The organism is Chelativorans composti, assembly GCF_039541695.1.
Lineage (GTDB): Bacteria > Pseudomonadota > Alphaproteobacteria > Rhizobiales > Rhizobiaceae > Chelativorans > Chelativorans composti.
The window spans coordinates 1-56,190 of the sequence record NZ_BAABGS010000071.1 but is presented as its reverse complement, the minus strand read 5'-3'; the positions used below and the strand labels follow the sequence as shown (position 1 = coordinate 56,190).

The 56,190-nt window shown below is 63.0% G+C and carries 55 protein-coding genes (1 of these 55 only partly in view); 29 read left to right on the top strand and 26 right to left on the bottom strand.

Annotation, left to right across the window (positions count from 1 at the left end):
• Together ABD906_RS12925 and ABD906_RS12920 are read left to right on the top strand one after the other, a co-directional pair.
• Positions 1-403, top strand: the 3' portion of a protein-coding gene (locus tag ABD906_RS12925; protein ID WP_345099831.1) for a thiolase family protein. It extends 875 nt beyond the left edge of the window; only the last 403 of its 1,278 coding nucleotides appear in the window; the start codon falls outside the window, past its left edge; its stop codon occupies positions 401-403.
• Position 404: 1 nt separating this feature from the next.
• Complete coding sequence (locus ABD906_RS12920; protein WP_345099830.1) at positions 405-824, top strand: Zn-ribbon domain-containing OB-fold protein; 420 nt, start codon at positions 405-407, stop codon at positions 822-824.
• A 263-nt stretch (positions 825-1,087) separates the two neighbouring features.
• Here ABD906_RS12920 and ABD906_RS12915 read toward each other — a convergent pair whose 3' ends face one another.
• From ABD906_RS12915 to ABD906_RS12870, 10 genes are all read right to left on the bottom strand, one after another.
• On the bottom strand, positions 1,088-2,593 hold the full coding sequence (locus ABD906_RS12915) for a tripartite tricarboxylate transporter permease (protein ID WP_345099829.1): 1,506 nt from the start codon (positions 2,591-2,593) through the stop codon (positions 1,088-1,090).
• Positions 2,593-3,072, bottom strand: a complete 480-nt coding sequence (locus ABD906_RS12910) for a tripartite tricarboxylate transporter TctB family protein (RefSeq protein WP_345099828.1) — start codon at positions 3,070-3,072, stop codon at positions 2,593-2,595. The genes ABD906_RS12915 and ABD906_RS12910 overlap by 1 nt, the downstream gene beginning before the upstream one ends.
• Positions 3,073-3,085: 13 nt before the next feature.
• Entirely contained in the window at positions 3,086-4,051 is a 966-nt protein-coding gene (locus tag ABD906_RS12905) for a Bug family tripartite tricarboxylate transporter substrate binding protein (protein WP_345099827.1), read from the bottom strand.
• A gap of 35 nt (positions 4,052-4,086) precedes the next feature.
• Positions 4,087-4,926 carry a citryl-CoA lyase gene (locus ABD906_RS12900; protein ID WP_345099826.1) on the bottom strand — a complete coding sequence of 280 codons (840 nt, stop codon included), beginning with the start codon at positions 4,924-4,926 and terminating at the stop codon, positions 4,087-4,089.
• Positions 4,923-5,627 (bottom strand): IclR family transcriptional regulator, encoded by a 705-nt coding sequence (locus tag ABD906_RS12895; protein WP_345099825.1) that lies wholly within the window; start codon positions 5,625-5,627, stop codon positions 4,923-4,925. The genes ABD906_RS12900 and ABD906_RS12895 overlap by 4 nt, the downstream gene beginning before the upstream one ends.
• Positions 5,624-6,826 (bottom strand): CaiB/BaiF CoA transferase family protein, encoded by a 1,203-nt coding sequence (locus ABD906_RS12890; protein ID WP_345099824.1) that lies wholly within the window; start codon positions 6,824-6,826, stop codon positions 5,624-5,626. Before ABD906_RS12890 ends, ABD906_RS12895 begins: the two co-directional genes overlap by 4 nt.
• Before the next feature lie 434 nt (positions 6,827-7,260).
• Entirely contained in the window at positions 7,261-7,608 is a 348-nt protein-coding gene (locus ABD906_RS12885; RefSeq protein WP_345099823.1) for an ArsR/SmtB family transcription factor, read from the bottom strand.
• 28 nt (positions 7,609-7,636) lie between these two features.
• Positions 7,637-8,923 carry an NAD(P)/FAD-dependent oxidoreductase gene (locus ABD906_RS12880; protein WP_345099822.1) on the bottom strand — a complete coding sequence of 429 codons (1,287 nt, stop codon included), beginning with the start codon at positions 8,921-8,923 and terminating at the stop codon, positions 7,637-7,639.
• 239 nt (positions 8,924-9,162) lie between these two features.
• Positions 9,163-9,663: a hypothetical protein gene (locus tag ABD906_RS12875; RefSeq protein ID WP_345099821.1), complete on the bottom strand. Its 501-nt coding sequence runs from the start codon at positions 9,661-9,663 to the stop codon at positions 9,163-9,165.
• A gap of 85 nt (positions 9,664-9,748) precedes the next feature.
• Positions 9,749-10,270, bottom strand: a complete 522-nt coding sequence (locus ABD906_RS12870; protein WP_345099820.1) for a hypothetical protein — start codon at positions 10,268-10,270, stop codon at positions 9,749-9,751.
• Positions 10,271-10,763: 493 nt separating this feature from the next.
• Here ABD906_RS12870 and ABD906_RS12865 point away from each other — a divergent pair, with 493 nt between their 5' ends.
• Positions 10,764-11,993, top strand: coding sequence for a GGDEF domain-containing protein (locus tag ABD906_RS12865; protein ID WP_345099819.1), 1,230 nt, complete (start codon positions 10,764-10,766; stop codon positions 11,991-11,993).
• A gap of 72 nt (positions 11,994-12,065) precedes the next feature.
• Here the strand turns inward: ABD906_RS12865 and lhpI are convergent, their stop codons facing one another.
• Positions 12,066-12,992: a bifunctional Delta(1)-pyrroline-2-carboxylate/Delta(1)-piperideine-2-carboxylate reductase gene (lhpI, locus tag ABD906_RS12860; RefSeq protein WP_345099818.1), complete on the bottom strand. Its 927-nt coding sequence runs from the start codon at positions 12,990-12,992 to the stop codon at positions 12,066-12,068.
• A 118-nt stretch (positions 12,993-13,110) separates the two neighbouring features.
• Positions 13,111-14,076 (bottom strand): D-2-hydroxyacid dehydrogenase, encoded by a 966-nt coding sequence (locus tag ABD906_RS12855; RefSeq protein WP_345099817.1) that lies wholly within the window; start codon positions 14,074-14,076, stop codon positions 13,111-13,113.
• A gap of 232 nt (positions 14,077-14,308) precedes the next feature.
• On the opposite strand from ABD906_RS12855, the gene fae reads away from it, so the two are divergent.
• Positions 14,309-14,851: a formaldehyde-activating enzyme gene (gene fae, locus ABD906_RS12850; RefSeq protein WP_345099816.1), complete on the top strand. Its 543-nt coding sequence runs from the start codon at positions 14,309-14,311 to the stop codon at positions 14,849-14,851.
• Positions 14,852-14,957: 106 nt separating this feature from the next.
• Here the strand turns inward: fae and ABD906_RS12845 are convergent, their stop codons facing one another.
• Positions 14,958-15,230, bottom strand: coding sequence for a type II toxin-antitoxin system Phd/YefM family antitoxin (locus ABD906_RS12845; protein WP_345099815.1), 273 nt, complete (start codon positions 15,228-15,230; stop codon positions 14,958-14,960).
• A 114-nt stretch (positions 15,231-15,344) separates the two neighbouring features.
• Complete coding sequence (locus ABD906_RS12840; protein WP_345099814.1) at positions 15,345-16,295, bottom strand: LysR family transcriptional regulator; 951 nt, start codon at positions 16,293-16,295, stop codon at positions 15,345-15,347.
• 99 nt (positions 16,296-16,394) lie between these two features.
• Between ABD906_RS12840 and ABD906_RS12835 the strand changes: the two genes are divergently transcribed.
• From ABD906_RS12835 to cbbX, 7 genes are all read left to right on the top strand, one after another.
• Complete coding sequence (locus ABD906_RS12835) at positions 16,395-17,438, top strand: class 1 fructose-bisphosphatase (RefSeq protein WP_345099813.1); 1,044 nt, start codon at positions 16,395-16,397, stop codon at positions 17,436-17,438.
• An 11-nt stretch (positions 17,439-17,449) separates the two neighbouring features.
• Complete coding sequence (locus ABD906_RS12830) at positions 17,450-18,322, top strand: phosphoribulokinase (protein ID WP_345099812.1); 873 nt, start codon at positions 17,450-17,452, stop codon at positions 18,320-18,322.
• 11 nt (positions 18,323-18,333) lie between these two features.
• Positions 18,334-20,370, top strand: coding sequence for a transketolase (tkt, locus tag ABD906_RS12825; RefSeq protein ID WP_345099810.1), 2,037 nt, complete (start codon positions 18,334-18,336; stop codon positions 20,368-20,370).
• Positions 20,371-20,392: 22 nt separating this feature from the next.
• Positions 20,393-21,472, top strand: coding sequence for a class II fructose-bisphosphate aldolase (gene fba, locus ABD906_RS12820; protein WP_345099809.1), 1,080 nt, complete (start codon positions 20,393-20,395; stop codon positions 21,470-21,472).
• A 28-nt stretch (positions 21,473-21,500) separates the two neighbouring features.
• Positions 21,501-22,958: a form I ribulose bisphosphate carboxylase large subunit gene (locus ABD906_RS12815; RefSeq protein WP_345099808.1), complete on the top strand. Its 1,458-nt coding sequence runs from the start codon at positions 21,501-21,503 to the stop codon at positions 22,956-22,958.
• Positions 22,959-23,080: 122 nt separating this feature from the next.
• Entirely contained in the window at positions 23,081-23,500 is a 420-nt protein-coding gene (locus tag ABD906_RS12810; protein WP_345099807.1) for a ribulose bisphosphate carboxylase small subunit, read from the top strand.
• Between the two features lie 335 nt (positions 23,501-23,835).
• A complete protein-coding gene (cbbX, locus tag ABD906_RS12805; protein WP_345099806.1) occupies positions 23,836-24,768 on the top strand; it encodes a CbbX protein in 933 nt (310 codons plus the stop codon).
• 245 nt (positions 24,769-25,013) lie between these two features.
• On the opposite strand, the gene ABD906_RS12800 is transcribed toward cbbX, so the two are convergent.
• On the bottom strand, positions 25,014-25,616 hold the full coding sequence (locus ABD906_RS12800; RefSeq protein WP_345099805.1) for a LysE family translocator: 603 nt from the start codon (positions 25,614-25,616) through the stop codon (positions 25,014-25,016).
• A gap of 453 nt (positions 25,617-26,069) precedes the next feature.
• Here ABD906_RS12800 and ABD906_RS12795 point away from each other — a divergent pair, with 453 nt between their 5' ends.
• The 3 genes from ABD906_RS12795 (at position 26,070) to ABD906_RS12785 (ending at position 27,737) form a co-directional block, all read left to right on the top strand.
• Positions 26,070-26,981: an MBL fold metallo-hydrolase gene (locus tag ABD906_RS12795; protein ID WP_345099804.1), complete on the top strand. Its 912-nt coding sequence runs from the start codon at positions 26,070-26,072 to the stop codon at positions 26,979-26,981.
• A gap of 223 nt (positions 26,982-27,204) precedes the next feature.
• Entirely contained in the window at positions 27,205-27,408 is a 204-nt protein-coding gene (locus ABD906_RS12790) for a hypothetical protein (RefSeq protein WP_345099803.1), read from the top strand.
• A gap of 122 nt (positions 27,409-27,530) precedes the next feature.
• Positions 27,531-27,737: a hypothetical protein gene (locus tag ABD906_RS12785; protein WP_345099802.1), complete on the top strand. Its 207-nt coding sequence runs from the start codon at positions 27,531-27,533 to the stop codon at positions 27,735-27,737.
• A gap of 124 nt (positions 27,738-27,861) precedes the next feature.
• Here ABD906_RS12785 and ABD906_RS12780 read toward each other — a convergent pair whose 3' ends face one another.
• Positions 27,862-29,199 carry an MFS transporter gene (locus ABD906_RS12780; protein WP_345099801.1) on the bottom strand — a complete coding sequence of 446 codons (1,338 nt, stop codon included), beginning with the start codon at positions 29,197-29,199 and terminating at the stop codon, positions 27,862-27,864.
• Between the two features lie 265 nt (positions 29,200-29,464).
• Between ABD906_RS12780 and ABD906_RS12775 the strand changes: the two genes are divergently transcribed.
• From ABD906_RS12775 to ABD906_RS12750, 6 genes are all read left to right on the top strand, one after another.
• The gene (locus ABD906_RS12775) at positions 29,465-30,427 is read left to right on the top strand and encodes an ABC transporter ATP-binding protein (protein ID WP_345099800.1); all 963 of its coding nucleotides are present in this window, start codon (positions 29,465-29,467) and stop codon (positions 30,425-30,427) included.
• Entirely contained in the window at positions 30,424-31,236 is an 813-nt protein-coding gene (locus ABD906_RS12770; RefSeq protein ID WP_345099799.1) for an ABC transporter permease, read from the top strand. The genes ABD906_RS12775 and ABD906_RS12770 overlap by 4 nt, the downstream gene beginning before the upstream one ends.
• Positions 31,233-32,048, top strand: coding sequence for a substrate-binding periplasmic protein (locus ABD906_RS12765; protein ID WP_345099798.1), 816 nt, complete (start codon positions 31,233-31,235; stop codon positions 32,046-32,048). The genes ABD906_RS12770 and ABD906_RS12765 overlap by 4 nt, the downstream gene beginning before the upstream one ends.
• A gap of 119 nt (positions 32,049-32,167) precedes the next feature.
• Positions 32,168-32,749, top strand: a complete 582-nt coding sequence (locus tag ABD906_RS12760; protein WP_345099797.1) for a c-type cytochrome — start codon at positions 32,168-32,170, stop codon at positions 32,747-32,749.
• A gap of 27 nt (positions 32,750-32,776) precedes the next feature.
• Positions 32,777-34,522, top strand: coding sequence for a pyrroloquinoline quinone-dependent dehydrogenase (locus ABD906_RS12755; RefSeq protein ID WP_345099796.1), 1,746 nt, complete (start codon positions 32,777-32,779; stop codon positions 34,520-34,522).
• A gap of 167 nt (positions 34,523-34,689) precedes the next feature.
• Positions 34,690-35,523: a substrate-binding periplasmic protein gene (locus ABD906_RS12750; protein ID WP_345099795.1), complete on the top strand. Its 834-nt coding sequence runs from the start codon at positions 34,690-34,692 to the stop codon at positions 35,521-35,523.
• Positions 35,524-35,666: 143 nt separating this feature from the next.
• Here the strand turns inward: ABD906_RS12750 and ABD906_RS12745 are convergent, their stop codons facing one another.
• The 4 genes from ABD906_RS12745 to ABD906_RS12730 all read right to left on the bottom strand — a co-directional run bounded on the left by ABD906_RS12745 (position 35,667) and on the right by ABD906_RS12730 (position 39,073).
• Positions 35,667-36,275 carry a zinc metalloprotease gene (locus ABD906_RS12745; RefSeq protein WP_345099794.1) on the bottom strand — a complete coding sequence of 203 codons (609 nt, stop codon included), beginning with the start codon at positions 36,273-36,275 and terminating at the stop codon, positions 35,667-35,669.
• 129 nt (positions 36,276-36,404) lie between these two features.
• The gene (locus ABD906_RS12740; RefSeq protein ID WP_345099793.1) at positions 36,405-37,268 is read right to left on the bottom strand and encodes an ABC transporter ATP-binding protein; all 864 of its coding nucleotides are present in this window, start codon (positions 37,266-37,268) and stop codon (positions 36,405-36,407) included.
• Complete coding sequence (locus ABD906_RS12735) at positions 37,265-38,272, bottom strand: ABC transporter substrate-binding protein (RefSeq protein WP_345099792.1); 1,008 nt, start codon at positions 38,270-38,272, stop codon at positions 37,265-37,267. Before ABD906_RS12735 ends, ABD906_RS12740 begins: the two co-directional genes overlap by 4 nt.
• Before the next feature lie 48 nt (positions 38,273-38,320).
• Positions 38,321-39,073: an ABC transporter permease gene (locus ABD906_RS12730; protein ID WP_345099791.1), complete on the bottom strand. Its 753-nt coding sequence runs from the start codon at positions 39,071-39,073 to the stop codon at positions 38,321-38,323.
• Positions 39,074-39,199: 126 nt separating this feature from the next.
• Between ABD906_RS12730 and ABD906_RS12725 the strand changes: the two genes are divergently transcribed.
• The 3 genes from ABD906_RS12725 (at position 39,200) to ABD906_RS12715 (ending at position 43,093) form a co-directional block, all read left to right on the top strand.
• Positions 39,200-39,673, top strand: a complete 474-nt coding sequence (locus ABD906_RS12725) for an NUDIX hydrolase (RefSeq protein WP_345099789.1) — start codon at positions 39,200-39,202, stop codon at positions 39,671-39,673.
• A 303-nt stretch (positions 39,674-39,976) separates the two neighbouring features.
• The gene (locus tag ABD906_RS12720) at positions 39,977-41,548 is read left to right on the top strand and encodes a Re/Si-specific NAD(P)(+) transhydrogenase subunit alpha (protein ID WP_345099788.1); all 1,572 of its coding nucleotides are present in this window, start codon (positions 39,977-39,979) and stop codon (positions 41,546-41,548) included.
• A 21-nt stretch (positions 41,549-41,569) separates the two neighbouring features.
• A complete protein-coding gene (locus ABD906_RS12715) occupies positions 41,570-43,093 on the top strand; it encodes an NAD(P)(+) transhydrogenase (Re/Si-specific) subunit beta (protein ID WP_345099787.1) in 1,524 nt (507 codons plus the stop codon).
• Between the two features lie 229 nt (positions 43,094-43,322).
• Here the strand turns inward: ABD906_RS12715 and ABD906_RS12710 are convergent, their stop codons facing one another.
• Positions 43,323-43,727 carry a MerR family transcriptional regulator gene (locus ABD906_RS12710; RefSeq protein WP_345099786.1) on the bottom strand — a complete coding sequence of 135 codons (405 nt, stop codon included), beginning with the start codon at positions 43,725-43,727 and terminating at the stop codon, positions 43,323-43,325.
• A 57-nt stretch (positions 43,728-43,784) separates the two neighbouring features.
• Here ABD906_RS12710 and ABD906_RS12705 point away from each other — a divergent pair, with 57 nt between their 5' ends.
• The 3 genes from ABD906_RS12705 to ABD906_RS12695 all read left to right on the top strand — a co-directional run bounded on the left by ABD906_RS12705 (position 43,785) and on the right by ABD906_RS12695 (position 45,567).
• The gene (locus tag ABD906_RS12705; RefSeq protein ID WP_345099785.1) at positions 43,785-44,573 is read left to right on the top strand and encodes a MauE/DoxX family redox-associated membrane protein; all 789 of its coding nucleotides are present in this window, start codon (positions 43,785-43,787) and stop codon (positions 44,571-44,573) included.
• An 80-nt stretch (positions 44,574-44,653) separates the two neighbouring features.
• Positions 44,654-45,052 (top strand): antitoxin Xre/MbcA/ParS toxin-binding domain-containing protein, encoded by a 399-nt coding sequence (locus ABD906_RS12700; protein ID WP_345099784.1) that lies wholly within the window; start codon positions 44,654-44,656, stop codon positions 45,050-45,052.
• Positions 45,049-45,567 (top strand): RES family NAD+ phosphorylase, encoded by a 519-nt coding sequence (locus ABD906_RS12695; protein ID WP_345099783.1) that lies wholly within the window; start codon positions 45,049-45,051, stop codon positions 45,565-45,567. Before ABD906_RS12700 ends, ABD906_RS12695 begins: the two co-directional genes overlap by 4 nt.
• Positions 45,568-45,607: 40 nt before the next feature.
• Here the strand turns inward: ABD906_RS12695 and ABD906_RS12690 are convergent, their stop codons facing one another.
• Positions 45,608-45,949: a hypothetical protein gene (locus ABD906_RS12690; RefSeq protein WP_345099782.1), complete on the bottom strand. Its 342-nt coding sequence runs from the start codon at positions 45,947-45,949 to the stop codon at positions 45,608-45,610.
• A 303-nt stretch (positions 45,950-46,252) separates the two neighbouring features.
• Here ABD906_RS12690 and ABD906_RS12685 point away from each other — a divergent pair, with 303 nt between their 5' ends.
• On the top strand, positions 46,253-47,671 hold the full coding sequence (locus ABD906_RS12685; RefSeq protein ID WP_345099781.1) for a GGDEF domain-containing protein: 1,419 nt from the start codon (positions 46,253-46,255) through the stop codon (positions 47,669-47,671).
• 121 nt (positions 47,672-47,792) lie between these two features.
• Here ABD906_RS12685 and ABD906_RS12680 read toward each other — a convergent pair whose 3' ends face one another.
• Both ABD906_RS12680 and ABD906_RS12675 read right to left on the bottom strand, forming a co-directional pair.
• Positions 47,793-49,385: an FGGY-family carbohydrate kinase gene (locus tag ABD906_RS12680; RefSeq protein ID WP_345099780.1), complete on the bottom strand. Its 1,593-nt coding sequence runs from the start codon at positions 49,383-49,385 to the stop codon at positions 47,793-47,795.
• Between the two features lie 208 nt (positions 49,386-49,593).
• Positions 49,594-50,940, bottom strand: coding sequence for a GGDEF domain-containing protein (locus ABD906_RS12675; protein ID WP_345099779.1), 1,347 nt, complete (start codon positions 50,938-50,940; stop codon positions 49,594-49,596).
• Between the two features lie 404 nt (positions 50,941-51,344).
• Here ABD906_RS12675 and ABD906_RS12670 point away from each other — a divergent pair, with 404 nt between their 5' ends.
• Both ABD906_RS12670 and ABD906_RS12665 read left to right on the top strand, forming a co-directional pair.
• The gene (locus tag ABD906_RS12670) at positions 51,345-51,767 is read left to right on the top strand and encodes a BapA/Bap/LapF family prefix-like domain-containing protein (protein WP_345099777.1); all 423 of its coding nucleotides are present in this window, start codon (positions 51,345-51,347) and stop codon (positions 51,765-51,767) included.
• Positions 51,718-53,589 (top strand): hypothetical protein, encoded by a 1,872-nt coding sequence (locus tag ABD906_RS12665; protein WP_345099776.1) that lies wholly within the window; start codon positions 51,718-51,720, stop codon positions 53,587-53,589. Before ABD906_RS12670 ends, ABD906_RS12665 begins: the two co-directional genes overlap by 50 nt.
• 169 nt (positions 53,590-53,758) lie before the next feature.
• Here ABD906_RS12665 and ABD906_RS12660 read toward each other — a convergent pair whose 3' ends face one another.
• Both ABD906_RS12660 and ABD906_RS12655 read right to left on the bottom strand, forming a co-directional pair.
• On the bottom strand, positions 53,759-55,441 hold the full coding sequence (locus ABD906_RS12660) for a hypothetical protein (protein ID WP_345099775.1): 1,683 nt from the start codon (positions 55,439-55,441) through the stop codon (positions 53,759-53,761).
• Between the two features lie 565 nt (positions 55,442-56,006).
• Positions 56,007-56,190, bottom strand: a 184-nt coding sequence (locus ABD906_RS12655) for a hypothetical protein (protein WP_345099774.1), incomplete at its 5' end; no start/stop codon positions are given.

Genomic DNA, 56,190 nt, shown 5'->3' with positions numbered 1-56,190 from the left:
TCCGACCTTCTGGGAGTCCGACAAGCGCGCGGTCGACGCCGCGTTCGACATGGCCGGCATCAAGGCTGCCGACATCGACTACCTGCACACGCACGACTGCTCGCACATCAGCAGCATCTGCACGGCGGAGACGATTGGCTACCTCGAGCCGGGCAGGGGACTGCATGCCGCCCGCGAGGGTCGACTGCGGTTCGACGGCGACCGGCCCATGTCCACCCATGGCGGGCGCCATGCCTTCGGCCATGCCTGGGGTGCAAGCGCCGGTTCGGACACTTACGAGGCGGTTCTGCAGATGCGCGGCCAGGCCGGCGCGCGTCAGATCCCCAAGGTTCCCGAAATCTCCGTCATCCATACCCACGGCTACGCCATGATCGGCGCCGTGCTTGTGCTGGGGAGCATGTGAGATGAACACCATCCAGGAACAGCCGAGCGCGATCCGCTCCTATTACGAAGCTCTGGCGAAGGGCAAGCTTCTGGCCGTCACCTGCAAGGCATGCGGCAAGCACACCTTCCCGCCCACCGGTTGCTGCGAACATTGCGGAAGCTGGGACGTCGAGGAGGCGGATCTGAGTGGCGAGGCCACGCTGCTTTTCGCCACGCACAACCTCACGCCGGCCTGCCATCCGCGCTTCGAGAGCATGGCGCCCTATGTCTATGGCCATCTGAAGCTCAAGGAAGGACCGATCTTCCAGGCCATCATCCTCGGTATCGAGCCGAAGCCGGCCGCTCTGCGCGAGCTCTTCGAGCGCGGACCGGTTCCCGCGAAGGCCGAAACCCTGCAGACGGATGACCTGCCGGTTCTGGCCTTCCGCATCGCAGGCTGAGCACTGCACCGCGGACCGACGGACGATACGAACGGGCGGCGGCTCGAAATGGGCTGCCGCCCCGTTCTTGTTGCAGGGCGCCGTGCGAGGGCCTTCGCGACCAGGACGGAGATGCGCCGGCGCGTGGCTGGCGGGCAGCCGTCAAACCCGGCCCATGAGAAAGGGGCATTCCGGCATGCGGAATGCCCCTTCGACTTTTCGGTAATGCCCGGTCACCGTTCCGATCGTGTGATCGCGAGCTTTCCGCAGCTCCTGTCTGTTCCTCAGGCCGTTTCCGTCTTCTTCAGCCAGGACTTGGTCGTGGAAACGATGACGGGCAGCAGCAGGGCCAGCGCGGCGATGATGATGAGCGTCAGGGACAGCGGACGGGTGAAGAACACCGTCATGTCGCCCTGGCTAATCGTCAGCGCGCGGCGGAACTGCTGTTCGGCATAGGGCCCGAGGATCATGCCGATGATCACCGGACTGGTCGGGAAGTCATAGCGGCGCATGAAGAAGCCGAGGATGCCGATGCCATAGAGCAGTCCGAGGTCGAAGACCGACTGGCTGATGCCATAGGTGCCGATGGTCGCGAACACGAGAATGCCCGCGTAGAGGTACGGCGTCGGGATCTTCAGGATCTGTACCCACAGGCCCACCAGTGGCAGGTTCAGCACCAGCAGCAGGACGTTGCCGATATAGAGGCTCGCGATGAGGCCCCACACGAGGTCCGGCTGGGTGGTAAGCAGCTGCGGTCCCGGGTTGATGCCATAGCTCTGGAATGCGGCGAGCATGATCGCGGCAGTCGCCGAGGTCGGCAGGCCGAGCGTCAGTAGCGGCACGAACACGCCGGCGGCCGACGCGTTGTTCGCGGCTTCCGGACCTGCCACGCCCTCAATCGCACCCTTGCCGAACTCCTCCGGCTTCTTGGAGAGCTTCTTCTCCACGAAGTAGGACAGGAAGGTCGGAATTTCCGCGCCGCCGGCGGGCAGGGCACCCATCGGGAAGCCGATGAAGGCGCCGCGCAGCCATGCCTTCCACGAACGCGCCCAGTCCTGGGCCGTCATCCAGAGCGAACCCTCGATGGGGATGATCTCTTCCTTCGTGCGGCGGTAGCGCGATGCAAGGTGGAGGGTCTCACCCACGGCGAAGAGACCGACGCAGACGATGACCACGTCGATGCCGTCCAGCAGCTCCATCTGGCCGAAGGAGAAGCGCGCCTGGCCGGTCTGCAGGTCCACGCCCACGAGGCCGATTAGCAGTCCGAAGGCGAGTGAGGTCAGGCCGCGGATCGTCGACGATCCGAGAACCGAGGACACGGTGACGAAGGCCAGCAGCATCAGCGCGAAATAGTCGGCGGGACCGAAGGACAACGCGACCTTCACGATGAAGGGCGCGAGAACCGTGATACCGACCGTGCCGAGGGTGCCGGCCACGAACGATCCGATCGCGGCCGTTGCAAGAGCGGGGCCGCCGCGGCCGCGCTTAGCCATCTCGTGGCCCTCGAGCGCGGTGACGATGGTCGCGCTTTCGCCGGGCGTGTTGATCAGGATCGACGTGGTCGATCCGCCGAACATGGCGCCGAAGTAGATGCCGGCGAACAGGATGAAGGCTGCCGTCGCCTCGACCTGGAACGTGATCGGAAGAAGGAGAGCGATGGTCAGAGCCGGGCCAAGGCCGGGGAGAACACCAACGGCCGTGCCAAGGGTTACGCCGATCAGTCCCCACATGAGGTTGATCGGCGTCAGCGCAACGGTGAAACCGTGCGCAAGCGACATGAAGGCGTCCATCAGATGAGATCCTCAATCAGCCCGCTGCCCATCCTGAGATCCAGGAGGCGGGCAAAACCGTAGTACGCGACAAGCGCGAGCAAGAATCCGACAAGGGCGGCCAGCCAGAGGCGCCTGGCGCCGAAGCCCTTTGCCACCATCGTGTACATTACGGTCGAGGACAGGATGAAGCCGATATAGCCGATGAGAATGAGGTTCAGGAACAGGCCGCCAAGCACCCATCCCATGGGAGCGAGGTCCGGCGGTGGAACATCGGGGTCGCTGGCTTCGCAATGCCAGTTCTTGCGGACGGCGTCACGCCACAGGAACAGGCTGAGAACGGTCAAGATCCCTCCCACGGCGTATGGAAAGACGGTCGGGCCGACCTTTGCATACGCCGGGGGAACGGCCATCTGCGTGGTCAGGTAGACCACGCAGATGCCAACTACAGCAACCACCAGCGCCACAACGCCGAGCCGTGCAGTTTTGGTGTTTGTCATTATAACGACTCTTTTAGGCCAGGCCGAGATCAACCAGGATGCCCCGGATGCGCTCGATGTCCTCTTTCAGATAGGCGGCGAACTCGTCCCCGCCGAGGTAGAGCGGAGTCCACGAACGCTTGGCCAGCTCTTCCTTCCACTCGGCAGTTTCGGTCATGTCGCTCATCAGCTTGACGAGCGTATCGGTCTGCTCTGCCGAGAGGCCCGGGGCGCCGAACACCGCGCGCCAGTTGAGCAGCTCGACATCCACGCCCTGCTCCTTGAGGGTCGGGGCGTCAATGCCTTCCACACGCTCCGGCGCCGAGATGGCCAGAACGCGCAGTGTGCCCGCAGCGACCTGCTCGGAGAACTCGCCCCAGCCGGAAACGCCGCAGGTGACCTGACCGCCCATGATCGCCGCCAGGGCCTCGCCGCCGCCTGCGAACGCGACATAGGCGACATCCACCGGATTCACGCCAACGGCCTTGGCGATCATGCCCGCGAGGATATGGTCGCTGCCGCCAGCCGAGCCGCCGGCCCAGGACACCGAACCGACGTCCTTCTTGAGCTGCTCGACCAGGTCAGCGAGGGTCTGGATCGGAGAGTTGGCCGGTACGACGACGGCGAGATACTCACCCGTCAGGCGGGCGATCGGGGTCACCGCGCTGAGGTCCACCGGCGACTTGTTGGTAATGATCGCGCCGACCATCACCATGCCGCCGACCATGAGGGCGTCACCCTTGCCCTTGTACTGGTTGACGAACTGCGGCAGGCCGATCGTGCCGCCGGCGCCGCCGACGTTCGTGAAGCGGGCATTGCCGATCTTGCCCGTCTTGGCCAGCACGTCGCCCATCACGCGGGCCGTCTGGTCCCAGCCGCCGCCGGGAGCCGCAGGCACGAAGAACTCGAGCTGCTTGAACTCCTGGGCGAAGCCCATGCCGGAGCTCGCGGCCACGAATGCCAGAGCGCCTGCAGATGCCATGAATTCACGTCTGTTCATTTTATCATCCTCCCACCATGTTGGTGACTATGGGCTTATGCCCCATTCCGCCGGTCAGACACAACGGCGAAATCTCTGTCGTCAGCGCCGTCGTAGGTCCAAAGCCACTCGCGCGGAATGGGCCCCTTGTTGCGCTTACCTGAAAGACTCTCTTCGTAGGCATGGGACAGGATCCCTACTGAACGGGATAACACGAACAGCCCGCGGCACAATGTAGGCGGAAATCCCAGTTCAGCGTAGATCACAGCGGTCGCCCCGTCGATATTCATGGGAATGGTGCGGCCCTTTGCGTTCGCCAAGCATGCCTCGACGGCTCTGGCAATGGCTGCAAACCTTCCCTCGACAATTCCTTCCGCGGCGGCCTGATCGACCAGTTCGAGAAGCCGCGGTGCGCGCGGGTCGACCGGATGAAAGCGATGTCCGAAGCCGGGAACATATTTTTCGCCCGCGCGGCGGCGTTCGTCCAGCACCGCGGCGACAGCCTGGTCCAGCGGCTGGCTCTTCGCCTGTTCGGCAATCTCGTGAAACAGTTCAACCGTCTGCTCGCCCGCCCCGCCGTGCACGTCATCAAGCGTGTTGATGGCGGAGGCCATGGCTCCGTTGATGCCGACGCCACCGGTAATGGCCATGCGCGCCACGGCGATCGAAGGGGCCTGCGGACCGTGATCGACGCCCGCAACGAGCGCGGCTTCCAGCAGCTTGGCCTGTGCGGGTTCCGGCAGCTCGCCGCGAAGCATGAGCCAGATCATTTCCACGAAACTGACGCGCCCGATCAGGTTTTGGATCGCGTACCCGCGTATCCGGATGCTGCCTGGACGCATCTTGATGATGGACGTTGTCCACCAGTCTTCGGCGAGTTTGCGGCCTTCGTTCATATGCTTTCTGTCTCCTTGGCCGGCGCGTGGCCGAGCAGTCCTGACGCTTTGCGGGCGGCTTTGATGGTGACCGGCAGAAGCTCCTCAACCGCAGGTTCGATCCGGGTGCGCAATCCCGATGTGATGAGTGCGCCAACGAACTCGCCGCGGTCGCGGAAGACCGGCGCGGCGATGCCGCTCACATCAGGATCGCGCTCGCCGTGGGAAAAGTGGTAGCCGCGAGCCCGGATCTCATCATAGAGGGGCCCCTCGGCACCTGCATAGGCAAGGATCAAATGTCCCGCCGCGCCGGCGTTGAGCGGCAATTGGTCGCCGATCTCCACATGATGGCGCGCGCGACGCTGCGAGTTCTGGCGGTAAAGGCAGATGCGCCTGTCGCCGGCGCGCACATAGAAGGCGGCCGTTTCCTGGGTGCGCGCAACCATCTCCTCCAGGATCGGCCGGATCACGTCCTCGATCGAGAAGTTGCGGCGGTAGCGCGCGCCGAGCCGCCAGAGGTTGGGACCGAGCAGATAGCGTCCCTGCGCGTCGCGCCTCAGATAGCCATAACGCTCCAGCGAAGCGGCCAGCCGCATGATCACCGGCTTGCTGAAGCCGGTACGCGCGGCGAGCTCGCGCAGCTCGAACGCCTCCTGTGTGTCGTCGAAGGCTTCGAGCAACTGCAGGGCACGCTCCACCGCTTCCACGCCGTAGTTGTTCATGCGGCCTCTTGCTTCTCGAGATCGGAGAGGCTCACGCCCTCGGGCAGCAGCGGGCCGAGGATTTCGGCATTGTGCTGGCCGAGCGTGGGCGGCGGCGTGGCCGGACCCGGGTCGCCGCTGGCGAGCCGGAAACCGGCGCGGCTGACGCGGATCGGGCGGTTAACCCCCGGCACGTTGTCGAAGGTCTTCAGGAAATCGCGATGGGCGATCTGCGGCTGTGCCAGCGCCTGCGGCACTGTCAGCACCTCGCCGGCGGGAACGCCATGGGCGCACAGCAGCTCGGCCCATTCGGCGGCGTTGCGGGCGCGAAGCGCCACCTCCAGTTCCGCCTTCAACTCCATGCGGTGAACCTTGCGGGATTCACGCTCGGCGAAGCGCGGATCGGTCTTGAGTTCAGGCCGGCCCACGAGATCGCACAGTTTCTCGAACTGGATCTGGCGGTTGGCCGCGATGTTCAGAAGACCGTCGCCCGTCTGGAAAGTGCCGGAGGGGGCCGCCGTCATGTTTTCGTTGCCCATCGGGCGGGGCTCGACGCCGCCGATGAGGTAATTCGAGACGTTCCAGCCCATGGAGACGAGTGTTGCCTCGAGCATCGAAACGTCAATGATTTCACCTTCGCCGGTGCGTGCCTGGCGGACCAGCGCGGCGGCAATGGCGAAGGCGGCAGTAATGCCGCCGATGGTGTCGGAAACGGGATAGCCCACGCGCAGCGGCGCGGATTCAGGCGTGCCGGTGACGCTCATCACGCCCGACAGGCCCTGGACGATCTGGTCGTAGGCGGGATTGTTGCGCAGCGGACCATCCTGGCCGAAGCCGGAGATGGCGCAGTAGACGAGCTTCGGGTTGCGCTCGCGCAGCACTTCGGCGGAAAGGCCCAGGCGTTCCATCACGCCCGGCCGGAAATTCTCGACCACCACATCGGCAGTTTCCACGAGCCGGAGAAACAGCTCCTTGCCGAGCGGGGACTTGAGATTGAGCGTGACCGACTTCTTTCCGGCGTTCTGGGCCAGGAAGGATATGCCCATGCCGCGCGCATTGAGGGAGGGGTCCGCACCGAGCTGGCGGGCAAGATCACCGCCCCGGGGCTCCTCAACCTTGATGACTTCAGCGCCGAGCTGGGCAAGGTGATAGCAGCAGATTGGTCCGGAAAGGACATTCGTCAGATCAAGAACCCGGACCCCGTCGAGCATTGACTGCAAGGTATCGCCTCCTTGTTACGCAAAACGGAATAGCGTAACGCTCTGCGTAACGTCAAGTTCGGGACCGCGATATGCGGCCATCTTTTCATTCCGCTCCGGCCGAAGCGGTGGCACTGCGGTCTTTCGCGTCACACGCACCAGAACCTGGTTGTCCCGGTTCCAGACGGTGAGATCCTGGTGGTCGAGGCTTGGGGGTGCAAATCGGTCGCCGCATGAATGCACGTCAGGTCCGCGCGCGGACCCGAGTTCCATTCTTGGCGACAAGGGTTCCGGACCTTGCGAGAAATCCCGCCGTTCACTGAAGCGTAGAGGTGGTGCCGCCCCGGCGGATGGTACCCACACCCTGCTGCGGCGTCACGATCGACGGGGTTTCAGTCCGAATGTGCTGGCGGAAGACTGTCTCCCGCCAACTGATCCGGAGAAACGCGCTTGCCTTACGGCCGGGACGGGCGGATCGGGTCTTCGCTCCCGTTCTTCGGTTCCTGTTCCGTCTCGCAGAAGGCGGCGTAGAGTGCGTCGATGATCTGCTGCACGTGCGGATGGCTGATTGTGTAGTAGACGGTCGTGCCGTCCCGCCTGGCTGACACAAGACCGTCTGCCCGCAGGCGCATGAGCTGCTGGGACATGGGCACTTGCTCGATGCCAAGCTGGCGGCGCAGGTCCGCCACGGATTTCTCCCCCTTCGCAAGAGCGCAGAGAACCAGCAGGCGCTGCGGATGCGAAAGGCTCCGCATCAGCTCCGCAGCGCGGTTGGCGGCAGGGATCATGTCGTTGACGTTCATGAGGCTTGCTTCCGCTGCGGTCCGCCGTTCAGGCAAACGGCGGCGGGTTGACGAGATGTGTGAGCACCGCGCCGGTCTCGTAGTAGACGGCCTTTGGCGCGACGAACCGTTCGATGTGCTTTCCGACCGGGGCGACGGGCAGCTCGTCCTCGCGTCCGCTCAGCAATGCTCGCGCTGCACGGGTGCCAAACACCGTGCCGGGCCCGATGCCGCGCCCCGAATAGCCGAAGCAGGCGAAGCCCGAGGGACCAAGCCGCAGGATCTTCGGGATATGGTCGCCCGTCATCGCAATGAAACCATGCCAGCCGAACTCGAACGGCAGTTCCGCCAGTTCCCGATAGACCTTGCGCAGCTTGCGGCGCGCCCAGTCCGCGTGGATCGGACCGCCTGCGCCGCCCTCGTTGCCGATGCCGCCGATGATCATGCGGCCTGCCCGGTCGATGCGGAAGGAGGACATGACCAGCGCGGTATCCCAGCATCCTTCGCCGCCCGGCAGGATCTTCGCACGCAGACGCTCGGGCATCGGCGCGGTGGCGAACTGGGAATAGGCGACCCGCACGAACTGAGGCCGTTCCTGCAGCTCATCGATGCCGTCCAGATAGGCGTTCGTGGCAAGGAGCAGCGCGCGCGCTCTGACCGTATGGCCGTTGGCCGTCACCTCCCAGCCGTCGCCGTCATGCCTGACGCGGGTGACCTTCGTGCGCTCGTGGAGTCTCGCACCGGCGCGAATGGCGGCGGCTGCCAGCCCGCGCGCATAGGATAGCGGCTGGATCGTGCCGGCGCGCGGGTCGAACAGCGAACCGTGGAAAGCCGTGCTTCCGGTCCGGCGCGCTGTCTCTTCGGCGTCGAGCAGCTGGAGCGGAGCGCCAAGCTCGACACCCTGGCGGTGCCGTTCCTGAAGGTCACGGAAGCCTGCCGGCGAGTGGGCCAGATGAAGCGTTCCCTTGCGGGTTGCCTGGCACTCGATGCCTTCGCGCTCGATCAGCGACCAGACAAGGGCGGGCGCCTCGGAGAGTATGCCGAGCAACCGCCGGCCGGGTTCTTCTCCCATTTGCCGGATGACGTCATGCGGCGGAAGCCACAGCCCCGCATTGACGAGCCCGACATTGCGGCCCGAACCGCCATGTCCGATGGTCTCGGCTTCAAGCAGGATTGCAGATGCTCCCTGCCGCGCGGCTTCCAGTGCGGCTGCCGTGCCCGTGAATCCGCCGCCGATGATGGCGAGATCGGCTTGCGCATCCCCCGTCAGAGCAGGCGCTTCCACGGTGACCGTGCTGCTGGAACGCCAGAGATTGCCGAGTTTGCTTACTGCCACGATGTCCCCCTTGTTATACCTGTGAGCGGTTTTGTGTTTGTTGCAGACGGGCGTAAGCAAACACATAAATCAGCGGGTGGGAATGCTGCAATTGTTTGTTGCACGTGAAATCTCGCCAGGGCCCGGATGGCGACAGGCGCTGCCTCGCCGGTCGCAGGGCCGATGGGACCGGCTCCCGTTCATGTCGGCCGGGGGGCCCAGGATTTCCGGGAAAAGGCGGCTCTGTCGCGCTGGGCGCGTCAGAGCTCGTCATTGAGCACGCAATGCAGGGCGGGCGGCTCCGACTGCACTGTCTTCAGCTCCTCATGGAATGTATCGCAGGTAATCAGGTTATCGTCGCTCGATCTGCGGGAGGAATAAACGCTGACCGCTGTGACGATTTCTCCTTCGATCCACGCGAGCCGGGAAGGATCGAACGTTTTCCCGCTCACACGGACCGTCGCGGTCTGCGGTGGCAGTTCCATGCTCTCCGACCCGAGGTAAACGAAACCGCCTTCCGCGTGCTCCCTGCCTGCTTCGTTCGGCAGGCCGAAATACCAGGCCTCGACGGTGATGGTTTCGTTCGCGTCCCTGAGCGCGGCTGCCGCCCTGTCGGACAGTGTGATGTCGAACTGGAACGCGTAGTTCTCCGCTGCCTGTCCCGCCGCGGCTGTCAACAACAGGATGGCTGGAACGAGCTTAAGAGTGGAAGCTCGCCCAATCAGGCAGGTCAACAACTCACCGGTAAGGTGGCGGATCATCGTCTTCCCCTCCATTCCCCAGCAGACACACGAGTGGGTGGTCCTCACCTGTCGGCGCAAAGTCCTCCCGCACCTGCCCGGCTCTTCAGGCTTCGGGAACGACCTTGGTTTCGCGATGCTCCTCGATCAACGAACAGTGCACCGTGACCGGCTTTTCCTGAAGCTGCTTCAGGGTGCCGTCGAGAAGATCGCAAGCGATCAGGTTGAACTCGCTCGACTTGCGCGACGTATAGATGTTTGCCTCGACACGGGGCTCGCCCTGGATCCACTTCAGCTTGTCGGGATCGGCCGTCTTGCCCGAGATGTGGACCGTGCCAGCCTCACCGGGAACCTCGATCTTCTGGGAGCCGTAATAGATGAGCCCTTCTTCCGTGTGGCTCTTGCCGGCCTCATTCGGCTCGCCATAGTACCAGACGTCCACGGTGATGCCTTCGTTCGCCGCCTTCAACGTCTGGGTGGCCTTCTCGGAAAGCGTGATGTTGACGTCGAAGGCATAGCCGTCAGCGGCCCCGGCCACGCCTGGAAGCGCCAGCAGCGCGGCTGCCGCGATCATTCCGCTGCCGACGCAGATCCGCGATTCTGCGAGCAGCCTGGAAAGCGAGATCATGATGGTTCTCCTCCTGCGGGACGAGTACGACGGGCGCTTGCCGTTTGCGTGTACGGTTTACGCCCGCAAGGGTTATATGACTGACGCGATCCGGGACGGAAGCTGAAATATAAGCAAGGGTTAACTTGCGGTTTGCGCCGGAATAGCCCTGCCCGGCGCGCCTGTGCCGTCCGATGTTGCAGGCGGTCCCTGCCGTTGCGCTGGCGAACCGAGCACAGCTCGCATGACGTGAATCGACCTGCCGGAATTGCCTGATCGCCCGGCGTCGGCACGGATGATAATTCTGCTGCACAGGCCATGCTGACCTGTGTTAATCTTATGACGTGACACTGAACACACGGAGTTGGTACACGCACTGCACCCGGACCCGTCGTTCAGCAGCGGGCCAGTGTTTCCAGTCGTTATTTCTCGTCCAGCAAGAGATTATCGTGCTCTCGAGTAGCGGTCTGAGAGTCCCGCGAGCAGAGTTGCACGCCATCGAACCGTGCCGGCCATGCACCTAGACCTGTCGTCCCTTCTGGTGGTTTTCCAGATCGTCTCCGTAACCTGCGGTTTCATGTTTGCATTGGACACGGTGGACGAGGAGCCCTCGTTCGGGTTCTGGTTCGCCTGTTCATTCCTGTGCGCGCCGCTGGCTTCGATGTTCTATCTGCTTCCGGCCCTGAACGGGAGCTGGTTGTGGGCCTATCCCGTGGGCAATGGCTTCGCGGCGCTCACGACTGCACTGGGCTGGATCGGCGCCCGGGCGGTCAACGGGCGAGGCGTGCCTTTCCCGGCCGCATTGGCGATCCCCGTGGTTATCGCCCTTCTCATGATTCCGGTCGGCCCCGTCGATAGCCCCTGGAGCGGAGCGCTGCCGTTCTTCCTTGCCTTCAGCGCCTTTTCAGCACTCGGCGGCGCCGAGTTCCTGCGGAAGGCCGCCGGCGAGGAGCGCCTGCTCAGGCACAGCAAGATCCTTGCGGCGATCTGCCTGATCAATGCGTGCTGGTATCTTGCCCGCGCGGTGGCATTCGTGACGCTGGGGCCCGAGCATACCTTTTTCCGCGCGGTGCTGGGCCCGGAGACTTCGACGATCTTGCTGCTGGTCATGATCGTGCTAGCAAGCCTGTGTCTTATCTCGATCTCGAGGGAGAGGGCGCTGCGCCTGGCCGAGACCTATGCGGCGCAGGACGGCCTGACCGGCCTTCTCAATCGCCGCGAGTTCCTGCGGCAGGCCGAGCAGCTGGCGCAACAGCGTGAAGGCGGCGACACGGGCTGCGCGCTCATGCTCTTCGACCTCGACCATTTCAAGCAGATCAACGACACGCATGGTCATCTCGTGGGCGACGAGGTGCTCCGCGCCTTTGCCCGGATCGCGCGGTCGGCCCTGCGAAGAAACGACCTGCTTTGCCGCTACGGTGGGGAGGAATTCGCCGCCCTTCTGCCGGACACCGGCTCGGCGGAAGCCTACGGCATAGCGGAACGCATTCGGCAGTCTTTCGCAAGTTGCCGGGATGGATCCCTGGCGCAGGTGGGGCCTACCACCAGCATCGGCATTGCCGTGCATCGTGGGGCGGGCATACCGCTGTTCCGGCTTCTGGAACACGCGGACCAGGCGCTCTACTGCGCGAAGAGCGAAGGGCGTAACCGGACCTCGGTCTATGCGGCGCCGACCCCGGCAACGGTGCAGCAGCGGGAAGGCAGGGTCGTCGGGATCAGATCTGTCGCATCGGGGCAGAACTGAAAGCGGGCCACGCGGTGAAACTCCGTGCGGCCGCAGCGTTGATGGAAGGCTCCCCGGAACCGGATCGCGGCGTCAGCGCCCGGCTTCGGTCGCCTTGCGGTAGACCAGCACTGCGCCGGCAAGATCCTCGCGGGCGTTACCCACTGACTTGAACAGGGTGATTTCCTCGTCGCTTTGCCGGCCGGGGTGGCGTTCCATGGCGAGGTCGGTGAGGCTTGCCGCGATGCGATCGAGGCTGAAGTGGCCCTCGTTGACGGCCGCGAGAATGTCGCCTGCCTTGGCCGGGGCCTCGTCAGTGTCGACGAAGACGGTCGAACGGGCCAGGCAGGTTCCATCGGTCTCGCGCATGTCCGGTCTGAAGCTGCCGATCAGGTCGACATGCGTTCCCGGCTGCAGGCGTTCGCCGCGGATCAGCGGCTCGGTGGAGAGTGTCGCGCAGGAGATGATGTCCGCGTCATAGCCCTCCTCGATGGAGCCGATGGACGAAGCCTCGAAACCCTGCGTCCGCAGCTGCCGGGCCAGCGCCTCGGCGTTTTCCCTGGTCCGGCTCCAGACGCGCACGCGCCGGATGTCGCGCACGGCCGCCATGGCCTGCGCGATCAGGCTGGAAACGCGCCCGGACCCCACGATCAGCAGATCATGGGCGTCCTTGCGCGCGAGATAGGAGGCTCCGAGCGCCGAGGCCGCCGCCGTCCGCCAGGCGGTCAGAACATCGGCATCAACGGTGGCAAGTGGAACGCCCGTCGTCGCGTCGAACAGCACGTAGGTGCCGTGCAGCCCCGGCAGGCCCTTCTTCGAGTTTTCAGGGAAGACATTGATGATCTTGACGCCGTAGAACTTCTCATCCCAGGCCGGCATGATCAGCGATGTGCCCGTGCCCACCGGATGCGTGTGCCGCAGCGGAACCTGGACCTCCTGCCGGAAAGCCTCGCGGATGGCCGCGATGAGCTGAGGAAAGTCGAGGTTCTGCTCCGTCGCCTGGGCGTCAAGTGTCTTCATTCCTGTCCCCTCGTAGTCTTCTTGGTGAATTGGTGCTGACGAGAATGCGTCCGGCCGCAGCATCTTGGCAAGAAGGTACCGTTGCGTCTGGAGGCATCCTGTCCGACCTGGGAGCTGTCTACCGCACCACGTTGCGCGGCGTGCCCTTGTGGAACAGCTCGATGTTTTCGATCAGCTGGTCTGCCAGTGCCTGGATTGCCTCGCGGCTGGACCAGGCAACGTGCGGCGTGAGGATGAAGTCCGGCCGGTCCATGAGGCGCATGAACGAATGGTCATCCGGCATGGGCTCGCGGGTGGTCACGTCGAATCCCGCGCCGGCGATCTGGCCCTTCTCGAGGGCTTCGCAAAGCGCGCTCTCGTCCACGAGGCCGCCGCGGGCGGTGTTGATGAGGAGCGGACGGCGCTTCATCAGGGCGAATTCGTCCGCACCGATCAGGTTGCGGGTCTCGGGCCTGAGCGGACAGTGAAGGCTGATGACGTCGCTTTCCTCGAGCACCTTCTCGAAGGGCACATGGGACGGGGCCACGTCCGCGGCCCCCTTGCGGCCCGCGAAGAGGACGCGCATGCCGAAGGCTCTGCCGAGGTTTGCCACGGCCTGTCCGATGCTCCCGCTGCCGATGATGCCGAGCGTTGAGCCGGCGAGGTTGCGGACGGGGTAGTCGAAGTAGCAGAACTGACCGGATCTCACCCAGTCGCCGCGCGCGACCGACTGATGATAGGCAAGGATGCTGCGCCTCAACGCAAGGATCAGCGCGAACGTATGCTCGGGCACCGTGTTTACGGCGTAATCGCGGATGTTGGAAACGGTAATGCCCCGCTCCGCGCAAGCGGTGAGGTCGATTATGTCGTAGCCGGTCGCTGCAACTGCGATGAGCTTCAACCGCGGAGCGTGGCGGATGGAATCGGCGGTCACCGGAACCTTGTTGGTAATGACGATATCCGCGTCCGCGATGCGTTCCGCCACCTGATGGGCGGCCGTGCGCGGGTGGATGGTGAGCCGGTGCGGAAAGCCTGGCTCCCTCAGGATCGTTTCCGGAGGCAAGGTTTCCCGGTCCAGAAAGACGATGTGCTGGGGTGCCGTCATGGTTCCTTCCATCTGCAGTGTCTCACCGGCCGCACAGCTTATACGGATCGGCGCGAATGCAAAGGGTGGAAAAGGCCCGCAAAGGTTCTTCCGCCGCGCGGCAGCGACGTGTGAAGCGGGTGCTGACGAGGACGTTACGCCGTGATACAGGGCGCGACGGGCACCGGAACTGTTGGTCGGGGCGGCAATGACAACGCCGGACCGGCCCCATCTCAGAGGAACAGGAGAGATCATGTCTGAAATTTGGTTCAGGGCAGGCGAAGCGACCGTTTTCGCGTCGGAAGGGCAGGCCACGGATGCCATGCCGGAGGTGGTTATCGGTTCCGTGAAGGGTCCTGTCGGAACGGCTTTCGCGACGATGCTGGGCCAGACGGCCGGCCACACGCGCATGTTCATCATCCGTGACTGCAACCAGATGGTCCGACCGGCCGCGATCATGACCTCGAAGGTCACGATTACCAGCTCGGCCTATATCGAGCTTCTGGGCGGCGTGGTGCAAGCCGCGCTGGGCGACGCGATCGTCGATTGCGTGGCGGAAAACATCATCCCCAGGGAGATCGTCGACGACATCGCCATCATCGCGACGATCTGGCTCGATCCGCGCTGCGCGACCGATCCGAACCTCGACAAGAAGGAACTCTACAAGAACAACTACGAGGCCATGAAGCTTGCGATCTCGCGCGCCATGAAGGGCGAGCCGACGGTGGACGAGCTTATCGCCAACCGCAAGACCATCCGCCACTACGCGCTGGAAGGCATCGACATCGACGACTGACCCTGCGCAGGGCAGTCATCCGTTTCATGGAACCGCTGGCCGGTCCTCCGGCCGGCGGTTTTCTTGTTAATAGATGCGCGCTGCCGGGTCGAACTCCAGCGAGTACTCAGTTGTCATCGAACGCGATATCGTCCCCCACGATCCGCGCCTTTACGGGCTTTTCTCCCGCCGCCTGCCGCTCCTGCACGATCCGTGCTAGCTCCTGGTCATCCAAAAGGTCCATGATCCGTTCGTAGACGTCGGCCCTGACCAGATAGGCCATCACGCGGTTGTGGTTGAGGACCGCAACCGGCTGGCCGTGAGCTTTCTCGATCACGGAGGAGGGGCTCTTCTTCAGGTCGGATACGCTGACCGCAACCTCTGCCTCGACGCGCTGCATGCTAAAAACTCCCATGTATGCGTCAGGCATACTTGTACTTAAATTTGTACTTTTTTCAATACAATTGCCGGTGTCACTTGCGGTGTCGAATCGGGGGTGAAGCCGCTCCCGTCTTCACTCCCTCGAGCCGAGCGCCGTCGCCGGATAGAGCTTGTCGATGAAGGGCAGGTACATGGCGCCCTTGCTAAGCAGGAAAGCCTTGAAGGCGGCCATGGCGGGGGACATGACGCGGTCGGCGCGGGTGACGGCGAACCACTGCCGGCGCACCGGCAGGCCGGCCACGTCGAGAATAACGAGGCGTCTTGTCTCCACCTCCGCCTCGATCGTGTGGGCTGAAATGAAGGCAATGCCGAGGCCCGCCATCACGGCCTGCTTGATGGTCTCGTTCGAGCCCATCTCGATACCGAGGGAGTCGAGCCTGCCGGGAATGTCGCTCAGGAAGGCTTCCAGAGAACTCCGGGTGCCGGACCCGGGTTCGCGAATCAGGAAGTTTTCGCGCGCGATCCGCTCCTTCGAGATATCGCGCTCGTACGCGAGCGGGTGGTGCGGCGGGGCGATGATGACGAGCGGATGATCTCCGAAGGGAACGGAGTTCACCGGCAGGTCCTGCGGAGCGCGGCCCATGATGGCTATGTCTACGTCATGCGTCCTGAGCTTCTCGACGATTTCGGCCCGGTTGCCGACCTGCAGCAGCACCTTGATGTTGGGATGCTGCTGCATGAAGGCGGCCATCATCCGCGGCGCGAAATACTTGGCTGTCGAGACCACGCCCAGCTTGAGCGAGCCCGCGCGCACGCCCTTGAGCGCGTCAATTTCTTCCCTGAGCTGGCGCAGACGGTTCTCGATGGCGCCTGCCGCCTCCAGCACGGCCAGCCCTGCGGCGGTCAGTCGCAGGCCGTCGCGAGACCGGTCGAACAGCTCCAGGCCGAGTTCCTCCTCCGCCTGCTTGATCTGGATGGTCACCGCCGGCGGCGTAAGGCCCAGTTCCTTGGCAGCGTTCACAATCTTGCTATGGCGGGCAACCGCCTGCAGCGTCCGGAATTGTTTAAGGGTCAGGTTGCGCATGAGCTAATTAAAGTATTTTTAGTGGCATAGTAAAGTAATTAAAATGTACTTAAGCCATCGCTCCTGCTTTTCTGTATCCGTTCATCGGAGGAGGAAACGATGGCAACGACTCTGGAAACGTTTCTGGGTGCCTACGCATCGCAGGGAGGTGACATCCGGCATGCGGTTGCTGGCACTATCGAGCAACTGGCCGCGACGGCGATCAAGGTTCGGGATCTGATCAGCGAGGGTCCGCTCCCGGAAGACCTTGGCGCCAGGCGGGGTTCCAACGGAGAAGGCGACGACCAGAAGGGTCTGGACGTGCTGGCCGACGAGATGTTTCTCGAGGCCTGCCGCGCCGCTGGCGCTGCCGTTTACGCGTCCGAAGAGCGGCCGGAACCGGTCATGCTCCGCGAAGACGGCCTGCTCGCCGTGGCGATCGATCCGGTCGACGGTTCGTCTAACATCGAAACCAACATTTCCATCGGCACCATTTTTTCTTTCCTCCCGACGGCAGGGCTGCAGGGGGCGGAGCCTGCCGCGTATTTCCTGCAGCCCGGCCACCGGCAGGTCGCGTCCGGCTTCTTCATCTACGGCCCGCAGCTCGCCCTGGTGGTGACTATGGGCAGCGGCGCGCACCTGTTCGTCTACTCGCCTGCTCAGAGGGCTTTCATCCAGTCGCCGCGTGCCCCGCGCGTGCCGGAACGCACCCAGGAGTTTGCCATCAACATGTCGAACGAGCGGCACTGGGACGAGGGCATCCGCGTCTACATCGAGGACTGCCTGCGGGGTGCCGAAGGTCCGCGCGAGAAGGATTTCAACATGCGCTGGGTCGCCTCGATGGTCGCCGAGTGCTACCGCATCCTGAACCGTGGCGGCGTTTACCTCTATCCGGGCGACGCGCGAAAGGGATACCGTAACGGACGCCTGCGGCTGGTTTACGAGGCCAATCCGATTTCCTTCCTGATCGAACAGGCGGGAGGTGCCGCTACCGACACCCTCCACCGCATTCTCGATATTCAGCCGGAGAGCCTGCACCAGCGCGTTCCCTTTGTCTTCGGTTCCGCGCACGAGGTGGAGCGCGTGGGCCGCTATGTCTCCCAGCCAGCCTGGATAGCAGAGCGTTCGCCCCTGTTCGGGCGCCGTGGTCTCCTGCGCGCATGAGGTGAGAGAGCATGTCCATCAGACATCCCATCATTTCGGTCACGGGATCCTCGGGCGCCGGCACCACGTCGGTGAAGCGGATCTTCGAGCAGATCTTCCGCCGCGAAAACATCACCGCCGCCTTCATCGAGGGCGATGCCTTCCATCGCTACAATCGCGAAGAGATGAAGAAGAAGGTCGCCGAGGAGGCCGCAAGGGGTAATCCGAACTTCACCCATTTCAATGTCGAGGCGAACGAGCTCGAACTGCTCGAATCCGTCTTCGAGGAATATGGCCGCCAGGGGACCGGCCGCACCCGCACCTATGTCCATGACGAGGAAGAGGCCCGCATCCACGGTGTTCCTCCCGGGCACTTCACGCCATGGCGGGAGTTCGAGGAGAGCGACCTGCTCTTCTACGAGGGGCTGCATGGCTGTGTGGTCACGGACAAGATCAACCTGGCGCGCCATTGCGATCTCAAGATCGGCGTCGTGCCGGTCATCAACCTGGAGTGGATCCAGAAGATCCATCGGGACCGCGAGACCCGCGGCTATTCCACGGAAGCCGTGATGGACATGATCCTGCGGCGGATGCCGGATTACGTCCGCTATATCACGCCGCAATTCACGGAAACGGACATCAACTTCCAGCGCGTGCCGGTGGTGGACACCTCGAACCCGTTCATCGCCCGGTGGATCCCGACGCCGGACGAGTCGATGCTGGTGATCCGCTTCCGCAATCCGCGCGGCATCGACTTTCCGTACCTTCTCGCGATGATCAAGGACTCCTTCATGTCGCGGGCGAACTCCATCGTGGTGCCAGGCAACAAGCTGGATCTGGCGATGCAACTGATCCTGACCCCGCTCATCCTGCAGCTCATCGAGCGCAAGCGGCGCGCATCCTGAGGAGGAGAACGATGACAAGCCTCACCGCGGCAAAGGCCAGCCAGACCCCTCGCGTCTCCGATCGGGAGATGGCGAACGCCATCCGCGCGCTGGCGATGGACAGCGTTCAGCGGGCCAATTCGGGCCATCCCGGCATGCCGATGGGCATGGCGGACGTCGCGACAGTGCTGTTCAACCGCTTCATCAAGCTGGACCCCTCCCGCCCGGACTGGCCGGACCGTGACCGCTTCGTGCTGTCGGCAGGCCACGGTTCGATGCTGCAATATGCCATCCACTTCCTGCTCGGCTACGCCGACATGCCGGTGGAGGAGCTGAAGCGCTTCCGCCAGTTGGGCAGTCACACGCCGGGCCATCCCGAATACGGCCATACGCTGGGCGTCGAGACGACCACCGGCCCTCTGGGGCAGGGTATTGCCACGGCCGTCGGCATGGCGCTGGCGGAGCGGATGCTGGCCGCCCGTTTCGGTCCGGAGCTGGTGGACCATTACACCTATGTCATCGCGGGCGACGGCTGCCTGCAGGAAGGCATCAGCCACGAGGCGATCGACCTCGCCGGGCACCTTCGCCTCGGCCGGCTCATCGTGCTGTGGGACGACAACCGAATTTCCATCGACGGCCCGACGCGCCTGTCAACGTCGATGAATCAGCTGGCTCGCTTCGCCGCCGCCGGATGGCACGTGCAGGAGGTCGACGGGCATGACCCCGAGGCCGTTGCCGCAGCCATCGAGCGCGCCCGTGCTGAGGAGCGCCCTTCGCTGATTGCCTGCCATACCACGATCGGCAAGGGCGCTCCCAACCTCGAGGGCTCGGAAAAGACCCATGGCGCGCCGCTGGGCGAGGCGGAAATCGCCGCCACGCGGGAAAACATCGGCTGGAGCCATCCACCCTTCGAGGTGCCGGACGAGATCATCGGGGCCTGGCGTGAAGCTTCGGCACGGGGCAGGGCTGCGCGCGAGGCCTGGGAGGCGCGGCTTGCCGCGTCTCCCCAGGCGGACGCTTTCCGCCGTGCTGTGAGCGGCGAAATCCCGGAGGAGGTGTTCGAGGCTCTGCGCGCCTTCCGTGCCGAGCAGTCGGAGAAGGCTCCGAGGGTCGCGACCCGCAAGGCGTCGGAGATGACGCTCGCGGTCATCAACGGGGCCACGGAACTCACGGTCGGCGGTTCGGCGGACCTGACCCACTCCAACCTGACGCTCACCAACGGGCTGGGGGTGGTGCAACCCGGCGACTACGGCGGCCGCTACATCCACTACGGCATCCGCGAGCATGGCATGGCCGCGGCGATGAACGGCCTCGCGCTCCACGGCGGCTTTGTGCCCTACGGCGGCACGTTTCTCTGCTTCGCGGACTATGCACGCGGTGCGATCCGCCTCTCCGCGCTGATGGGCCAGCGCGTCATCTATGTGCTGACGCATGACTCCATCGGTCTCGGCGAGGATGGGCCGACGCACCAGCCGATCGAACATCTGGCCATGCTGCGGGCCACCCCGAATCTCAATGTCTTCCGTCCGGCCGACATCATCGAGACGGCGGAATGCTGGGAGCTCGCGCTTCGCAGCAGAAACCACCCCAGTGTCCTGGTGCTGTCCCGCCAGAACCTCCCGACCTTGCGGACAGCCTCAGACAGCCTGCCGTCCGCTCGCGGCGCGTATGTCCTGCGCGAGGCGGACGGCAGGCGGGATGTCACCCTGCTTGCGACCGGTTCCGAAGTGGAGATCGCCGTCGCCGCGGCCGAGCTTCTCAAGGCGCAGCATGGGTTGAACGCGGCGGTCGTCTCCATGCCCTGCTGGGAGCTCTTCGAGGAGCAGGATGAGGATTACCAACGCTCCGTTCTGGGAACCGCGCCGCGCATCGCGGTGGAGGCCGCCGCGCGCCTGGGCTGGGACCGGTGGATCGCCGGAAACGGAGACTTTGTCGGAATGAACGGTTTCGGCGCCAGTGCGCCGGCGGGCGATCTCTACCGCCACTTCGGCATCACGGCGGAGGCCGTGGCGGAACGGGCGCTGGCGTTTGCCGGCACGGCCGGCGGGCAGGCCCGGAATAACAACTGATTTCCAGAGGAGGAGCCAGATCATGGCGAAGATCACGTTGCGACAGCTGCTCGATCACGCTGCGGAGCGCGGCTACGGCGTTCCCGCCTTCAACATCAACAACATGGAACAGGGCCTCGCCATCATGGAAGCGGCGAAGGACTGTGATGCCCCTGTCATCATCCAGGCCTCGCGCGGCGCGCGCAGCTATGCAGGCGACATCATGCTGGCCAAGATGATCGACGCGTTGGTGGAGATGTTTCCGTCCATTCCCGTGTGCCTGCATCAGGACCACGGAAACAACGAAGCCACCTGCCTCACCGCCATCCGTCACGGTTTCACGTCGGTGATGATGGACGGCTCGCTGGAGGCCGACGCCAAGACGCCGGCGAGCTACGAATACAACGTCGCGATCACCGAGCGCGTGACGCGCATGGCCCATTGGGTCGGCGCTTCCGTGGAAGGCGAGCTCGGCGTGCTGGGTTCGCTCGAGACGGGCGGCGGCGAGGCCGAGGACGGCCATGGCGCGGAAGGCGAGCTATCGCATGATCAGTTGCTCACCGATCCCGACCAGGCGGTGGATTTCGTCAACAAGACCGGCGTGGACGCGCTGGCGATCGCCTGCGGCACATCCCACGGCGCCTACAAGTTCTCGCGCCGTCCGGACGGCGACATTCTGGCGATGCACGTCATCGAGGAGATCCACCGGCGGCTGCCGAACACGCATCTGGTGATGCACGGTTCGTCCTCGGTCCCGCAGGAGCTGCAGGACATCTTCAACAAGTATGGCGGAGAGATGCCGCAGACCTATGGCGTGCCGCTTGAGGAGATCGAGCGCGGCATCCGCCACGGCGTGCGCAAGGTGAACATCGACACCGACTGCCGTCTTGCGATGGCGGGCCAGCTGCGCCGCATCGCGATGGAGAACCCGTCCGAGTTCGATCCGCGCAAGTTCATGAAACCGGCGATGGATGCGCTGCGCGCGCTGTGCCGCGATCGTTTCGAGCGATTTGGAACGGCGGGGCATGCCTCGAAGATCAAGCCGATCCCGATGGACGAGATGGCCAAGCGCTACGCGCGCGGCGAGCTCGACCCGAAAACATCCGTTGCCAAGGCTGCCTGACGGCGCCCGAACAGAGAGGAGCAGTATCATGGCCGACAAGACGACGCTCACCGGAGCCGAACGCTACGCAGCCGGCGTTATGGAATACAAGAAGATGGGCTACTGGGAGCCGGACTACGAGCCCAAGGATACGGATATCATCGCCGTCTTCCGCATCAGCCCGCAGGATGGCGTGGACCCGGTTGAGGCGGCGGCGGCCGTTGCCGGCGAGTCCTCCACCGCCACCTGGACGGTGGTCTGGACCGACCGCCTGACGGCCTGCGAAAAGTACCGCGCCAAGGCCTACCGGGTGGATCCGGTGCCGAACGCGCCGGGTCAGTACTTCGCCTACATCGCCTATGACCTCGACCTGTTCGAGCCGGGCTCGATCGCCAACCTGTCGGCGTCGATCATCGGCAACGTCTTCGGCTTCAAGGCCCTGAAGGCGCTGCGTCTCGAGGACATGCGTCTCCCGGTTGCCTACGTGAAGACCTTCCAGGGGCCGGCCACGGGTATCGTCGTGGAGCGCGAGCGTCTGGACAAGTTCGGCCGACCGCTGCTTGGCGCCACGGTGAAGCCGAAGCTGGGTCTCTCCGGTCGCAACTATGGCCGCGTGGTCTACGAGGCGCTGAAGGGTGGGCTCGACTTCACCAAGGACGACGAGAACATCAATTCGCAGCCCTTCATGCACTGGCGCGACCGCTTCCTGTACTGCATGGAGGCCGTGAACAAGGCGCAGGCCGAGACGGGCGAGGTGAAGGGCACTTACCTCAACGTCACCGCCGCGACGATGGAGGACATGTACGAGCGCGCGGAATTCGCCAAGGAGCTTGGCTCGGTCATCGTCATGATCGACCTGGTGATCGGCTACACGGCCATTCAGTCCATGGCGAAGTGGGCGCGCAAGAACGACATGATCCTGCACCTGCACCGTGCCGGCCACTCCACCTACACGCGACAGAAGACGCATGGCGTTTCCTTCCGCGTCATCGCCAAGTGGATGAGGCTCGCGGGCGTTGATCACATCCACGCGGGCACGGTCGTCGGCAAGCTCGAGGGCGACCCCAACACGACCAGGGGCTACTACGACATCTGCCGCGAGGACTTCAATCCGCTGCGCCTGGAGAACGGCATCTTCTTCGATCAGCCGTGGGCATCGTTGCGCAAGGTGATGCCGGTGGCTTCGGGCGGCATCCACGCCGGCCAGATGCACCAGCTCCTGCACCTGCTCGGCGAGGACGTTGTGCTGCAGTTCGGTGGCGGCACGATCGGGCACCCGATGGGCATTGCCGCTGGCGCGACGGCCAACCGCGTGGCCCTGGAGGCCATGGTGCTCGCCCGCAATGAGGGCCGCGACTACCTGAACGAAGGACCGGAGATCCTGAAGGCCGCGGCGCGTCACTGCCTGCCGCTCAAGCAGGCGCTCGACACCTGGAAGGACGTGACCTTCAACTACGCTTCGACGGACTCGCCGGACTTCGTGCCGGTCGCGACGGCGGCACAGTGAGCAACACCGCGGTTCCAGGAAAAGTGGGAACCGGTTTTCCGTCCGGAACCGCGAAAACAGATGGTCCGAGCAGTTCAGAGTCTCCGTGAGAAGCCGAACTGCTCCAGAGTGGAGACAGAACAATGCGCATTACCCAGGGAGCATTCTCGTTCCTGCCTGACCTCACCGACGAGCAGATCCGGGCGCAGGTGCAGTACTGCATCGACAATGGCTGGGCGGTGAGTCTCGAGTTCACCGACGATCCGCATCCCCGCAACACCTTCTGGGAGATGTGGGGCCATCCGATGTTTGACAATCCGGATGCGGCCGCGCTGATGATGGAGCTGGCGGAGTGCCGGAAGGTCTACGGCGACCGCTACATCCGGGTGGTGGCTTTCGATGCGAGCCACGGCTGGGAGTCGGTGCGGCTCTCCTTCATCGTCAACCGCCCGAAGGACGAACCCGGCTTCCATCTCGAGCGCCAGGAGCGCGCCGGTCGCATGATCACCTACACGACGAGATCCTACGCGACCGACCGTCCGGCGGGGCATCGTTACAGCTGAGGGTTAGCCGCCGACGGCCCCCTCCGGCCCTCATGCCAAACCTGTCGGGGCATCGGGGCGGCATTGCGAGGGATCTGAAGGAGAAGCTTCGGGGGTCTGCCTGGGCCTCCCTTCCGATGCGGTTTCTTTTCCCTTTCGTCCCTCACGGTGAGCGTGTCGAACCAAGAGGGGCGAGAGACCGGAAGTTCCAGACTCTTCCCTTTGGAAAGCGCATGCTTCGGCAAGCTCAGCACGAGGGAACGACGGGACGCCCGGACCACCACCGCTCTCATGGTTCGGCGGGCTCACCTCGACGGGCTCACCATGAGGGCAGCGGAGCAAACGAGGAGCGTGTCATGACTGCTACGGTCACCGATGACGAAGCCGGCGCCATTCCTGCCACGGTGGACCTGCGCGCCGAGTATGAGGCGTCGGGCGTCAAGGACGTGCTGGCGGAACTCGACCGCGACCTGATCGGTCTGGCGCCGGTCAAGAAGCGCATCCGTGAGACTGCGGCTCTTCTGCTCGTGGAGCGGGCCCGCCGCAGCATGGGGCTCGCGCACGAGACGCCGACGCTGCACATGAGTTTCACCGGCAATCCCGGTACCGGCAAGACGACCGTCGCGCTGCGCATGGCTGACATTCTCCATCGCCTTGGCTACATCCGTAAGGGCCATCTCGTCTCCGTGACGCGCGACGATCTCGTCGGCCAGTACATCGGCCACACGGCGCCCAAGACCAAGGAGGTGCTGAAGCGGGCGATGGGGGGAGTGCTGTTCATCGACGAGGCCTATTACCTTTACCGGCCCGAGAACGAGCGCGACTACGGCCAGGAGGCGATCGAGATCCTTCTTCAGGTAATGGAGAACCAGCGCGACGACCTGGTGGTGATTCTCGCGGGCTACGGTTCGCGCATGGAGCGGTTCTTCGAGAGCAATCCGGGCTTCCGCTCACGCATCGCTCATCACATCGACTTCCCGGACTATACGGATGAGGAGCTGCTGCTGATCGGCATGAAGATGCTGGAGAAGCAAAACTACCGGCTGGACGAGGAAGCCGTCGCCGCTCTGCGCGATTACATTGCCCTGCGCCGCCAACAGCCACATTTCGCGAACGCCCGCTCGATCCGCAACGCGCTGGACCGTGCCCGCCTGAGGCAGGCAAACCGTCTGTTCGAGAATGCCCGCGGGCCGCTCGACGCTGACGAGCTGTCGACGATCCGGGCCGCCGACATCCGCGCAAGCCGCGTGTTCGCTCCGGTATCGTTGCCGGCAGGACAGGGCGGCTGACGCGATGGATTCACGCGATCCCTGAGGAGGGAGAACAGTTCCGCGCTGAAGTTCAACCCCTGCTTCAAGGCGCGGAACTGCCGCTTTGACGCCGCAGACACTTGGCTTCCCATGCGGCGTGGCCCCTGACCAACGCGTCTCCGGTCAGGGGCCTCTTCGTTTTGCTGATATAGTTAATGTGTGCAGAAAAGTGTTTAACACACTAAGCAGCTCGGTTCGGGCTGAGGTGGCCTGGCCCGGCCAGGTCACCGGCAGGCCACCAGGATAGCGGCGCCGATCAGCGCGCTGCCCGCGCAACGGTTCATCCATTTCATGCGCCCGGGGCCGCGGAACCAGTCAGCGGTTTGTCCGGACAGCAGTCCATACAGCGCCAAGGTGAAGAAGCTGGGGGCGAATACAATGGCGAGGATGGCTAGGCCCTCGGCAAGCGAAACCGCGTTGAGATCGATCAGCACCGGCATCAGGCTGGCGTGGAAAAGGATCGCCTTGGGATTGCATACCGCAACAGCCAGGCCGATGCCCAGGCTTCGGAGTGGATGCCCGGCCTGAATGACGTCAAGATTGGCCTCCGCCCGCCACATCTTTATCCCAAGCCAGCCCAGATAGGCTGCGCCCGCCAGTTTCACGACCGTGAAGGCCCATTCGCCGGCGGCTGCAATCGCCCCCAGGCCGAGCAGGGCAATCAGCACGAGCAGCACGTCTCCAATCGCAATCCCGAGGCTGGTCGCTGTGGCTGCCGCCACGCCCCGTGAAAGCCCCGTGGAAATGACTGCAAACGTTGCTGGTCCGGGCGAGGCGACGGCGACGACAAGAGCGGCCGCGTAGGTGATGGTAGTGGTAACCGACATGGTATTCTTCGCAGTGCATTCTGCGCCGTGCGTGAAAACCGGCGACGGGAAGGGTTTCAGTCCGGCTTGAAAATAGCAAGCAATTTCAGTGGATAGCGCGATCAAAATGGATGATGGTGTTGCGTTTGATGTGAGCTTCCGGGCCGGACTGCACCGCGGCTCCAAGGGATAATGTATATGTTTATTGTTGTCGGGGCGCGATTACGCGACGATCGCCGGGAACGTGCCGCGTTGGTGGGGCCCTGGTGGGACCGTAAGAAGGCCAAGGTGCTGAAATGGTGCGGAGTTTCCGCGCCCAGCCGGTTCCACGTTGGTCACCCCGATCCCCTCCGGCTGAACCGTTTGTGAAGGAACTGCCGACCGTCGCGCGCGTTGTATCCCGTTGCCGTATTGCAAGATGTGTTTCGAAAGTCGGTTTACATGATCTCTTCTCGCAGAAATTTGCTCAAGTTGATGGCGTGCAGCGCGACTGTTCCGCTTCTGCCGAAGATTGCCGGGGCGCAGGACAGGCGTGCCGTCTGGCATGTTCTGGGTAGCAACGGCGGTCCCAGGGTGGTCACCAACCGCAGCAATCCCGCCAACGTCCTGATGATCGGAGATACGCCCTACATCGTCGATTGCGGATACGGGGTGACGAGGCAGCTTGTGAGAGCCGGTTTACCGCTCACGTCGTTGGAACAGATCTTCATCACGCATCTGCACTCCGATCACGCGCTCGAATGCGGCAATCTCATCTACTGCAGCTGGTCGACGGGCCTGGACAACGAGGTGACCGTTCATGCGCCGGAGGGCGCGAAGGCGATGATGGACGCCTACATGGAGAGCATCAGGTTCGATCTGGACGTTCGGATCGGGGACGAGAACAAGCCGGATCTTCGGAATATGGTGAAGGTTCGCGAGATCGGAGACAGTGGTGTCGTGTTCGAGAACAGCGACGTGACCGTCACGGCCTTCCGGACGCCCCATCCGCCGATCGTGAAGCGCAATTACGCCTTCCGCTTTGACGTCGCGGAAGGTTCGTTCGTCTATGCCTGTGACACGGCCTATAATCCGGCGCTGGCGGATTTCGCGCAGGGGGCGGACGTACTGATCCATGAGGCCCTGTATGAGCCTGGCTTTGCGGACATGGCCGTTCGTAGCCGCAACAAATCGGAATCCTTCAGGGAGCACATATTCAACTCGCACACCTCGACGGAACATGTCGGTCAGATCGCGGCGGCGGCGAAGGTAAAGAAGCTCGTGCTCAGCCATCTCGTTCCCGGCGACGACGAGAGCATCACCGACGATATGTGGCTGGAGGGTGTGCGGCGCCACTATGACGGCGAGGCGATCGTCGCGCACGATTTCATGGAAATCACGATCTGAGGCGGGCAGGCGGCGGTATCCGTCTCAACCGGGGGATCTGTTTCGCTCGCGTATTGACGCTTTCGCAACAACCCTGTAGCTGAACGGATGTGGAACACCCGCCTTGGGTGCGCTCACGCAAGAGCAGGAGACAACGGCATGAGGATCTCGAACCGAATAGCAGGCTGACAAGGCCACGCGCGCAGCTGTGCGCACACAACGCTGTTTGTTCAGAGGATATCCCATGCCATTCACGCGCAAGTTCTACACTGCCGATCTGCATTTCGGTCACGCGCTCATGCTCTCCCCAACCGCCTGCGCCCGGCCCTTTTCCTCCGTCGCCGAGATGGACGAGGCGCTCATCCGAAACTGGAATGCCGTGGTGGGGCCGGAGGACATCGTCTACGTCATCGGCGACTTCTCCTTCTGGCTGGGCGCAAGTTCCTGATCCTGGGGAACCACGACTATGACCGGAAGGACCGCAACCGGGTCCACCCCGTCATCGCAGGACTCGGCTGGGAGCATATCGCGCAGCAGTACGAGACGACGGACGAAGGGGAGCGCGTGTTCATGAGCCATTACGCCCAGCGCACCTGGCCCGGAATCCGCAAGGGCGCCTGGCATTTCTTCGGCCATTGTCACGGGCGTCTTGCCCCGTATGGACGCTCCCGCGACGTTGGAGTGGACTGCCCGGACTGCTGCTACGCGCCCCGCACGTTCCGGGAATTGACGCAGAACATGCGCGACGAGCCCGTGAGCTTCGAGCCCGGCGCCTGAGTACGGCACCCGCCGGCCCCGGGTTCGCCCGAGACAGCCCGTCAGGGACTGCGACAATTGCGCTTCGCATTTGCGAGCCGATTCACCCAAACGTTACTGGATAGGGTTGTCGCCCAGCTGGCATCTACACCCGCAGCTTGCGCAGGCGCGGCATCCAGATCCACAGCACGACGGCAAATACGAGCACGACCGAGGACATGAGCCCGAGAGCGAGGCGCGGTCCGATCATCGCCGCGATGAGCGCCATGGTCGCCGTGCCCACCGGCATCAGGCCGCGGGTCATGAAAAGCAGTGACAGAACGCGGCCGCGGTAGGCGTCGTCGACGGTGAGCTGAAGAATGGTGTCGTTGGAGGAATTGTAGGCGATCTGCATAGCGCCGGCGGCGAAGAGAAGCGGGATCGCCACGTGGAAGTTCGGTGCGGCGGCGAACAGGATCAGGGCCAGGGCAAAACAGCCCATGAAGACGAGCATCATGGAACCGCGCCGCACGTTTCGCTGCACGCGCGCGGCGAGCAGGCCGCCGCAGATCGAGCCGGAGGCGGCGAGCGCCGTCATCACGCCAAAGCCCGTGGCGCCGGTGTCGAACACCTGCGCGGAAAAGACCGACAGGAACTGCAGGTAGGGCTGGCAGAAAAAGGTGGGCGCGAGCGCCACCGCCACCAGCATCAGCAGCACCGGTTCGTGCTTCATGTAGGAAAAGCCTGCCGATAGGCTTTGCAGCATCGATTCGGCCTTCCGCCGGCTCCGGTCCTGGGGCGGCAGGTCGATCATCATGAGCATGCCCATCACGACGGTGAAGCTCACCGCATTGGCGATGAAACAGGCGGTCACGCCCAGGCTGGCGATGATGGCGGCCGAGGCAAGCGGGCCGATCACCTTGGCCAGGTTCAGCGTGACCGAATTGAGCGAGACGGCGCTTGCCATCGCCTCGCGGGGAACCAGCTGGTAGATGAGAGAATTGCGCGCCGGCATGTTGAAGGCGACGATCAGCCCCCGGCAGGTGGCGAGCAGCAGGATGATCCAGATCGAGGCGTTGAAGAAGGCCACCGTGCAGGCAAGCCCGATCGCCACGAGCATGGCCAGCACCTGGGTGCAGATGAGCATCGTGCGCCGGTCCACCCGATCGGCCACCACGCCGCCGAACATCGTGAACAGCATGATCGGCAGGCCGCGTCCGAGGTTCACAAGCCCGAGCATGATCGGATCGCCGGTGGTCGAGATGACCAGCCAGTTGAGGGCGATCTGGTCCAGCCAGTCGCCGATGAACGAGACCGCATTTCCAAACCAGTAAAGGCGGTAGTTTCGGTAGCGCAGGGCCTCGAAGGTACCGGGCTTCTTCCTCTCCACAGAACCAGCACTGGCTTGGGTGGTGTCAGTCATCGTCTTCGTCTTTTCGAGCCGTTGCTCTCCCTGAACGGGAAGTCCTGCGTGCCGGTCGCGCGTGACCGGCAACTCGGGCATCAATTCTTCGAGTTCGCGTGAATGCCGCGGGCGGGATGCCTTGGCCGCAGGAGTTCATTAGCCCCCATTACAACAAAAGCAAAGTCCGGGGTCCGTTGCCGAGCGTCCGGCCGGACGGCGAGAAACATGGCTTGAGTGGGCAGCCGAATCCTCTCCGCTCTTCGCGGGGTGTGCGGGGGTCATTGTGGAGAGGCCACCGGTAGGGTTATATGCACTAACTTTCCAAATGCTGCCGTTCGTGCGGCGTCTTTCAAAGCCTGAGCTGATGACACACCTGATCAGTGCAAGAGATTTGCGGGCAAGCTACGGCGCGAAAGTCGCGCTGAACGGCGTGAGCTTCGACATCGAGGAGGGGACGAGTTTCGCACTGCTGGGGCCGAATGGCGCCGGCAAGACCACCCTCATAAACATTCTGTGCACCCTGCAGCGGCCGGACAGCGGCGGCATCGTGATCGCGGGTCACGATGCCCTGCGCTATCCCCGCAGGGCGCGGCGGAACATCGGCGTGGTATTCCAGACGTCGAGCGTGGACGACCGCCTGACCGCTCGGGAAAACCTCGAGTTCCACGGCCTGGTACATGGCCTGCCACGGCGCAAGCGTGAGGCGCGCATCCGGCAGGTTCTGGAACTGGTGGCGCTGGAGGAATGGGAGGACGATGTCGTCCGCAGCTTTTCGGGTGGCATGCGGCGCCGCCTGGAGATCGCCCGGGCGCTTATGCACGAGCCGAAGATCCTGTTTCTGGACGAGCCGACCGTCGGGCTCGATGCGCAGACGCGCCAGCAGATCTGGTACTACCTGGACCGGCTGCGGCGGGAATGGTCGCTCACCGTGCTGACCACCACCCATTACATCGAGGAGGTGGAGGATGCGGATGTCGTCTGCATCATCGACCATGGCAGCATCATTGCGCAGGGTTCGCCCGCGGGGCTCAAGAAGCAGCACGGCCGGCGGTGGCATCAGATCGATACGATCGACAGGGCCGTGCGCCAGCTCATCCTGGAGCGCTTTGCCGGAGCGCAGCCGCTCGGCGTGTCCAGCGTCGTCGTTCCGGAAGAGTCGTTCGATGCGCGCGCGCTGAAGTCGCCGGAATTCGAAGGCAAGATTCTGGAAATCCGCCAACGGGAACCCACGCTCGAGAGCGTGTTCCTGTCGCTGACGGGACGCGAGCTGAGGGATCGGGCGGATCCCGGCAGGATTGGCAATGGACGCGGGGGAGAACGCCGATGAGCGAAATGGCCGTTCTGGCGCGGGGTGTCTACGGCGTCTGGCTGCGCGAGATCATGCGGGCGACGCGGGATCGCGGACAGCTGATCGGCGGCGTGAGCCGGCCGCTGATCTGGCTGCTGATTCTCGGCGTCGGACTGAACCCGTATTTCCGCGGCGAAGTGTACGGGCAGGTGAACTACGTGATTCCGTTTACCTACCTGCAGTTTCTGTTTCCTGCGGTCATTGTCCTCAACATCATGTACACCTCGATCCAGTTTGCCGTGTCGGTGATCTGGGACCGGGAGTTCGGTTTCCTGCGCGAGGTGCTGGTCTCGCCCCTGCCGCGCTCGCTGATTCTGCTTGGCAAGGTACTGGGCGGCGCGACGGTGGCCACCATGCACGGCGTGCTGGTGCTGCTGCTCGCGCGATTCGCCGATGTGAACATGTCGGTGCAGCAGATCGTGACGGCGATCGGCCTGATGTTCGTGCTGTCCTTCGGCCTCACATCCTTCGGCATCCTGCTGGCGGCGCGGGTGCGCAGCTTCGAGGGCTTCGGCGTGTTTTCCAACACGCTGATTCTACCGCTCTATTTCACCTCCTCTTCGGTGTTTCCGCTTGATCCGTCGCTGAGCCGCACGCAGGCGGTGATGAGCTATCCCGAGTGGCTGGTGTTCCTCGTCCGCGCCAATCCGATCACCTACGCGGTCGACGCCCTGCGCGGAGTTCTGATCAACTTCAATCAGCTCCCGCCGCATATCGGCCTGGCCGTCATCGCAGGCATGTGCGTGGTGTTCTTCGTGGCCGCGCTGGTGGATTTCAACCGGTCATGAAACGGCGCAAGCGCAACCCCTGGCTGACGGTGGCCATCAACCTGGCGCTCATCGCGGCGGGCCTGACCGCACTGAGTTTCCTGCCGCCGGACAATTCGCTGGCGGAGGTGCGCCGGATCGGCGCCCTCAAGCTGTGCGTGCCGAGCGAGTATCCGGTCCTCGTGGAAAAGGATTTGCAGAAGCCCGGCTTCGATGTGGAGCTTGCCCGCAAGATTGCGGAGGAGCTGGGCGTGCGGCTGGTCGAAAACGAAATGATGTCCATGGGCAAGGACTTCAACCCGCGCAACTGGCAGCTGACCCGCGGTCAGTGCAATGTCATCGCGGGCGGGCTTGCGGATACCGAGACCACACGCAGCTTCCTTCAGACGATCCCCACAGGGATCGAGACCGGCTGGGTGGCAGTCTCGAAGGAGCCGGCTACCCCGCAGGAGGGGCAGGTCTGGGCTGTGTGGCCGGGCAGTTCCGGGCTCGACCGGATTGCACTGTCTTCCTGGCTCAGGGAGAGGGGCATCCGCCCAGTATTGCTCCAGTCGCCGGATCAGATCGTTGATCTGATCGAAAGCGGACAAATATATGGCGCAATTGTGGAGCGGCTGATTGCCGCACCTCTGGTTTCCGGGCAGGCGTATGCGATGACATGGTTGGCCCCGGAAACGTTTACCCCGGTTCAATTATCGCAAGGACTTTGGAAGGGGGACCAGACGCTCTACCGGGCCGCCAAACAGGCGATGGAAAAAATCAGGGCGTCGGATTGGTATGGAGAAGCCAAAGTCCGTTATGGACTGGACGCTCCAATCGCGGTAATTCAATAGACGTTCCATTATAGTGGGGAACCAATCAACGGCATAACTGTGCTAGATGTGCACAATCGGGAGTAACCCGGTTGCGCTGCGGATAGTCGGAGATGCCGTTAGGAGGGTAAGGTCTAGGGATGCGAAAACCTGTACTAAGTGCACTAGCGGGATTTGCTCTCGCAGCATCCTGCCTGGGCACGTCGTGGGCCGGTGGCTTCACGGCGGAACAGGCAGAAGCGGGCAAGTCCGCCTACACCACCAATTGCGGCCGGTGTCACGGGTACAACCTGGAGGGCGTTGAAGCTCCGGGGCTCGTCGGCCGCGATGTCATGGGAAACTGGGATACGGCTGGCGGTCTTTATGACTTCATTTCAGTTGCCATGCCGCCAGAAGCTCCGGGCGAGCTCGGAGAGGAAACCTACCTCAACATCGTTGCCTACATCATGAGCTTCAATGGAGCTCAGCCGGGCAACGAGCCCCTGGCCGTCGGTGACAAGCTGTACGACATCTCGCTTGTCGCTGAAACGTCGGCAGGCGGGAGCACGACTGTCGCTCAGGCAACCCCTGCTGCGTCGCAGGCCAGCTCGGACGTGCCGCAGGCCTTCACCTGGGGCAAGCCGCTCCCTGGTGGCCAGCCTGCTCAGGCTGAGCCGGAGAAGCCGGGCGTTCCTCAGGCTTTCACCTGGGGCAAGCAGCTTCCGCAAGTGGGCCAGAAATAATAGAGAGTTCGTCTAAGGAGGATTCCCGTGAAATTCTCAGTTAAGTCTTTCCTGGCTGCGACGACGGTCCTGGCTGCCGTCAGCACGCCGCTCTATGCGCAGGATACCAAGCGCGAATATTCCCCGGTTACCGATGAAATTCTTGCCAATCCTCCGGCTGAGGACTGGCTGATGTTCCGCGGTGCCTGGAATAACCAGGGCTTCTCCAAGCTCGACATGATCAACAAGGACACGGTCGGCAAGCTGGAGCTCGCCTGGGCGTGGCCGATGGCTGAGGCCGGCATCCAGGAGACTGCGCCGCTCATCCACGACGGCATCATGTTCATCCAGACCAACAACAACATCGTTGAGGCTCTGGATGCCAAGACCGGTGACCGTCTCTGGACGTACCGCCACGAGCTGGCTCAGCTGCCGGCAAGCTGGTCCTACCAGATCAACCAGGCTCGCCGTCAGAAGAACTCGATCGCCCTTTACAAGGACAAGGTGGTCCTGACGACCGCCGACGCCAAGATCGTCGTTCTGAACGCCCTCGACGGCAAGGTGGTCTGGGAGAAGCAGGTCCTCGACTACAACAAGGGCTACAGCTACACCGTTGGTCCTCTCGTCGTGGACAACAAGATCATCAGCGCGATCTCCGGCTGCTCGATCGCCGGCACCGCTGGTGGCTGCTTCATCATGGCGCACGACTTCGAGACCGGCGAGGAGCTGTGGCGCTTCAACACCATCAACGATCCGGACAATCCGGAGCAGCAGGCCAGCTGGGGTCCGGTGCCGCCGGAGAACCGTTGGGGTGGTACGCCGTGGACGACCGGCGCCTATGATCCGGAGACCCGCACGACCGTTTGGGGTATCGGCATGCCCGGACCGTACGCCGAGCTGATCCGCGGTTCGGAAGACGGCACCACGCTCTACACCAACTCGACGCTGGCCCTCGACATCGATACCGGCAAGCTGAAGTGGTACTATCAGCACCTGCCGCGCGACAACTGGGACCTCGACAGCCCGTTCGAGCGCATGATCGTCGAGCAGGACGGCAAGAAGATGGTCGTGACCGTTCCGGGCAAGAACGGCATCGCCTTCGGTCTTGACTTCGAGACCGGCAAGTACCTGTGGCACAAGGAGACGGTCTATCAGAACGTCGTCACCAAGATCGATCCGGATGGCACGGTCCACATCAACGAGGACCTGATCCCGACCGCCGTTGGTGAAGAGAAGTTCATCTGCTCGTCCGTGTCCGGTGGTAAGCTGTGGCAGGCTGGCGCCTACAGCCCGCTGACGCAGACCTACTACGTGCCGCTCACCGAGGCCTGCAACACCGTCACCGCGGTTCAGACCGAGTTCACCGCCGGTAACGCCGTCGGCTCGATGAAGTTCGGTCCGCGCGTGATGCCGGAGGGCCAGACCATGGCTGGTCTCGTCGAGGCCATCAAGGTTTCGCCGACCGAGGGCACCACGAAGTGGGAGTACCGTTCGCGTCCGACCCCGACCAGCTCGGTTCTCGCGACCGCTGGCGGCCTGGTGTTCGGTGGCGACGCTGCCCGCGAGGTCAAGGCCTGGGATGCGGAGACTGGCGAGGTCCTGTGGTCGCAGCGCCTGAACGCTCCGATCGGCGGCTATCCGGCCACCTACGCGATCGACGGCGAGCAGTACCTGGTCATCCCGACCGGTTACTCTGCCGCGGCGAGCTCGATCTCCTCGGCCTTCCCGGAGATCCCGCTGCCGACCGGTTCCGGCAACTCGATCTTCGTGTTCAAGCTGCCGAAGGACAAGTAATCATCCTGATCAATCAGGACGGAGGGGGCCCTGGGGCCCCTTCCTTTTTTGAAGCGGTTTCAGAAACAGTGGGAACGGGTTTCCCGTTAGGAACCGCGAGAAATCGCAATAAGAGCAGCCGGATGTCTTCGTGAACACCGAACTGCTCGAACAAAGGAATCAGGACCATGCGCAAATTCCTCACGGCAGCCATGCTTGTCCTTTCCTCGTTGGCAGCTCAGGCACAGAACAACCCTCTTTCGGAGGTTCCGCCCGAAGAGATCGACAACCGCGTGCGCCTTGCCGGCGACACGCTTCATGTCTGTTTCGACCTGGCGAGCGTTGGCCGGGCCTTCGACCAGGACGTTGCCCAGGCGATCGCGGATGCACTCTTCCTGAAGATGGAAGTTCTGGAAGGCTTTGGCGGCTTTCCCCTGAGCGGCGGCGGCTTCATGACCGAACTCACGATCGCGATGACTGAAAGCTGCGACCTGCTCATGGGGGTCTCCGTCTCGCCCTACTCGGCGACGTCTCAGGCCTTCAGCATCTCGCGGCCGTATGCGACGGTGCCGTTCGTTCTGGTGGTCGCCAACAAGGATTGGCAGAAGCTGGGGGACATTCCCAAGACGGAGCGTCTGGGAACCGCCATCGCCAGCATTGGCGAGATGAACTACATCACCTGGGCGCGGCAGCAGCCCAAGGAGGAGAGGTGGGTCCGTCTCCCGTATGCTGACTACGATCTGATGACGACCCGCCTGCTCGACGGGACGATCGCCGGCATGATCCTCTGGCAGCCGGCCTTCGCCAAGGTCCAGCGCGAGCGCGAGGATGCGAAGGATCTGCGGATCATCGCCAATGATCCCATTCCGCCCGCTGCTACGCGGGTCGGAGCCGCGGTTGCCTCGAAGAACAGCTTCCTGCGCAGTCAGATCGACCAGGCGATCGAGGCCCTCGTCGCCGATGGGACCATCGACAAGCTGATCGAGAAACACGGCTATATCGGCGCCCACGCCGGCGAATAGGATCACCGGCGGCAGGCCCATTCTGCCTTATTTCCCTGGCGGTTGCGGACGAACTCCGGTAACCGCCATTTTTCTTTCATGCGGGATGGGGCTGCGCTGACCATCAGGGCGGCGGCTTCGAGTGCCTTTGCCCGATCAGGTCATTACAGGCTGGAGAAATAGGGCAGGAGCCAGGACGCGGGGTTGCTGATAAACCCCGCCACGATTGCCGCCGCCACGACGGCGAGCATGACCGGTTCCTTGCGCATGATGCGCTTTTCGCGGTCAGGCCGCAGCACAGGCCAGATGGCTCCGCAGACCAGTCCGGGAAGGGGCAGGAGGTTCAGCGCGGCCGTGCCGACGGCGATCTGTTGATAGTGCATCAGCACGTAGATGACGATATTCGCGATCGAAAGCGGAAGGAGGTTCACCAGAACCCGCCGCAGAATGTCGACGAGCGGCAGGGTGAGCAGGGAAAGCAGCAGGCCGCCGAGCAACACCAGCAAGACGCCAGGTTTGCCCCAGCGGTTCTTGCTTCCATCGTAGCGCATGGGGCGGATCCATCCCATGCCGAACAGTGTGGCAAGAAGAACACCCGACGGGGCCATGTGGGCAAAGGGATTCAGGGTCAGGCGCCCGTCGAATTTCGGACGCGGGTCGCCCAGGAGCCTTGCGAGGATGGCCAGCAGAAATCCCAGCACGCCGCTGTACAACACCATCGCGACGAGACGCGATACGAACGCGCCGATGGTGATATCCTGCAACAGGTTCATGGAGCCCCCTGCTCAAACTGTGTCTGACACGGTCCGCCCTGCAGAAGCGAGAAACCGGATGCCGCGGTCGTGCGGCCTCCGAGGACGCCAGCGGCCGGTGATTCTGTCATGACGGTCCGGCCTTTCTTCTCAGGTTCCCGTGCCTTGGGACTGGCCGTAGTCGCGGCCATAGAAATCGGACTGCGGGTCCGACAGCACGAGCGCGCGGATGCGCTCCCACAGGTATTGCCGCAGCTCGACGAAGCGGGGCTCGGCGCGGACGTCATAGGTCCAGCGCGGCCGCCTGAGCCCCACGTTGATGACTTCGAGGATGCGGCCCGGTCGCGGACCCATGAGCACGATCTGGTCGGCGAGGAAGATGGCCTCGTCCACGCTATGCGTGACGAAAACCGCCACCGACCTGCGCTCGGACCAGAGCCGCAGCAGCTCCACCTGCATCAGCTCGCGCGTCTGCGCGTCGAGGCTGGCGAAGGGCTCGTCGAGCAGCAGGATGCCGGGCTCGCAGGCGAGCGCCCGCGCGAGTGCGACGCGCTGCTTCATGCCGCCGGAAAGCTGGCGCGGATAGGCATCGGCGAAGCGCGACAGTCCTACGCGGTCGATGTACTGGTCGGCCCGGCGTCGCCGTTCGTGGCGGTCAGGGATTGCCTCGACCAGCGCGAACTCGACGTTGCCGCGCACGGTTCGCCACGGGATCAGCCGGAAGGACTGGAACACGAAGCCCATGTCCGGGCCCGGATGCGGCGGCTTTCCGGCCACCAGAATGGTGCCGGCATCGGGCTGCACCAGCCCGTCAATCATGCGCAGGAGTGTGGTCTTGCCGCAACCGGACGGCCCGAGGATGGCCGTGAAGGTGCCCTCGGTCACCTCCAGGTTGATGTTGTCCAACGCCACGACGCGTTCGCCGGTACCCGCCGCAAACCACTTCGAGACGCCCTGGATCTGGATCAGCGCGCCGGGCTGCGGTGCAACCCGGCTACCCGCGTCCGTGCTCATCGTGTGACGGGATCCAGCTTGTCGTCCGTGCCGATCTCGGCGAGTACCTCATCGATGACGGAGAAGTCAGCCCACTCGCTGAGCTCCACCTTGCGGGCGTCTTTGAAGTCTTCGCCCTCATAGTACACGTTCGCGGTGTATTCGAGCTCGTCCTTGCTGAGGCCGCCGTTGGTACTCCAGCTGCCGGCGAAGGCCTTGCTGAGCGATTCGAGCGTGGACTTCTCCACGTCGGGACGTGCCTTTTCCATGGCGGCAACCCACACGGCCGGGTCGCTTGCGAAATCACGCGAAGCCTTGATCAGGGCGGCTATGACCTTCTTCACATCGTCCCGGCGCTCTTCCAGCACCTTGGTGGTGACGATGTTGACTTTGCTGACGACCGGAGCGGCGTTGTAATAGTCGTCCTGGTTGATCAGTACGTGGAGGCCGGTAGTGTCGGGGATGGCCGACCACACGCCGATCGACATCGTGGTCGCGTCGATCTGGCCGGCGACGAGCGCCTGGCCGCGCTGATTGGGCTGGCCGAGCGCTACCATGTCGATGCTGTCGACGTCCACGTCGTACTTCTTCAGGACGCGCACGCTGAGCGAATGGTCGACGCTGCCCGGACGGCCGATGCCGAAGCTCTTGCCGGCGAGATCGGCGGGTGTGGCGATATCCTCTTTCGAGGCGATCAGGAAGGGCAGCGATTTGTTGGGCGACGTGACGGCCCGGAGATCATCGCTACCTTGAGCGACCAGAAGCAGCAGGGAATCCGTGCTGATGTTCGCCATTTCGCCTTCGCCGGCCTGCAGGGCGGCCAGGGCGGACGGCGTCTGCTGGACGCGAACCAGCTCGACTTCAACCCCCTCGCGCTCGAAATAGCCCTCCTTCTCGGCAAGATCCATCACCGAGTTCGGGACCAGAGGTGTCTCGAGGTCCGTGATGATCAGCCGGAACGGTTCGGCTGCGGCGAAAGACGTTGACAGCAGGAGAGCTGCGAAAATTCCCGTGAGACGTTTCATTCCCATTCCTCCCATAATTCGTATGGCGGTTGGTGGTGTTCATGAGGCCTAGTTTCTGGTTCCTCGCCAGCGTTCCAGCCGCAGCTCCAGCAACCTCAGCAAGGTGGTCACCAGAACGCCGACGAGGGCCAGCGTGAAAACGATCACGAAATATTCGGCCATGCGGAATGTATTACCATATATCGCCAGCAGACCGCCAAGCCCTCTTACCGCGGTGTAGAGCTCCGCGACGATGGTGTTGATCAGGCCGATCGTGGCGCCGATCCTCAGGCCCGTGATGGCGAAGGGAAGGGCGCCCGGCAGGACGATCTCGCGGAAGATGCGCGACTTTCTCGCGCCCACGGAGCGGGCCATCTCCACCAGTTCGTCATCGGCATTCAGGGCACCGGCATAGGCGTTGATGAGGATCGGCATGACCGCGCCGAGGAAGACGATAAAGCTCTTCGCAGAGGCTCCGAGGCCGAGGAAGACGATGATCAGCGGGATGAAGGCGACGCGGGGTGTGGCGGACAGCGCGTAAACGAATACGTCCAGTATCTTGCCGAGGGTACGCACCGTTCCCATCAGAAGGCCGAGCGGGATGCCGATGAGGATCGCCAGCCCATATCCGCTGACATAGATCTGCAGCGTGTCGAGGAGTGCGGAGAACAGCCGTCCATCGGCTATGAGCCGCTCTGCGGCGTGGAATGTAGCCACGGGTGACGGAACGAGCTGGCGCTCGACGACCGTGGACAGATACCACCAGAATGCCACCAGGGCCGCGAGTACGCCCAGGCGATAGACGACGATCCTCAAATGCACGCCCTTTGCAAAAATACCGTAATATGGAAGGTTGATTGCCCCCGACACAATATGCAAAGGCTTTTACATTACCAACTGCCTTTGCAGAATGCCGAAAAGTGAGGCTGCCGTCGGAGGTTGTGGACCATGCCCCGCAGGAGCGCCGGAATCCTGCCTTTCAGGCATCGCGGCGGGAATCTCGAAGTGCTGCTCGTTCATCCCGGAGGCCCCTTCTGGCGCAATCGCGACGAGGGCGCCTGGTCCATCGTCAAGGGGGAGCTGGCCCCCGACGAGACGCCGGAGGCTGCGGCCCGCCGCGAATTCGCGGAGGAGACAGGGTGGACGCTGGAGGGCGAACTGATCCCGCTCGGCGAGGTCCGGCAGGCGGGCGGCAAGGTGGTGACAGGCTTCGCCGTCGCGGCCGACTACGACCCCGAGACACTATGTAGCAACACCTTCGACATGGAGTGGCCGCCCAGGAGCGGCCAGATCCGCGCATTTCCTGAAATTGACGGGGCTCACTGGTTTCTGGCGGCGCAGGCAGAGGAAAAACTTATACCGGCGCAGCGCCAGTTCCTCAGCCGCCTGCAAACGGCGATAAATGGCTTTAACATCAAATAATTATCTCTGTATTCCCGGTTCCTGTCGCGCAGACGGCGGGGCGGGTGCGGAACCGGCGGACTTTCGGGTGAGCGCTCGCGCATTCTTGAAATAGATCAAACGGATATGGACGCCTGACGGCAAAACCACTAATCAATGCTGCCGAGGGGATGCGAGTGGACTGATACCGGAAAGGCGGCCTGCTGGTGCACGACAGCGAGGTTATCGGTTCCTGTCCGGACAGGCGCATTAACGCCTCCCATGCCGCGAGGCCTGGAGGAGCCCAACTCGCTTGGTTCCAACCAGAATGAAGTGGATCGGAATGTGAAGATAGGCATTTTGGGGGAAGTGTACCCCGGCGAGAACCGCGTTGCCCTGACCCCGGACAGCGCGCGTCAGCTGGGGAAGCTGGGTCACAGTTGCGCCATCGTGAGTGGCGCTGGTTTGAAAGCGGGGATATCCGACGCGGCTTACGCCGAGGCCGGCGTAACCATCTATCCTGATGCACAGTCGCTTTGCGCGAACGTCGACCTGGTCGCCAAAGTACGACCTCCGACGCTTGACGAGGTTAAACTGTTCCGCAAGGGACAGACGCTCATTTCCTTCATCTATCCGGCCCAGAACGGGGAACTGCTGGAGGCGCTGAAGGAGCAGGGCGTCAACACCATCGCCATGGACATGGTGCCGCGCATTTCGCGCGCCCAGAAGATGGACGCCCTTTCCTCGATGGCCAACCTCGCCGGCTACCGGGCTGTCATCGAGGCTGCAAACAACTTCGGCCGTTTCTTCACCGGCCAGGTGACCGCGGCCGGCAAGATTCCGCCGGCGAAGGTGCTGGTGGTGGGCGCCGGCGTGGCCGGTCTTGCGGCGATCGGCGCCTCGGTGAGCCTCGGCGCGATCACCTACGCCTTCGACGTGCGTCCTGAAGTCGCCGAGCAGATCGAATCGATGGGCGCGGAATTCGTCTTCCTCGAGTTCGAGGAAAGCCAGGACGGTGCCGCCACCGGCGGTTACGCCGCTCCGTCGAGCCCCGAGTTCCGCGAGAAGCAGCTGGCGAAGTTCCGCGAGCTCGCTCCCGACATGGACATCGTCATCACCACGGCGCTGATCCCGGGCCGTCCGGCCCCGGTGCTGTGGACGAAGGACATGGTCGAGGCCATGAAGCCGGGGTCGGTGATCGTGGATCTCGCCGCCGAGCGCGGCGGCAACTGCGAGCTGACGAAGCCCGAGGAGCGCATCGTCACCGACAATGGCGTGATCATCATCGGCTACACGGACTTCCCGAGCCGCATGGCCGCGCAGGCCTCTCAGCTCTATGCGACCAACATCCGCCATTTTGTGGCCGACCTGACGCCGGGCAAGGATGGCGTGCTCGTCCACAACATGGAGGACGACGTCATCCGCAGCTCCACCGTCACCTTTGAAGGCGGCATCACCTATCCGCCGCCGCCGCTCAAGGTGCAGGCCATCGCCTCGGCGAAGAAGAAGGAGAAGCCGAAGGAGCTGACGCCGGAAGAGAAGCGCGCGCAGGAGCTCGAAGCCTTCCGCAAGGCGACCAAGACGCAGGTCAGCCTGCTGGCGATTGGCACGCTGCTGATGCTGCTGGTCGGATACTACGCGCCGCCGAGCTTCATGGCGCATTTCGTTGTCTTCATGCTGTCGTGCTTCGTGGGCTTCCAGGTGATCTGGAACGTCTCCCATTCGCTGCACACGCCGCTGATGGCCGTCACCAATGCGGTGTCCGGCATTATCATCCTCGGCGCGGTCGCGCAGATCGGCTCGTCCTCCTGGATCGTGGCCATTCTTGCGGCGATCTCGGTGCTGATCGCAGCAATCAACATCGGTGGCGGCTTCCTCGTGACGAGGCGCATGCTCGCCATGTTCCAGAAGTCTTGATGCGCGGGGCGGGGTACTACAATGGCTAATCTGGAACAGATCTTTTCGCACGTGAGCGAGCCCGGCATCGTCACCGCCGCCTATATCTCCGCGGCCGTGCTGTTCATCCTTTGCCTGGGCGGCCTGTCGAACCAGGAGAGCGCAAAGCGCGCCGTTTGGTACGGCATCTTCGGCATGATTTTGGCCGTCGGCGCGGCGGTCTTCACGCCGGGCGTCGGCAACCACTGGCTGATCGGCATCATGCTCGCCATCGGCATCGTGCTCGGCTACATCGTGGCCATGCGCGTGCAGATGACCGAGATGCCGCAGCTCGTAGCCGCGCTGCACAGCTTCGTGGGCCTGGCGGCCGTCTTCATCGGCTTCAACTCCCATATCGAGCTGGCCCGCTTGCAGGACGTTTTCGCGTTCATGCACAATCCGGGCACGCTGCTGGCCAATCCGGACCGGCTGATGGCTCTGGAAGGCCAGCTTGAGAACCTGAGCGGGTTCGCCGCCAAGCTGCTGGCCAAGTCTCCGCTCGAGATCGACATCCTGCGCGTAGAGACCTTCCTCGGCGTGTTCATCGGTGCGGTCACCTTCACCGGCTCGGTCATCGCCTTCGGCAAGCTCGCCGGCAAGGTGGACGGCAAGGCCAAGAAACTGCCGGGCGGACATGCGCTCAACGCCGGAGCCGCGATCATTTCGCTGATTCTGCTGGTGGTCTACCTGATGACCGGCAGCTTCTGGGCGCTGTTCATCATGTCGCTGCTTGCCTTCTTCATCGGCTACCATCTGATCATGGGCATCGGCGGCGCCGACATGCCGGTCGTGGTGTCGATGCTGAACAGCTACTCGGGCTGGGCTGCCGCGGCCATCGGCTTCTCGCTCGGCAACGACCTGCTGATCGTCACCGGTGCCCTCGTCGGCTCCTCGGGTGCGATCCTGTCGTACATCATGTGCAAGGCGATGAACCGTTCGTTCATCTCGGTCATTCTCGGCGGCTTCGGCAACACCACCGGCCCGGCGATGGAGATCGAGGGCGAGCAGGTGGCGATCGACGCCGAGGGCGTGGCGGCGCTGCTGAATGACGCCAGCTCGATCATCATCGTGCCGGGCTACGGCATGGCCGTGGCGCAGGCCCAGGGTGCGGTGAGCGAGCTCACCCGCAAGCTGCGAGCCCGCGGCAAGGAGGTGCGTTTCGCGATCCATCCGGTCGCCGGCCGCCTGCCGGGCCATATGAACGTGCTGCTGGCCGAGGCCAAGGTGCCGTACGACATCGTGCTCGAGATGGACGAGATCAACGACGACTTCCCGGAGACGGACGTTGTTATCGTCATCGGCTCGAACGACATCGTGAACCCGGCCGCCCAGGAAGATCCCAACAGCCCCATCGCCGGCATGCCGGTGCTGGAGGTCTGGAAGGCCAAGCACGTCATCGTGTCGAAGCGCGGCCAGGGTACCGGCTACTCGGGCATCGAAAACCCGCTGTTCTACAAGGAGAACACGCGCATGCTCTACGGCGATGCCAAGGACAGCATCAACGCGCTGCTGCCGCTGATCGACTGATCCGGCCAGACGGAACGGAAATGGCGAGCCTCTCCGGAGCGATCCGGGGAGGCTTTTTGTTGGCTGGAGGTTCGGAAACCCTCACGCCATCATTCCGAATGCATCGAAACAAGAGGCAGTCAGCGGATGGCCCTGGACCGGCCTCATGCCGCGATAGGCTCACCTTAGACGTGCTCCCTTCAATAAGCTCAGGATTGGGGAGGAGCGGAGGAAGCCTCTCGCCTTAAGATCACACCTTGAACGAAGCGAGGATGGGGCAGCAGCCGCCGTGGCTGCCGGCGCATTCGCGTTCGAGTTCAATGAGCGCGTCGCGGGCGCGCTGCAGCTCGGCGATTTTCGCATCGAGCGCCTCAATCCGCTGGAGGGCGAGTTCGCGGGCCCGGGCCCGGTCGTGGCTTTCGTCCAGCTCCAGCAGCTCGCGGATTTCCTCCAGCGTGAAGCCCGCGGCCTGCGCCTGGCGGATGAACCGGAGGCGGCGCAGATCCTCGCTGCCGTACGTGCGGAACCCGCCGCCGCGCGGAGGCGTCGGAAGCAGCCCCTTGCGCTGGTAGAAGCGGATGGTCTCCACGCCTACGCCGCCGGCCGTCGCCAGCCTGCTGATGGTGAGAGGTTGCTGGACTTGACTCTGTACCATGGTACGGACCCTATATGGGTGGCAGCATCCGATCAACCGGAAAGAAAGCTGCCAAACATGCTGGACAAGACTCAGCCCCTCGAGAAGAGGGCCGTTCTCTATCGCATGGTGATGGAGAAGCACACGTGCCCCTATGGCATCAAGGTCAAGTACCTGCTGGAGCGCGAGGGTTACGTGGTCGAGGACCATCACCTCACGACGCGCGAAGCGACTGACGCGTTCAAGGCCGAGCATGGCGCGAAAACCACGCCGCAGGTCTTCATTGACGGCAAGCGTATCGGCGGCCACGACGACACGCGCCGGTTCCTTGGCAAGAAGGTCTTCGATCCGAACGAACTCACCTACCGTCCCGTCGCCGTGCTCTTTGCGATGACGGCGCTGATGGCCATGGGGGTGAGCTATGCGACGAGCGGCGACCCCTTCACCGTCCGCGCCGCCGAGTGGTTCATCAGCTTTTCGATGGTGGTTCTGGCGCTGTTGAAGCTCCAGAACGTTGAGACCTTCGCCACCATGTTCCTGAATTACGATCTGCTGGCGAAACGCTGGGTGCCCTACAGCTATATCTACCCTTACGCCGAGGGCCTTGCGGGCCTGCTGATGGTGGCCGGTGTCGCCACCTGGTTTTCGGCGCCGCTCGCCCTTTTCATCTCGACGGTGGGCGCGGTGTCGGTCTTCAAGGCGGTCTACATCGACAAGCGTGAGCTGAAATGCGCCTGTGTTGGCGGCTCGACCCGCGTGCCGCTTGGCTTCGTCTCCCTCACGGAAAACCTGATGATGATGGCCATGGCCATCTGGATGGGGCTTTCGTGGCTGGGCTATCTGCCGGGTTCCCCCCACGGCATGTAGGGGCGAGGAACAATTGGCCGCGGGTGTTGCGGTTCTCGCAACAACGCCATATATTCCGCCATAGAAAGGTGGTGATTGATATGGCACACGTGGTGCACGCAAGCAGATATCCGGTTGGAAAGGAATCGCTGATCCTTTCCTTCATGGATTCCAGCGGACGGATCGCCATCGACCGCCTGGCCGACGGCTTCGGCATGTCGAAGACCCAGCTTGCGGAGACAGCCGGGCTTTCGCGTGAAGCTTTCTACCGGGCCGAGCGCAGCCGGGGCCTGCGCACGCAGAACCGCCTCCGCGAGATGCTGGAAATCATCAGCCGCGTGGCGGAATGGGCCGGCGGAAAGGAGCAGGCCATGGCCTGGTATCGCGCCCAGCCGCTTCCCGCCTTCGGCGGCCGCACTGCCGAGGCGTTGGTGAAGGAAGGCAAGGCTGCGGCCGTCCGCGACTATCTCGACCACATGGCGCTCGGCGGTTTCGCGTGAGGTTTGTCGGAACCGCCTATCGCGCCCATGATCCGCGCTGGTCCTTCAAGCCGACATCCGGCGAGGGGGCCGCGATCCGTGGCGCGCGCTTCAACCCGAAGGGCGTGCCCGCGCTCTATCTCGCGCTCAGCATCATGACGGCGGTGAAGGAGGCCAACCAGGGCCTTGCCCGCCGTATCGACCCGTGCGTGCTCTGCTCCTATGATGTGGACTGCGAGGACATCGCCGACCTCACCTCGGTGCAGGGCAGGGCGGAGCACGGCATTTCGCTGGACGACATGGCGTGCGCCTGGGCGTGGGACCTGAGCGAGGGCCGCCGTCCCGGATCGTGGCGGGTCCACGACCGCCTGCGCGAGAAGGGGATTGCCGGGATACTGGTGCCGAGCTTTGCCCCCGGCGCCGGGTCGGAGGACATCAATCTCGTGCTTTGGGACTGGGGCCCGGACCTGCCCCACAAAATCGTAGTCTACGATCCGAGCAACCGTTTGCCGAAGGATCAGCTCTCCTGGTCATGACCGGGCTTCGCCGGCGAGGGGCGCTGGCCGATGCGGCTTATCACGGCTCCTCGCCGTCTTCGTCCGAGCCGGTCATGCTGATGGTGATCGGCGGCATGCCGCGCAGGATTCTCACCTTGTTGAGGCAGGCGAGGCTCAGCTCGCTCCACAGCGCCTCGATGGCAAGTGCGGCCTGGATCAGCTCCTCGTCCGCGCCCTCATCCGCCTCGAGCTCGTAGAGTATCTCATCGAAATCCTCGGACATTTCGCTGACGGCGTCGAGAAGGCGCACGGCATGCTCGACTGACAGCGTTTCGCTTGCGAGAAGCTTGCGCGTGTCGGCCTCTGTGTTGCGGACCAGAAGCCCGGCCTCCTTCAATGTTGCCATCCAGTCGACTGCCACGCCCTCTCCATTCATTGAAAGCGGAGCCTATGGCCTATCTTGCAACCGGTTTTCAATCGAAGGCAAGGCGGGAAAGCGCAGCGACAGAATAATTATCGACGGGCAGCGCTCCCGGACCTCGAAAACCGTTGATCGGTGACGGGGCTGGATGCTGCCGGGCAAAGTAATCATCCGGGCGGTCGCCGCTCCTGCACTTTCCGCTCGAAACCGAAAGGTGGGCCGGGTGGCAGGGACGCCGGGACACCTCCAGCAATCTCTTTTCATGTACTGAAGCGTCTAGCCTCGGGTTATCGTGAAACGTAAATGACGGATTGGAGCCCCGTCCGGTTGCGCATGCAACTTCTGCGCGTTTGCAAGAAATTTACCTCCATTTCAACCGGCGGCTGCTGCGGCGATGTCTTCTATTCCCTTGACGGTCGCTATGCGCTAGCGCTCAATAACGGCGGGGGGACTTCATTGGGTTGTGCCATCCTTCGGGTAGTTGCGGCCCCGACAAGGATTTACTCGCCCAGAAGTTGTACGCAAGGGCACCTGTGGGGGGTAGGGATGGATATCGGGACCATCTTCATGACAGTCTCGTTCATGATGCTGATAAACGGGTCGGTCCTGATAGAGTTTTATCGCGACATGCCACGAACCCTTCGCCCGGCGATGCAGTACTGGCAAGCCGGGACGGCGCTGATCGCTGGGGGATGCGCGATCTTTGCGTTCGGCGCACCGTTGCCGCGGGCGTTCATTCTTGTCGCTGCCTATGGCCTGATTACCTTTGGTCTGACGGCCTATCTTGCGGCCGTGCAGGCATTCGACGGTATCCGCCCGAAAATCTGGCAGTTCATTCCGAGTGCCGCGCTCGTGCCCTCGATCCTTTGGTTTACGCTGATCGCCGATATTTTCGGTGCGCGACTGGTGTTTCTGACGGCCGTGTGGGGGTGGCTTGCCTTCGCCTGCCTGAGTTCGCTGCTTCACGGTTCGCCGCAGCCAGTGCCGATAAGCCGGAAGATCCTGATCTGGCTGTTCGCGACGGTGTTTTGCTACCTGGTGATTCAGCTTGGCTTCTACTCACGCACGGATGCCAACCTGAGCTTCGCGAGCGAAGCCGTCGAGTACTGGTTCAACCTATTGGGACCGACTGTCCTGTCGCTGCTGCCGATCGTGGGGACCACGACGTTTTTGCTCATGTGCTCCGACAAGCTCCGTCAGCGCCTGGAGGAAATGGCTTCGACGGATTACCTGACCGGGCTGTTCAACCGCCGCATACTGGCGGACTATGGCGCAAGATGTATCGAGGCGGTCGCCAAGTCGGGCCGCGGGTTCGCGCTTGCCCTGCTGGACATCGACAACTTCAAGTCGATCAACGACACCTATGGGCACGAGGTGGGCGACCAGGTCCTGGCAGAACTCGCCCGCTGCCTGCGCGAGCATGCGGGGATGGACGCCATTCTTGCGCGGGTCGGCGGAGAGGAATTCGCCTTGCTTCTTCCGGATGGCGACCAAAAGTCAGCCATCGCCATGACGGAACGGCTGAGACAGGCGGTGGAAAAGTTCGAGTTTCAGTCGAGTCAGGGCGCCATCCCGGTGACGTTCTCGGCAGGCATCGCAACCTGGCGCCATGGGGACAGCGAATTCGACGACGTGTTCCGGCGAGCGGACCAGGCGCTTTACACAGCCAAGTCGTCCGGCCGGAACCGCGTGGAGGTGGCACGGCTGAGCGTCGCCGTCTGATCGCGAAGCGTCAGGACGGGGATGAAGCAGCTCCGAGCGTGCCGGACGCTTTGAACTGTCCTGTTCACAGGCTCGCCCAGTCCCGGGCAAGCCTCCCAGTCTAAAGTCTCCTGAGTCCGCTTTAGTGGATCTTCCGCCCTGTTGCCTGCAGCAGCTCGAAAGCCTCGAAACGGCGGTCGTGCCATTCGCGCGTGGCGGGGTTGGGCTGGTGAACCTCGCCCAGAGCCGACATGGCGCTCATGGCCTCGCCGAGATCCCGGAAAGCTCCCGCAGCCGTGGCGCCGAGCATGGCGGAGCCTAGCAGCACAGGTTCCGGCGAAACGGAAGCGGCGACGGTGAGGCCGGTCGCGTCCGCCAGCACCTGACGGACGAGGGCCGAGCGGGTCGCGCCGCCACTGACGACCATGGTGTCCGTGCGGATGCCCTTGGCGGCCTGTGCATTGACGATCTGACGGGCGCCGTAGCCCAGGCCGCAGAGGCCGGCGAGATAGAGCGCGACGAGGCTGTCGACGCCATCCTCCAGGTCTAGGCCCGCGATGATGGCGCGGGTTTCCGGATCAGCGAAGGGCGCGCGATTGCCGAGAAACTCCGGCACCACATGGATGCGGCCGACGATGTCCGCAACCGCTGCGGGGCCGCCCCTGGCTTCCACAAGCGCGGCGAGCGTGTCGGCAAGACCCCTGCCGCCTGCCGTCGCTTCGACTTCTGCCGCACGCGGGTGCATGCGAATCAGGCGCTCGATGGCGGCGCCGGCGGCGGACTGGCCGCCTTCGTTGAGCCAGAGGCCTGGCACCATCGCGTTGAAATAAGGGCCCCAGACGCCATCGACGAAGACCGGCTCGCGCGTGGTGGTCATGGTGCAGGCAGACGTGCCGAACACATAGGCCATGCGGGACAGGACGTCGCCGGCGTCGCCGGCCGCGCCCACGGTGCCGATGCCGCCCGCGTGGGCGTCGATGAGGCCAACGGCGACGGCCGTGCCAGGCCGCAGACCGAGATCCCTTGCCGCCTCTTCTGTGAGCCCGCCGATTGCCGTGCCGCCGGCGCGAATCTCGGTGCCGATGCGGGCGAAGCCTTCGTCGGCCAGGTCCCCCAGGCCGATCTGGCGGAAGTAGGTCTCGTCCCAGCGGTTCTCGTGGCTCAGATAGGTCCACTTGCAGGTGACGGTGCAGGCCGAGCGAGCGAGGCTGCCCGAGGACTTCCAGGTGAGGAAATCCGTGAGGTCAAAGAACTGCCAGGCATTCCTGAAGGTCTCCGGCTTGTTCTCCTTGAGCCATAACAGTTTCGGCGTTTCCATTTCGGGCGAAATGGTCCCGCCGACATAGCGCAGCACCTCTGCCCTCGTCGCGTTGATGCGGCCTGCCTGTTCGGTAGCGCGGTGGTCCATCCAGACAATGATATTTCGCTCCGGATCGTTCGACGGTCCGACGGCAAGCGGCTTTCCCCCTTCGCCGAGCACCACGAGCGAGCAGGTCGCGTCATACCCGATGCCGGCCACATCGTCGGGTGTGACGTTTGCCCGGGCGACGGCCCCCCGCACGCTGTGGCAGACGGCGTTCCAGATGTCATTGCTCGACTGCTCGACGATGCCGTGGGCCTCCCGCCAGATGGCAATGTCGCGCTTGCCGGTGCCCAGCAGGGTTCCGCGTTCATCGAAAAGGCCAGCGCGTGCGCTGCCCGTACCGACATCTACACCCAGAAAGTATTTCGCCATGATCGCGCTACCTGACAGTGGAATTGGCCAGGACCGTTTTCCGTCGGGCGCACCCAATAATCAAGTCCCGAGGGCGGCGGGCTCCCACCGAATGGGAAGCGGGGGGCGTGGAGCTTCCCGGTACCGTCATTGACGCTGCCAGGTCGGGCGAGCGATATGGACCGGTGGGGGGTGAAGCTGCTGATTCGCTGCTCGCGCGGCGGTGCTGTCAGCGCTGCACCGCGGCCTCGACCCGGTTCCGGCCGTTTCTCTTTGCCGTCAAAAGCGCCTCATCGGCCGCGTTGATGAGGTACTCGTAGTCAGGGTGACCTTCATAGGTGGCCGCGCCTGCCGAGATGGTGATCCGGATCGAGGTATCGTCTGGCAGCATGACGGTGCGCGACTCAAAATAGGCACGGAAGCGTTCTGCCGCGACGAGAACTTCCTCCAGGCCCGTCTCCACGAGGACGATGAGGAATTCTTCGCCGCCATAGCGGAATACGAAGTCGCTCGCCCGCGCGATGTTCATGAGGCCTTCCGCCACCTGCCGCAGAACCGCGTGGCCGGCCGCATGGCCGTATCGGTCGTTGATCTGTTTGAAGTGGTCGACATCGATCAGCACCACCGACAGAGCAAGCTTGTTCCTCCGGGCCAGGGCAATCTCTCGCCCGAGAATTGGCGGAAGGAACTTCCGGTTCAGTACCTGCGTGAGGGGATCGCGACCGCTCTCGAGTTCAGCCGCGGCCTCGAAGAGATTCGCCAGAAGAAACTTGATCTCGTCGATGGCACTTTGCAGCTGTCCGATGTTTTTTACCCTCTCCGTCTGCTCAGTGTTTCCGCTTCTCTCGATCGCAGGAAGGATGTCCCGGTCTATGCGCTCCATCGTTTGCTTGATCGACTGGAGAACGTCCGAAGACTGGAACAGCAGGCCCGCGCGGTGACGCAGCCAGAGACCGAACGGCGACAGGCTGAGCGGCTCGAGTGTCCTGACGCCGGATTGAGTCGCCAGCGAGAAAAGGATCTCCTGGCACCATTCCATCAGGCCGGCGCGCTGCCGCTCACGTTCGGAACTGAGATCCTGACCGATGGAAAACAGGCGAAGACCTTCGTCCGCATGCGCGCGCCGCCGGGTGCCGGTGACATAGGCGGCGCTCATGAGGCGCATAGCGAGGTCGATGATCTCGTCCAGCATCATGACCGCAGCGATCCGGACCTGCGCGTCCACATCCGTGTAGCCGGAGAAGATGCGTGCAATTTCGACCTTCAGGAGACTTGCCCCTTCCAGCACGAAGTAGACGGGCAGATTGATTCGGGCGTGGATCTCGCCAATCTTGACCTGGCGCTGGCGGTATTCCGTGGTCCCAATGTCGTCCAGGTTGAGCAGGTCCACGAGCCACTTCGCAAGAGAATGACGCAGCCGCTGTTGAACGATGTCGTGGTCAAGAAATTCGGCTGTCCTGGGGTGGGCGAGGAATGAGCCGTAGAACGAGTCGACAAGCGTCTCGGTGTTCTCGGTGATCGCCTTGCGCAAGATGCCGAGCGCGGAACCCTTCTCCGTCTCGGAAAGACGATCCATGAACCGTAACTCTATGTGATGGTCCAGCATGTTCCTGCGCCCCGTCTGCCGGGGGCGTGAACTATTGCCGAAGCTGCCATTTGTCAAACCGCGGCCGCTTGGAGACGGGAGCGACAATTCGTTCCTCTTTGGAAGCGCTGGAAGGGGGCGGGCCCAGGGGATTGGCTCTCTTCGGCGATGCCTGTCATGCCGCTTTTCCCGCCCGACGGTGGGAAGATAAGATAGTTTCGTTAAGATAAATAAGCAATTTAATTGTTTGCATTTTGAAAGTATTTCTGTAACTTGTGCGCGTATCGATCTCGAACAATATTGTAACGGTAATTGTTTTGTCTGGGTAGAAAAAGAAAAATATTATCTTTTTACTAACGTTATTTGTATCAATTGATATGAATGGGTGATTGCATATGGCGTACAATTTTCTTGTGCAGAGCAAGAGCAACCCGCGAGTCGTTCAGGAAGCTCGGAACACAGACCATGTCACGCTAACGACACTGAGCAACGTATGGATCTTTCTCAATCGCGCGGCGGTGAAGGGCTTCCACCGGGAAGGGTACACGCTTGTCATGGAATTGCTGAACGGACAGAAGGTCCGGATCAACAATTACTTCCGTGACCAGCGCGGTCCGAATGATAGCGAGATCTTCGTCATCGACGACGGTCGCGGCTACCGCGTGAAGCTGGACACCTGTCTTAACAACTTCCAGTTTGAGCCTACGTCCATGGTCCCGTCAGTCAGCAGCTCCGGCCGGTCCAGCCTTGGGGCTCGAGCCGGAGAACATGAAGCTGATAAGTCAAGTCTCGAAGCATCATACCAAGACGGTTCTTGATAACAAGATAGTGGTAAACGCAATTAACGATACGGAATACGAGATCTTGATAAAGGGCGTTTCCCCGGGAGACCACAAGCTGGCTATCAAGGCAAAGGACGTATCCCACGACGCTGTAAACGTTGAGTTCTCCGGCACTGTCGAGATGCACAGCTACAGGGAACTGAATGTGAAGCCGGGAACCGCTTCAGGCAATCTTTTTGACGGCAAGACGACCCCCGACGGAAAACCATCGGTAGATTTTGACAACGGCGCGGAGCTGGTAATTCTGAGGAATGGCGAGCGGATTTCGGTACAGCATGACGAGGTCCTGAGGGGTAAGTATGGTGAACTGAAACTGGGTCCAACCGGCGATTATCAGTACACGACCAACGGCGACGCCAAATCCATCGGCAAGGTGGACATTTTCGACGTCGGGGTTTGGCAGCCCGGGATGGCTGAACCGAAGTACTCAAAGGCCCGTTTCCGCATCGGTGCTCAAGATTTCAACCTCCTGTGGCCCAGCGATCTGGACAAGGACGCCGAGACGTTGCGGTCCGGGGTAATCAAAGGCGTCGCAAAGGTATTGAAATCTGCGAACGCGGAGTACCGGAGCATAGCCGATCTGAAAGAAATAGAGTGGCACGAAATGTCCAATGGGAAAAGGATTGGTGCCACAGACCATTTCGACTTTGTCATCGAAGACAAAGGCATAACTGACAAGGACGCATCCGTCATACTCATTCAACTCAGTGGAACGCATCCTGAGGAAGTCAAATTCTCTCTGAAGAGGGACGGAAAGGAGATATTTAACAAGGAGATAGCCAGCGATAGCGGATATATCCGCTACCATAACGACTGCGTGTGGGTGGTTTACCCCCGACCGGTACCGGGCAAACACACGCTTAACCTGGACGCGACAAAAGTGAAGGTCCCCTCTGGCAAGGTGATCGCATCCGGCACCCTCTACATATTCAGGGCCGATGCGGAGTCTGCGCACACGCTTGGAGAGGAGCCGTTCAAGACTGTGCTCGGCGCGGTTGAGGCTCCCTCGACAAAATACACCACCTACGAGGCAGGCACGAGCCAGGAAGAGATCGACAACGTCATTCGCACAGGAACGACGATTCCGGCAAAAGGGGGTTATGTGAGGATGACGTTTCTGGGGGATAAGACCACGGCCGAGTTCCACACGATGTCTGACACCGAGGATGAGGCTCATGTGTTTTTCCGAGCGACTGCGCCGAACGGGGCGGAGGCCCTGACGACGATGTCGGTCCGGTCGGAAGTGCAGCACCTCGGCCCGTGGGAAGCAATGCAGGCTCAGATGTCGAAAGTCATCTATGGAGACGACGGGGACTGCTGCAGTGATCCATTCAATTTCCGTGACAAAAATGGCCAACTCATCATCCTTGATGGAGAAGCAGATCAGGCTTCCTCGAAATACGCAGCCGATGTGGAAAGCGATGCCGCCTCCAATGACGGCAAAGCATCCGAAGCCGGGCTGGCAGACATTCCAACCCTCGAGTCGGCAAACATTCCGACCCTGCAGCAGGCCAACGCTCTAGCTGCCGCCGATGCGGGGAAGGGTGCTCCGCCGGCCGGGCTGCCTTCGAAAATCCTTCTCGAAAGCGCGGGTGCAACGGCCGGCACTCCGGGATCGAAGGAGAATCTGGCGAGCATGCTGAAGAACGGCACCGCGGACGCGCTTTCGACCTTCATGCAGAAGCAGACCGATTCCCAAGCGATAGACGACATGCGTGTTGTGCCGGTGACAAATATTTCCAGTGAGATTTCCTCGAACACGTTGAACGAGGAAATCCAGACGAGCTACGCGATCTAGGCTCTGGTTTCCGCAGCCCCGGGAGAGGGTTATCGTTTACCCCTCCCGGGAGCTGTTTCCAGAGCTGGCAGCTACAAGCGACGCCGGGTCCGCGGATCCGGCGCCTGATTTTCCGGGGAGGGTGATGCCACGCCGGCGCCTGCAATGGGGCCGGCCGGTTCCGGGAGCCTCAGTTTCGAGACTCTTTCTGCTGCTTTGCCACCCTGTATTTCCGGTATGCGACATAGCCCGAAAGGTAATGCTCCACGTCGTCGATGCGTACGCGGAATGCATGGTGGCGGATGAAGAATGAGCCGACGATGCTGTCGGGATGGGCAAAATACATCGCCAGTTCCGGCCAGAAATGCCCGTTCAGCAGGTAGTGTGCGCGGAACTCCAGCGCCCGGTAAAACTTGTCGAGGTCTATTTCCTCCAGGAGGTGCTGCATCTCCGGCATCGTGCGGATGCGTTCGAGCATCTCGCGCGCCGCCATCATGAGCTCCAGCAGGGTCGGGAAGGTCGTGATGCGCTCGAGCACGAAATCGAGGTGGCCGGCGACATTCTGGATGCCGAAGCGGAAATAGCGTTCCTCCGGCCGGAACCGCGTCAGCTCGTTGACGCAATAGCTCAGCCAGTGGTCGTTGTGCCGCCAGTGCTCCGACCGGATGAAATGACCGAAGGCCTTCTCCACGGTCTCGATCCAGCGCGGATCCTGGGTGAGACTGTAGAGCCGCATGAGGCCGAAGGCGGCTTCTCCCTCGTAATAGATGACGCGGAAGGGGTCCTTCACGCGGAGGTCCGGGTAGCTCAGCACATGGACGAAGGAGCCATCCTCCTGATTCTGCATGTGGCGGATGCCGAGCGCGAGCTGCCGCATCAGGTCGTAGTCGGCGGTTGAGCCGGTGAGAGTCGCATGTTTGGCGAGGGCGAGGATCGCGACGGCATTGGCGCCGAGCTTGATCTCGCCATTCGCCTCCACGACGAAGGCGGCGTCCGTTCCGTCCGGCAGCCGCGCAGGGCGGATCAGCGTGCCGCGCAGATAGGCGAGGGCCCGGTCGATGCTGTTCTTCAGATCCCCGTCGTTCGTGACCTCCCAGGCCTCGATCATGGAATAGGTGGTGCTGGCATGCCGCAGCGCGTTGTAGGCAGGTATCTCCCGGTTGAAGCATGGGTGAAGGCCGTAGACGAAGCGGCCGTGCTCCAGCACCTGGCGGCTGAGAAATTTCGATGCGTCCCGAATCAGCCCCTCGATGTCGTCGAGCTCCAGCCGCTCGATGATTCGCCGCCCGGCATTGCGTCCCGGGCCGGGGAGCCGGTGAACGGTGCCGTCTTCGCCGCAGAACAGACCTTCGGTCGAAAGGACGAAGGCGGGCGCCGCGTCGGAGAGATCGACGGTGCGGTCCGCCCCGTAGCGCCGCCTGACATATTTCGCGAAGTTGCCGAGATTGATCACCGCATGGGCGATCTTGTTCCCTCCATAGAGCATGGCATTGGCATTGAGCTCCTGCTCGAGGAAGGACGTCTGGAACTTCGGGTCGAAGGCAAGTCCCTGCCGGAAATAGTTGCGCTTGTGCCTGGCCAGCCGTTCGCGCAGTTCGCCCACGGTCATAGGCCGGACGGCGGTCACCCAGTCGACCCGCAGCCAGCGGCCCCGCAGGCCGCGCTTTTCCATCACATCCCTTATCCGCTCTTCGCCAGCCTTCCAGCAGGCATCCGCCGAATCGCCCGTGGCGCGAATCACGCGCGCCCGCTCGTGCCCATCGGACACGGAGAAGAAGAACGTGAAGGCAGGATGGGGCTCCGCAAGGGGCTTCACTGCCGCGAGGGCTGCTTCGCGCAGGTGCGCAAGGCGCCGGGAAAGGTCGGTCTGCATGTACTGCCTAACACGTAAAATAATGCTGTGATCTGCATATCACGCATCACCCCATGCGGCACCCCGTATTTGTCCGGCTCGGCCGGATGGCGCGCTAGCCGATGCGATTCGCATCGCCGGTGGCCGGCGGGCGCCGGTCGTCTTCCTCCGAGCCCATTTCTGTCTGACATGCCCGCGCCTGCGCCCCGGTTTTTCTGCGAATGCCCGGTCGACTGCGTTGCCGGTGCCCCCTCTTTCTTCCACATGGAGAAGGCGCGGCTCGTCCCGAAATTCACCGCCCATCGTCCTGGCGATCTTCGTCCTGTCATCCTTCCCGGCTGGCGGCGATCGGGGATCGTGCGGCGAATCGTGGGCGTGTGCGCCTGCGCAAGATCTTATGTGCCAGGTACGTTACCCCCCCCCCCTGCAGGCTGCCCCATGACCCGATGGCAGCGAGACGTCCCGCCTCTTGAATGGATGGCCTGCCATCTTTCAGAATGCAGACACCGCGGACGGAAAGCGCTGCATGGCTGCGGGAAGCTTGCGGGGGCGATAAGCCGGGCTTCCTGTTCCTGTCTGCATTTCATTAACCATGACGTCCGGGCCGGTGGAAAAAATCGTCATGATCCCGAAAGAGGGGTGTTGACTCCGGATAAGGGCAGACGTATATCACGACCATCAACGACGGCGGCGGCGCTGCCGGACGGAAGGACGGTTCGTCCTCAGATTTTTCTTGTGAGAGCTTTGATGCTTTCAGGGGTTGGGTTGAT

Coding starts and splice junctions, on each gene's coding strand:
- ABD906_RS12920 (WP_345099830.1), top strand. CDS start 405: ATGAACACCATCCAGGAACAGCCGAGCGCGATCCGCTCCTATTACGAA.
- ABD906_RS12915 (WP_345099829.1), bottom strand. CDS start 2,593: ATGGACGCCTTCATGTCGCTTGCGCACGGTTTCACCGTTGCGCTGACG.
- ABD906_RS12910 (WP_345099828.1), bottom strand. CDS start 3,072: ATGACAAACACCAAAACTGCACGGCTCGGCGTTGTGGCGCTGGTGGTT.
- ABD906_RS12905 (WP_345099827.1), bottom strand. CDS start 4,051: ATGAACAGACGTGAATTCATGGCATCTGCAGGCGCTCTGGCATTCGTG.
- ABD906_RS12900 (WP_345099826.1), bottom strand. CDS start 4,926: ATGAACGAAGGCCGCAAACTCGCCGAAGACTGGTGGACAACGTCCATC.
- ABD906_RS12895 (WP_345099825.1), bottom strand. CDS start 5,627: ATGAACAACTACGGCGTGGAAGCGGTGGAGCGTGCCCTGCAGTTGCTC.
- ABD906_RS12885 (WP_345099823.1), bottom strand. CDS start 7,608: ATGAACGTCAACGACATGATCCCTGCCGCCAACCGCGCTGCGGAGCTG.
- ABD906_RS12875 (WP_345099821.1), bottom strand. CDS start 9,663: ATGATCCGCCACCTTACCGGTGAGTTGTTGACCTGCCTGATTGGGCGA.
- ABD906_RS12870 (WP_345099820.1), bottom strand. CDS start 10,270: ATGATCTCGCTTTCCAGGCTGCTCGCAGAATCGCGGATCTGCGTCGGC.
- ABD906_RS12865 (WP_345099819.1), top strand. CDS start 10,764: ATGCACCTAGACCTGTCGTCCCTTCTGGTGGTTTTCCAGATCGTCTCC.
- lhpI (WP_345099818.1), bottom strand. CDS start 12,992: ATGAAGACACTTGACGCCCAGGCGACGGAGCAGAACCTCGACTTTCCT.
- ABD906_RS12855 (WP_345099817.1), bottom strand. CDS start 14,076: ATGACGGCACCCCAGCACATCGTCTTTCTGGACCGGGAAACCTTGCCT.
- fae (WP_345099816.1), top strand. CDS start 14,309: ATGTCTGAAATTTGGTTCAGGGCAGGCGAAGCGACCGTTTTCGCGTCG.
- ABD906_RS12845 (WP_345099815.1), bottom strand. CDS start 15,230: ATGCAGCGCGTCGAGGCAGAGGTTGCGGTCAGCGTATCCGACCTGAAG.
- ABD906_RS12840 (WP_345099814.1), bottom strand. CDS start 16,295: ATGCGCAACCTGACCCTTAAACAATTCCGGACGCTGCAGGCGGTTGCC.
- ABD906_RS12835 (WP_345099813.1), top strand. CDS start 16,395: ATGGCAACGACTCTGGAAACGTTTCTGGGTGCCTACGCATCGCAGGGA.
- ABD906_RS12830 (WP_345099812.1), top strand. CDS start 17,450: ATGTCCATCAGACATCCCATCATTTCGGTCACGGGATCCTCGGGCGCC.
- tkt (WP_345099810.1), top strand. CDS start 18,334: ATGACAAGCCTCACCGCGGCAAAGGCCAGCCAGACCCCTCGCGTCTCC.
- fba (WP_345099809.1), top strand. CDS start 20,393: ATGGCGAAGATCACGTTGCGACAGCTGCTCGATCACGCTGCGGAGCGC.
- ABD906_RS12815 (WP_345099808.1), top strand. CDS start 21,501: ATGGCCGACAAGACGACGCTCACCGGAGCCGAACGCTACGCAGCCGGC.
- ABD906_RS12810 (WP_345099807.1), top strand. CDS start 23,081: ATGCGCATTACCCAGGGAGCATTCTCGTTCCTGCCTGACCTCACCGAC.
- cbbX (WP_345099806.1), top strand. CDS start 23,836: ATGACTGCTACGGTCACCGATGACGAAGCCGGCGCCATTCCTGCCACG.
- ABD906_RS12800 (WP_345099805.1), bottom strand. CDS start 25,616: ATGTCGGTTACCACTACCATCACCTACGCGGCCGCTCTTGTCGTCGCC.
- ABD906_RS12795 (WP_345099804.1), top strand. CDS start 26,070: ATGGCGTGCAGCGCGACTGTTCCGCTTCTGCCGAAGATTGCCGGGGCG.
- ABD906_RS12790 (WP_345099803.1), top strand. CDS start 27,205: ATGCCATTCACGCGCAAGTTCTACACTGCCGATCTGCATTTCGGTCAC.
- ABD906_RS12785 (WP_345099802.1), top strand. CDS start 27,531: ATGAGCCATTACGCCCAGCGCACCTGGCCCGGAATCCGCAAGGGCGCC.
- ABD906_RS12780 (WP_345099801.1), bottom strand. CDS start 29,199: ATGCCCGAGTTGCCGGTCACGCGCGACCGGCACGCAGGACTTCCCGTT.
- ABD906_RS12775 (WP_345099800.1), top strand. CDS start 29,465: ATGACACACCTGATCAGTGCAAGAGATTTGCGGGCAAGCTACGGCGCG.
- ABD906_RS12770 (WP_345099799.1), top strand. CDS start 30,424: ATGAGCGAAATGGCCGTTCTGGCGCGGGGTGTCTACGGCGTCTGGCTG.
- ABD906_RS12765 (WP_345099798.1), top strand. CDS start 31,233: ATGAAACGGCGCAAGCGCAACCCCTGGCTGACGGTGGCCATCAACCTG.
- ABD906_RS12760 (WP_345099797.1), top strand. CDS start 32,168: ATGCGAAAACCTGTACTAAGTGCACTAGCGGGATTTGCTCTCGCAGCA.
- ABD906_RS12750 (WP_345099795.1), top strand. CDS start 34,690: ATGCGCAAATTCCTCACGGCAGCCATGCTTGTCCTTTCCTCGTTGGCA.
- ABD906_RS12745 (WP_345099794.1), bottom strand. CDS start 36,275: ATGAACCTGTTGCAGGATATCACCATCGGCGCGTTCGTATCGCGTCTC.
- ABD906_RS12740 (WP_345099793.1), bottom strand. CDS start 37,268: ATGAGCACGGACGCGGGTAGCCGGGTTGCACCGCAGCCCGGCGCGCTG.
- ABD906_RS12735 (WP_345099792.1), bottom strand. CDS start 38,272: ATGAAACGTCTCACGGGAATTTTCGCAGCTCTCCTGCTGTCAACGTCT.
- ABD906_RS12725 (WP_345099789.1), top strand. CDS start 39,200: ATGCCCCGCAGGAGCGCCGGAATCCTGCCTTTCAGGCATCGCGGCGGG.
- ABD906_RS12715 (WP_345099787.1), top strand. CDS start 41,570: ATGGCTAATCTGGAACAGATCTTTTCGCACGTGAGCGAGCCCGGCATC.
- ABD906_RS12710 (WP_345099786.1), bottom strand. CDS start 43,727: ATGGTACAGAGTCAAGTCCAGCAACCTCTCACCATCAGCAGGCTGGCG.
- ABD906_RS12705 (WP_345099785.1), top strand. CDS start 43,785: ATGCTGGACAAGACTCAGCCCCTCGAGAAGAGGGCCGTTCTCTATCGC.
- ABD906_RS12700 (WP_345099784.1), top strand. CDS start 44,654: ATGGCACACGTGGTGCACGCAAGCAGATATCCGGTTGGAAAGGAATCG.
- ABD906_RS12685 (WP_345099781.1), top strand. CDS start 46,253: ATGACGGATTGGAGCCCCGTCCGGTTGCGCATGCAACTTCTGCGCGTT.
- ABD906_RS12680 (WP_345099780.1), bottom strand. CDS start 49,385: ATGGCGAAATACTTTCTGGGTGTAGATGTCGGTACGGGCAGCGCACGC.
- ABD906_RS12675 (WP_345099779.1), bottom strand. CDS start 50,940: ATGGATCGTCTTTCCGAGACGGAGAAGGGTTCCGCGCTCGGCATCTTG.
- ABD906_RS12670 (WP_345099777.1), top strand. CDS start 51,345: ATGGCGTACAATTTTCTTGTGCAGAGCAAGAGCAACCCGCGAGTCGTT.
- ABD906_RS12665 (WP_345099776.1), top strand. CDS start 51,718: ATGAAGCTGATAAGTCAAGTCTCGAAGCATCATACCAAGACGGTTCTT.
- ABD906_RS12660 (WP_345099775.1), bottom strand. CDS start 55,441: ATGCAGACCGACCTTTCCCGGCGCCTTGCGCACCTGCGCGAAGCAGCC.